48 protein-coding genes and 1 pseudogene (1 of these 49 running past the window's edge) are annotated in these 42,501 nt (G+C 72.4%); 15 read left to right on the top strand and 34 right to left on the bottom strand.

Annotation, left to right across the window (positions count from 1 at the left end; translation table 11 throughout):
* Positions 1–306: C39 family peptidase (locus tag ABZV00_RS19130; protein WP_355607896.1), on the top strand; the 306-nt coding region annotated here is incomplete at its 5' end.
* A gap of 245 nt (positions 307–551) precedes the next feature.
* Here ABZV00_RS19130 and mshC read toward each other — a convergent pair.
* From mshC to ABZV00_RS19110, 4 genes are all read right to left on the bottom strand, one after another.
* Positions 552–1,790 carry a cysteine--1-D-myo-inosityl 2-amino-2-deoxy-alpha-D-glucopyranoside ligase gene (gene mshC / locus ABZV00_RS19125; protein WP_355607893.1) on the bottom strand — a complete coding sequence of 413 codons (1,239 nt, stop codon included), beginning with the start codon at positions 1,788–1,790 and terminating at the stop codon, positions 552–554.
* Positions 1,791–1,856: 66 nt separating this feature from the next.
* Entirely contained in the window at positions 1,857–2,675 is an 819-nt protein-coding gene (locus tag ABZV00_RS19120; RefSeq protein WP_355607891.1) for an SCO1664 family protein, read from the bottom strand.
* A complete protein-coding gene (locus ABZV00_RS19115; protein WP_109819168.1) occupies positions 2,672–3,256 on the bottom strand; it encodes a DUF3090 domain-containing protein in 585 nt (194 codons plus the stop codon). The genes ABZV00_RS19120 and ABZV00_RS19115 overlap by 4 nt, the downstream gene beginning before the upstream one ends.
* A gap of 118 nt (positions 3,257–3,374) precedes the next feature.
* Positions 3,375–4,097 (bottom strand): MSMEG_4193 family putative phosphomutase, encoded by a 723-nt coding sequence (locus ABZV00_RS19110; protein ID WP_355607888.1) that lies wholly within the window; start codon positions 4,095–4,097, stop codon positions 3,375–3,377.
* A gap of 163 nt (positions 4,098–4,260) precedes the next feature.
* Here ABZV00_RS19110 and ABZV00_RS19105 point away from each other — a divergent pair, with 163 nt between their 5' ends.
* Positions 4,261–4,989 carry a YoaK family protein gene (locus ABZV00_RS19105; protein ID WP_355607885.1) on the top strand — a complete coding sequence of 243 codons (729 nt, stop codon included), beginning with the start codon at positions 4,261–4,263 and terminating at the stop codon, positions 4,987–4,989.
* Between the two features lie 38 nt (positions 4,990–5,027).
* Here ABZV00_RS19105 and ABZV00_RS19100 read toward each other — a convergent pair whose 3' ends face one another.
* The 12 genes and pseudogenes from ABZV00_RS19100 to ABZV00_RS19045 all read right to left on the bottom strand — a co-directional run bounded on the left by ABZV00_RS19100 (position 5,028) and on the right by ABZV00_RS19045 (position 16,975).
* Positions 5,028–6,689, bottom strand: a complete 1,662-nt coding sequence (locus ABZV00_RS19100) for an ammonium transporter (protein ID WP_355607882.1) — start codon at positions 6,687–6,689, stop codon at positions 5,028–5,030.
* Between the two features lie 26 nt (positions 6,690–6,715).
* Complete coding sequence (gene yut / locus ABZV00_RS19095; protein WP_355607879.1) at positions 6,716–7,741, bottom strand: urea transporter; 1,026 nt, start codon at positions 7,739–7,741, stop codon at positions 6,716–6,718.
* Positions 7,742–7,760: 19 nt separating this feature from the next.
* The gene (locus ABZV00_RS19090) at positions 7,761–8,678 is read right to left on the bottom strand and encodes an urease accessory protein UreD (RefSeq protein WP_355607876.1); all 918 of its coding nucleotides are present in this window, start codon (positions 8,676–8,678) and stop codon (positions 7,761–7,763) included.
* Positions 8,675–9,304, bottom strand: coding sequence for an urease accessory protein UreG (gene ureG, locus ABZV00_RS19085; RefSeq protein WP_355607874.1), 630 nt, complete (start codon positions 9,302–9,304; stop codon positions 8,675–8,677). Before ureG ends, ABZV00_RS19090 begins: the two co-directional genes overlap by 4 nt.
* Before the next feature lie 66 nt (positions 9,305–9,370).
* Positions 9,371–10,048, bottom strand: coding sequence for an urease accessory protein UreF (locus ABZV00_RS19080; RefSeq protein ID WP_355607871.1), 678 nt, complete (start codon positions 10,046–10,048; stop codon positions 9,371–9,373).
* Between the two features lie 21 nt (positions 10,049–10,069).
* Complete coding sequence (ureE, locus tag ABZV00_RS19075) at positions 10,070–10,633, bottom strand: urease accessory protein UreE (RefSeq protein WP_355607868.1); 564 nt, start codon at positions 10,631–10,633, stop codon at positions 10,070–10,072.
* 60 nt (positions 10,634–10,693) lie between these two features.
* Positions 10,694–12,412, bottom strand: a complete 1,719-nt coding sequence (locus ABZV00_RS19070; RefSeq protein ID WP_355607866.1) for an urease subunit alpha — start codon at positions 12,410–12,412, stop codon at positions 10,694–10,696.
* A 171-nt stretch (positions 12,413–12,583) separates the two neighbouring features.
* Positions 12,584–12,919 (bottom strand): annotated as a pseudogene (locus ABZV00_RS19065) (urease subunit beta); the annotation flags it as partial.
* A gap of 36 nt (positions 12,920–12,955) precedes the next feature.
* Entirely contained in the window at positions 12,956–13,258 is a 303-nt protein-coding gene (locus ABZV00_RS19060) for an urease subunit gamma (protein ID WP_355607863.1), read from the bottom strand.
* 190 nt (positions 13,259–13,448) lie between these two features.
* Positions 13,449–14,894 (bottom strand): sugar porter family MFS transporter, encoded by a 1,446-nt coding sequence (locus ABZV00_RS19055; protein WP_355607861.1) that lies wholly within the window; start codon positions 14,892–14,894, stop codon positions 13,449–13,451.
* 195 nt (positions 14,895–15,089) lie between these two features.
* Complete coding sequence (locus ABZV00_RS19050) at positions 15,090–15,926, bottom strand: undecaprenyl-diphosphate phosphatase (RefSeq protein ID WP_328416961.1); 837 nt, start codon at positions 15,924–15,926, stop codon at positions 15,090–15,092.
* A complete protein-coding gene (locus tag ABZV00_RS19045) occupies positions 15,923–16,975 on the bottom strand; it encodes an LLM class F420-dependent oxidoreductase (RefSeq protein ID WP_089021139.1) in 1,053 nt (350 codons plus the stop codon). The genes ABZV00_RS19050 and ABZV00_RS19045 overlap by 4 nt, the downstream gene beginning before the upstream one ends.
* 187 nt (positions 16,976–17,162) lie before the next feature.
* On the opposite strand from ABZV00_RS19045, the gene ABZV00_RS19040 reads away from it, so the two are divergent.
* Positions 17,163–18,134, top strand: coding sequence for an aldo/keto reductase (locus ABZV00_RS19040; protein WP_328416966.1), 972 nt, complete (start codon positions 17,163–17,165; stop codon positions 18,132–18,134).
* A gap of 13 nt (positions 18,135–18,147) precedes the next feature.
* On the opposite strand, the gene ABZV00_RS19035 is transcribed toward ABZV00_RS19040, so the two are convergent.
* Genes ABZV00_RS19035 through ABZV00_RS19025 form a run of 3 tightly spaced genes read right to left on the bottom strand, consistent with a single transcriptional unit; the run spans position 18,148 to position 20,455 of the window.
* Entirely contained in the window at positions 18,148–19,056 is a 909-nt protein-coding gene (locus tag ABZV00_RS19035; RefSeq protein WP_328416968.1) for a hypothetical protein, read from the bottom strand.
* A 20-nt stretch (positions 19,057–19,076) separates the two neighbouring features.
* A complete protein-coding gene (locus ABZV00_RS19030; RefSeq protein ID WP_355607856.1) occupies positions 19,077–20,126 on the bottom strand; it encodes a hypothetical protein in 1,050 nt (349 codons plus the stop codon).
* Entirely contained in the window at positions 20,123–20,455 is a 333-nt protein-coding gene (locus ABZV00_RS19025) for a hypothetical protein (protein ID WP_328416972.1), read from the bottom strand. The genes ABZV00_RS19030 and ABZV00_RS19025 overlap by 4 nt, the downstream gene beginning before the upstream one ends.
* Before the next feature lie 94 nt (positions 20,456–20,549).
* On the opposite strand from ABZV00_RS19025, the gene ABZV00_RS19020 reads away from it, so the two are divergent.
* From ABZV00_RS19020 to ABZV00_RS19010, 3 genes are all read left to right on the top strand, one after another.
* A complete protein-coding gene (locus ABZV00_RS19020; protein WP_355607852.1) occupies positions 20,550–20,969 on the top strand; it encodes a YbaB/EbfC family nucleoid-associated protein in 420 nt (139 codons plus the stop codon).
* Positions 20,966–21,763 carry an SseB family protein gene (locus tag ABZV00_RS19015; protein WP_355607849.1) on the top strand — a complete coding sequence of 266 codons (798 nt, stop codon included), beginning with the start codon at positions 20,966–20,968 and terminating at the stop codon, positions 21,761–21,763. Before ABZV00_RS19020 ends, ABZV00_RS19015 begins: the two co-directional genes overlap by 4 nt.
* Before the next feature lie 120 nt (positions 21,764–21,883).
* The gene (locus ABZV00_RS19010) at positions 21,884–22,075 is read left to right on the top strand and encodes a DUF5703 family protein (protein ID WP_252414786.1); all 192 of its coding nucleotides are present in this window, start codon (positions 21,884–21,886) and stop codon (positions 22,073–22,075) included.
* Between the two features lie 89 nt (positions 22,076–22,164).
* On the opposite strand, the gene ABZV00_RS19005 is transcribed toward ABZV00_RS19010, so the two are convergent.
* Together ABZV00_RS19005 and ABZV00_RS19000 are read right to left on the bottom strand one after the other, a co-directional pair.
* Complete coding sequence (locus ABZV00_RS19005; protein WP_328426653.1) at positions 22,165–22,827, bottom strand: hypothetical protein; 663 nt, start codon at positions 22,825–22,827, stop codon at positions 22,165–22,167.
* A 58-nt stretch (positions 22,828–22,885) separates the two neighbouring features.
* Complete coding sequence (locus tag ABZV00_RS19000) at positions 22,886–24,208, bottom strand: M20/M25/M40 family metallo-hydrolase (protein ID WP_355607846.1); 1,323 nt, start codon at positions 24,206–24,208, stop codon at positions 22,886–22,888.
* A gap of 174 nt (positions 24,209–24,382) precedes the next feature.
* Between ABZV00_RS19000 and ABZV00_RS18995 the strand changes: the two genes are divergently transcribed.
* The 3 genes from ABZV00_RS18995 (at position 24,383) to ABZV00_RS18985 (ending at position 26,359) form a co-directional block, all read left to right on the top strand.
* On the top strand, positions 24,383–24,985 hold the full coding sequence (locus ABZV00_RS18995; protein ID WP_328416982.1) for a hemerythrin domain-containing protein: 603 nt from the start codon (positions 24,383–24,385) through the stop codon (positions 24,983–24,985).
* 85 nt (positions 24,986–25,070) lie between these two features.
* Positions 25,071–26,042, top strand: coding sequence for a LysR family transcriptional regulator (locus ABZV00_RS18990; RefSeq protein WP_355607842.1), 972 nt, complete (start codon positions 25,071–25,073; stop codon positions 26,040–26,042).
* Positions 26,043–26,113: 71 nt separating this feature from the next.
* A complete protein-coding gene (locus ABZV00_RS18985; RefSeq protein WP_328416986.1) occupies positions 26,114–26,359 on the top strand; it encodes a hypothetical protein in 246 nt (81 codons plus the stop codon).
* Between the two features lie 53 nt (positions 26,360–26,412).
* On the opposite strand, the gene ABZV00_RS18980 is transcribed toward ABZV00_RS18985, so the two are convergent.
* Together ABZV00_RS18980 and ABZV00_RS18975 are read right to left on the bottom strand one after the other, a co-directional pair.
* Positions 26,413–26,763, bottom strand: coding sequence for a DUF3140 domain-containing protein (locus ABZV00_RS18980; RefSeq protein ID WP_328416988.1), 351 nt, complete (start codon positions 26,761–26,763; stop codon positions 26,413–26,415).
* A 208-nt stretch (positions 26,764–26,971) separates the two neighbouring features.
* Complete coding sequence (locus tag ABZV00_RS18975; protein ID WP_355607840.1) at positions 26,972–29,524, bottom strand: ATP-dependent Clp protease ATP-binding subunit; 2,553 nt, start codon at positions 29,522–29,524, stop codon at positions 26,972–26,974.
* Between the two features lie 140 nt (positions 29,525–29,664).
* Between ABZV00_RS18975 and ABZV00_RS18970 the strand changes: the two genes are divergently transcribed.
* The 5 genes from ABZV00_RS18970 to ABZV00_RS18950 all read left to right on the top strand — a co-directional run bounded on the left by ABZV00_RS18970 (position 29,665) and on the right by ABZV00_RS18950 (position 34,835).
* Positions 29,665–30,057, top strand: coding sequence for a hypothetical protein (locus ABZV00_RS18970; protein ID WP_355607837.1), 393 nt, complete (start codon positions 29,665–29,667; stop codon positions 30,055–30,057).
* Between the two features lie 152 nt (positions 30,058–30,209).
* The gene (locus tag ABZV00_RS18965; RefSeq protein ID WP_130400840.1) at positions 30,210–30,470 is read left to right on the top strand and encodes a hypothetical protein; all 261 of its coding nucleotides are present in this window, start codon (positions 30,210–30,212) and stop codon (positions 30,468–30,470) included.
* A 6-nt stretch (positions 30,471–30,476) separates the two neighbouring features.
* Complete coding sequence (locus ABZV00_RS18960) at positions 30,477–31,505, top strand: hypothetical protein (RefSeq protein ID WP_355607834.1); 1,029 nt, start codon at positions 30,477–30,479, stop codon at positions 31,503–31,505.
* Complete coding sequence (locus ABZV00_RS18955; RefSeq protein WP_355607831.1) at positions 31,498–34,173, top strand: FtsK/SpoIIIE domain-containing protein; 2,676 nt, start codon at positions 31,498–31,500, stop codon at positions 34,171–34,173. Before ABZV00_RS18960 ends, ABZV00_RS18955 begins: the two co-directional genes overlap by 8 nt.
* A complete protein-coding gene (locus tag ABZV00_RS18950; RefSeq protein WP_355607828.1) occupies positions 34,170–34,835 on the top strand; it encodes a hypothetical protein in 666 nt (221 codons plus the stop codon). The genes ABZV00_RS18955 and ABZV00_RS18950 overlap by 4 nt, the downstream gene beginning before the upstream one ends.
* Positions 34,836–35,001: 166 nt before the next feature.
* Here the strand turns inward: ABZV00_RS18950 and ABZV00_RS18945 are convergent, their stop codons facing one another.
* Both ABZV00_RS18945 and ABZV00_RS18940 read right to left on the bottom strand, forming a co-directional pair.
* On the bottom strand, positions 35,002–36,276 hold the full coding sequence (locus tag ABZV00_RS18945; protein WP_355607825.1) for a cupin domain-containing protein: 1,275 nt from the start codon (positions 36,274–36,276) through the stop codon (positions 35,002–35,004).
* A gap of 9 nt (positions 36,277–36,285) precedes the next feature.
* A complete protein-coding gene (locus tag ABZV00_RS18940) occupies positions 36,286–36,591 on the bottom strand; it encodes a hypothetical protein (protein WP_355607822.1) in 306 nt (101 codons plus the stop codon).
* 156 nt (positions 36,592–36,747) lie between these two features.
* On the opposite strand from ABZV00_RS18940, the gene ABZV00_RS18935 reads away from it, so the two are divergent.
* On the top strand, positions 36,748–37,536 hold the full coding sequence (locus ABZV00_RS18935; protein WP_355607819.1) for a DUF72 domain-containing protein: 789 nt from the start codon (positions 36,748–36,750) through the stop codon (positions 37,534–37,536).
* Between the two features lie 34 nt (positions 37,537–37,570).
* Here ABZV00_RS18935 and ABZV00_RS18930 read toward each other — a convergent pair whose 3' ends face one another.
* The 9 genes from ABZV00_RS18930 to ABZV00_RS18890 form a co-directional block, all read right to left on the bottom strand.
* On the bottom strand, positions 37,571–37,999 hold the full coding sequence (locus ABZV00_RS18930; protein ID WP_355607816.1) for a DUF2267 domain-containing protein: 429 nt from the start codon (positions 37,997–37,999) through the stop codon (positions 37,571–37,573).
* Positions 37,992–38,177, bottom strand: a complete 186-nt coding sequence (locus ABZV00_RS18925) for a hypothetical protein (RefSeq protein WP_355607814.1) — start codon at positions 38,175–38,177, stop codon at positions 37,992–37,994. Before ABZV00_RS18925 ends, ABZV00_RS18930 begins: the two co-directional genes overlap by 8 nt.
* Positions 38,178–38,299: 122 nt before the next feature.
* Positions 38,300–39,172 (bottom strand): DUF72 domain-containing protein, encoded by an 873-nt coding sequence (locus tag ABZV00_RS18920; protein WP_355607811.1) that lies wholly within the window; start codon positions 39,170–39,172, stop codon positions 38,300–38,302.
* A gap of 48 nt (positions 39,173–39,220) precedes the next feature.
* Positions 39,221–39,619, bottom strand: a complete 399-nt coding sequence (locus ABZV00_RS18915) for a TraR/DksA C4-type zinc finger protein (protein WP_203178243.1) — start codon at positions 39,617–39,619, stop codon at positions 39,221–39,223.
* 164 nt (positions 39,620–39,783) lie between these two features.
* A complete protein-coding gene (locus ABZV00_RS18910) occupies positions 39,784–40,428 on the bottom strand; it encodes a uridine kinase (protein WP_355607808.1) in 645 nt (214 codons plus the stop codon).
* 41 nt (positions 40,429–40,469) lie between these two features.
* Positions 40,470–41,075, bottom strand: a complete 606-nt coding sequence (locus ABZV00_RS18905) for a winged helix-turn-helix domain-containing protein (protein ID WP_355607805.1) — start codon at positions 41,073–41,075, stop codon at positions 40,470–40,472.
* 259 nt (positions 41,076–41,334) lie between these two features.
* Positions 41,335–41,904 (bottom strand): winged helix-turn-helix domain-containing protein, encoded by a 570-nt coding sequence (locus ABZV00_RS18900; protein ID WP_355607802.1) that lies wholly within the window; start codon positions 41,902–41,904, stop codon positions 41,335–41,337.
* 51 nt (positions 41,905–41,955) lie between these two features.
* Positions 41,956–42,444 (bottom strand): rhodanese-like domain-containing protein, encoded by a 489-nt coding sequence (locus tag ABZV00_RS18895; protein WP_355607800.1) that lies wholly within the window; start codon positions 42,442–42,444, stop codon positions 41,956–41,958.
* A 46-nt stretch (positions 42,445–42,490) separates the two neighbouring features.
* Positions 42,491–42,501 carry the end of a cysteine dioxygenase family protein gene (locus ABZV00_RS18890; RefSeq protein ID WP_355607797.1) on the bottom strand. The gene runs 445 nt beyond the window's last position, so 11 of the gene's 456 nt are visible here — the last part of the coding sequence; its start codon lies off the right edge, out of view — the gene reads right to left on this strand; the stop codon is at positions 42,491–42,493.

Below are 42,501 nucleotides of genomic sequence, written 5' to 3'. Positions count from 1 at the left end.
TACCGCAGCGTCGAGATCAGCACCCCCGCCGCTGACAGCAAGCAGACCGACAAGCTGCGCGCCGACGTCGTCAAGACCGTCGATGACGGTCGGGCTGTGGTGGCGAACATCGCCGGCACCAGCGTCGACACCGACGGCGTCAGCCACTCCTTCGAGGGTGGGCACTACATCAGCGTCGTCGGCTACCGCGACAACGGCACCATCGTCAAGATCGCCGACTCCGCCGACCCGAACCAGGCCTCCTACGAGGTCACCGTCGAGCACCTCGCCGACTGGATCGCCACCCGCGGCTACGCCACCAGCTGACCCTGAAGCGAACCAACCAACGAAGGGCCGGACCCCACCAGGGGCCCGGCCCTTCGTCGTTTGCCCGCGCGGACCGGCTGGGTATCCGGCATCGGCTCGACCGCCGCCAACCGACGGGCCCGTCGGCGAAGCCACCAGGAACCGGCGAGCACCGCGAGAACCAGCCCAGCCCAGGAGATGTCCTTGAGCCAGTGCTCGGCCGCCCGGCCCGTCAGATCGGTGGGCGCGCGGGGGCCGGGCAGGTGTTAGAGGCGGATGCCGAGGAGGGCATCCACGGTGTTGGCGAAGAGGGCCGGGGCGTCGGGGTCGTCGGTGGCGCCGGCGAGAGTCGCGTCGGCCCACCGGTCGGCAACCGCCAGGGCGCCGGGTGTGTCGAGGTCGTCGGCGAGCCGCTCGCGTACCCCGGCCAGCAACTCGGCACCGGACGGCCCGGCGGGCGCGGCGGCGGCCCGCCGCCAGCGGCCCAGCCGCTCCTGCGCCGCGCTCAGCAGCTCGTCGGTCCAGGTGCGGTCGCTGCGGTAGTGCCCGGAGATCAGCGCCAGCCGGATCGCCATCGGGTCGAGCTTGTCGGCGCGCAGCCGGGAGACGAAGACCAGGTTGCCCCGGGACTTGGACATCTTCTCGCCGTCCAGGCCGATCATCCCGGCGTGCACGTAGTGCTGGGCGAACGGCGCCTGGCCGGTCAGCCGCTCGGCGTGCGCGGCGGACGCCTCGTGGTGCGGGAACAGCAGGTCGTTGCCGCCGCCCTGCACGTCGATCCGGTCGCCGAGCAGGTTCAGCGCGATCACCGCGCACTCGATGTGCCAGCCCGGGCGGCCCGGGCCCAGCTCCCCGCCCGGCCAGGACGGCTCACCCTCGCGGGCGCCGCGCCACAGCAGCGGGTCCAGCGGGTCGCGCTTGCCGGCGCGGTCCGGGTCCCCACCGCGCTCCGGGAAGATCTCCAGCATCTGCTCGCGGGTCAGGTTGGACTCGTAGCCGAACCGGGGCGTGGAGGAGATGTCGAAGTAGACGTCGCCGGTGCCGTCGTCGAGCCGGTACGCGGCCCCGTCCTTGAGCAGCACCTCGACCTTGTCGGCGATGTCCGGGATCGACTCGACCGCGCCCACGTAGTGCGCTGGCGGGATGATCCGCAGCGCCTCCATGTCCTCCCGGAACAGGGCCGTCTCGCGCATCGCCAGGACCACCCAGTCCTCGCCGTCCCGGGCGGCCCGCTCCAGCAGCGGGTCGTCGATGTCGGTGACGTTCTGCACGTAGCGCACCGGGCGGCCGGCGTCGCGCCACATCCGCTGCACCAGGTCAAAGGTGATCATGGTGGCGGCGTGGCCGAGGTGGGTGGCGTCGTACGGGGTGATGCCGCAGACGTACATGCTTCCCGCGTCGACCGGCTCACTGGGGTGGACACCCTGCCGCGCCGAGTCGTACAACGCCAACGGCTCGCCCCTGCCCGGCAGCCGTGGCACCTCGTGTCCCGCCCAAGACTCCATGACCTCAGCCTAGCCAGCCCTAAGGCGACCCCGTGCCGCCCCACGGGTGATCAAGATGACAGTGGATCACATGGGCGGCCAGGGCACCGCTGGCCAGTCCTCCGGCGGCTGCGGGAAGCGGCCGGTCTGCCGCAGCCCGTCGACGCGGGCGGCCAGCTCGGCGATCTCGCTGATCGTCAGGTGGTCGGCCAGCTCCGCGCCGAGCGCTCCGGCGACCTGCCCGGCGAGCCCGTCGAGCATCTCCACGGCATCCGCCGGCAACTGCTTCCCGGCCCAGCCCCAGAGCACCGTGCGCAGCTTGTCCTCGACGTGGAAGCTCACCCCGTGGTCCACGCCGTAGATCCGGTCGTCGGCGCCGACCAGCACGTGGCCGCCCTTGCGGTCGGCGTTGTTGATCACCGCGTCGAGCACCGCGAGCCGGGCCAGCCGGGGGTCTTCGGCGTGCGCCAGCACGTACGCGGCGCCGTCGTCGTCACGGGCCGCGGCGATCGGGAACCAGCGCGGTGGCAGCTCCTCGGCGGGCACGAACCCGACCAGCGGCTCGGCGTCCGCCGGCTCGTCGATCCAGAGCTGGCAGGAGCCCGGGCCGAACGGGCCGTCCCGCAGCACGGTGGGTGGCACCAGGTCCCAGCCGGTGGCCCGGGACACCAGGTACGCCGAGACCTCCCGGCCCGCGAGGGTGCCGTCCGGGAAGTCCCAGAGTGGGCGCTCGCCACGGACCGGCTTGTAGACGCAGCGGGCGGAGAGCCCGTCCAGCGTCAGGATGCCGCGGAGGGTGGTGTTCGACGCGTCGACCAACCGCCCCTCCAGGTCGAGCGTGCCGTCGCGCAACAGTCGCAGCGCGGCGTCGCCGTCCTGGCGAGGCTGGAGGCCGGACGAGGTCACCGGTGATAACCGTTGTGCCGCGGGCAGAGGTGCCCGGCGGGGTCCAACGGCTGGCCGCAGAGCGGGCACGGGGGCCGGCCCGCGTTCACGACTCGCCGGGCCCGCTCGATGAACTGGCGGGTGGCCTGTGGGGTGAGCCGGACCCGGAGCCGGTCCAGGTCCTCGTCCGGCTCGTCGTCCTCGTCGTCGTCCTCGTCCTCGTCGTCCTCGTCGCCCAGCTCGACTTCGGCTTCCACCTCGCCTGCGGCGATCGCCTCGATCACCACGGTCGCGGTGTCCACGTCGAAGGCCAGCCCGAGGGTCCCGACCCGGAACTCCTCGTCGACCGGAGTGTCCAGTGGCTCGTTGTCGCCCACGACCGGCGCCAGCTCGGGCAGGTCCACCCCGAAGCGCCGTTGCGCCTCGGTGAGTAGCTCCTCCAGCTTCTCGGCGAGCAGGGACACCTGGACCTTCTCCAGCGCGACGCTGACCAGCCGGCCGCCGCCACGGGCCTGCAGGAAGAACGTGCGCTCCCCCGGCGGCCCGACGGTCCCGGCGACGAACCGCTCCGGCGGTTCGAAGGCGTGCACCTGGTGGGTCATACCCACGACCCTATCCGGCCCGCCATGGCATCGCGCACCCCACCGACGCGAATCACCGCGCGGCCCGCCGCGCCCGGCGCACCGGGCCTCGCACCCGGGCGTGGCGGACGCCGGCCGGTCACCGGCCCGCCCCCGCGCCGCCGCCGACCGGCGCGTCGGAGTCGGCCGCGCCGGCCGCCCGCGCCGCCCGGCGGCGCCGCTTGCTCGGCGGCGGCACCAGCCCGGCCAGGTCGCCCCCGGTGTCGTTGAGCCGCACCAGGAACGGCCGCAGCGTGGTGTACCGGATCGCCGTCACCGACGCCGGGTCGGCCACGATCCGCTGAAAAAGATCCAGGTGTACGCCGAGCGCGTCGGCCACGATCGCCTTGATCACGTCGCCGTGGCTGCAGGCCAACCAGATTGCCTCCGGTCCGTGCTCGGCCGTGACCCGGGCGTCCCAGGTCCGCACCGCCGCGACCGCCCGTGCCGCCATCGCCGCCATCGCCTCCCCCTCCGGGAAGACCGCGGCGCTCGGGTGCTGCTGGACGACCGGCCAGAGCGCCTCCTTGGCCAGCTTCTTCAGTGGCTGACCCTCCCAGGCTCCGTAGCCGCACTCGATCAGCCCCTCCTCCACCACCGGGGCCGCCTCGGGCAGCGCCAGCTCCAGGGTCTGCCGGCACCGGATGAGCGGGCTGGTCACCACTGCCGCGAGCGGCACCGGCCGCAGCCGCTCGCCGACCGCGGCCGCCTGGGCCCGGCCCGTCTCGTCCAACTCGACCGGCTGGCGGCCGGCCAGGCCGCCGTCCGCGTTCGCGGTCGTCCGGCCGTGTCGCAGAAGCAGAAGGGTCGCCACGGGGACCACCCTATGACCTGCCCCTACCGGGGGCGCCGCCCTCCGGCGTGCGGCCAGGTCCGCGCCGCCCGGCGCCGTCTCGGCGCGAAAACGGCAGGAGCCGCCAACACGACGGTAAAGTACCTAATGCCTGGCTTGTCCGGGTCCTCGCCTGGAGGGTGTGTGGACTGCGATGGGGGACTCGGCATCCGCGCGGCCCTCGATCACGTCGGACCCGCAGGACGTGTACCGGGAGTTCCGGCACCCGATCCTGGTCCTCGCCGTCACCACCGGCATCGCCGGCTTCGTGGACGCCTTCGCCTTCCTGCGCTACGGCGCATTCGTCGCCAACCAGTCGGGCAACGCCGTCCTCCTGGGCATCGGCCTGGCCGGAAGACACGCCGCCTGGCCCGAGTCCGCGGCCTCACTGATCGCGTTCGCCGCCGGGACGGGCGCGGTCTCACAGGTACGAGCGGCACGGAGCCGGTGGTCGCCGTCCTTCCGAGGGCTCGCCTGCGCCGTGGTCACGATGGCGCTCTGGGCGGCGCTCAACGCCCTGCTCCACCACGGCCGGCAGGGCGGGCTGCCGCGGATCGCGCTGGCCGCCGCCGGCGGCTTCGCCATGGGCGCGCTGGCGACACTGTTCGTCCGCACCGCCGGGATCGCCACCGCCATCACCTACCAGTCGGGCACGGTGGCGAAGATCGGCGAACGCATCGAGCGGTGGCTCGCCGGACCGGGCACCGGCCGGCGGCGGGCCAGACAGGGCACCTTCCTCGGGCTCCTGGCACTGACCTGCTACGCCGCCGGCGGTGGCCTCGGAACGGTGGCGCAGGGACAACCGCTCTGGGTGCCGGCCTGGGGGGCGCTCGCCCTGTCCACCCTGTCGCTCCTGGTCCGCTCCGGGCGGTCCGCGAGGTGATGGAGGCTGGCATCGCCCCCGTACCGACGTGCACCGGCTCAGCGCACGTCCGTCGCGAGTTGGACGTCCTGCACGAAGCACTCCGACCGGTCGGCGCCGTATCGGCCCAGCACGTCCAGCACCGCGGACACCGCCTCGCGCTCCACCACCACCTCGACCCGCGCCCGGCCCACGAGATCCTGGTCCTGCCAGTAGCCCCGGGGCAGCGATCGGGCGGTCGGTTCGGCGGTGGAGACCGTGGCGTCGAAGACCACGATGGAGGTGGCTCCCGCTTCGACCAGGGCATCTCGTAGCTGCCGCGTGGTCGGCAGCAGCGTCGGATCGACCGTCGCGGTGACCAGCCGGGGGTTCTGGATCGGCCGGGCGGGTCGTTCGGCGCCGCGCTCCCGTCCGGGCTGGCGGCGGCGCTGCGGTGCGCCGGTGCCGTTGAGACCTGCCACGCCACCCAGGTGGTACGCGTCGGCGTCCTGCTGGGCATGGTCGAGGTTGTCCTGCACCTCGGCGGGGGCACGGAGCCCGATGACGGCCTGCACGGCGGCGGCGATCGCCCAACTGAGCACGAAGGAGAAGACCACCACGCTGACCACGCCGACGATCTGGTGCCAGAGCAGGGATCCGCCGCCGCCGAAGAAGAGACCGTCCTTGCCGAGCGGGTTGACGCCGCTGTCGCCGAAGAAGCCGACCAGCAGCGAGCCGAGCATGCCGCCGACGAAGTGGACCGCGAGGACGTCCAGCGCGTCGTCGAGCCGGAGCAGGTACTTCAACCGCAGCGCGAAGTGGCAGACGATTCCGGCGATCGCTCCGATGGCGATGGCGGAGATCGCGTTGACGTACCCGGCGGCGGGGGTGACCGTCGCGAGCCCCGCGACGGCACCGGAGACGCCGCCCACCACGGTGCTGTGGCCGTCCTTCACCCGCTCGGCCACCAGCCAGACGAGCATGCCGGCCGCGGCCGCGAGATGGGTGTTGATCACCGCCTGGGCGGCCAGGCCGTTGGCCTGGAGTCCGTCCCCGCCATTGAAACCAAACCAACCGAACCAGAGGATGCCGGCCCCGAGGATGGTCAGCGGGATCGAGTTGGGCGGGGAGGCGGTCCGTGGCCAACCACGGCGGCGCCCGACGACCAGCAACGTGCCCAGCACGGCGGCTCCCGCCGAGGCGTGGACCACCATCCCACCGGCCCAGTCCTGGGTGCCGAACCGGGCCAGCCAGCCGTCGGGGTGCCAGAGCCAGTGCGCGACCGGTGCGTAGACCACGATGGACCAGATCGCCAGGAAGGCGACCCAGCCGGCGAACTTCAACCGGCCGGCCGTGGCCCCGGTGACGAGCGCGGGGGTGATCACCGCGAACATCATCTGGTAGGCGACGAACGCCAGGGTCGGAATGGTCACCTGGCCGGCGACCACGTGCAAATGTGGCGCGGGCGGGACCTTGAGATCGGTCAGGCCGAAGAGTTCGAGGTTACCGAAGAGGCCGGTGCCGGCGTCGTCGCCGAAGGCGATGGTGTAGCCCACCAGCACCCAGGTCAGGCTGACGACCCCCAGCGCGATGATGTTCTGCTGCAGCATCGCGAGCACGTTGCGGGTGCGGACCATTCCGCCGTAGAAGGCAGCCAGGCCGGGGGTCATGAACAACACGAGGCCGGTGCACACCAGCACCCAGGCGGTGTCGCCCGGGTTCACCGCGTCCTGAGCGAGCACGGAGCTCACCTCTCCTCTCGGTACGGTCAGACGGAGCGCTGCACCGTCGAGACGACGGTCTCCTTGGCGCGTTCGTGATTGGGCACCGGCGCGAAGTGCCGCTTGGGCAGCAGCAGCAACCAGGTGGCGATGTTGAACGGCCCGGTCAGCACAGGGATGGCCAGCGGGGTGAGGACGGTCGCCAGGGCCATCTGGACGAAGAGCGTCAACGCGATCCCGAAGAGGGTGTAGACGGTCACCAGCGCGCCGGGGCGGTGCAGCACCGCGCCCACGGCGATCGCCGTCAACACCGCGTTGAAGCCGAACAGGCCCTTGTCCAGCGAGGTCGCGTCGGCGCCGAACCAGAGCGCCAGCAGGGTCGCGCCGACGGCGCCGACCACCGCGAAGAGCGCCGACCAGCGGGAGTTGACCAGCAGCGCGACCAGGATGATCAACCCGCTGACCCAACTGTTGGTCAGATAGACCTGGGACACTCCGCGGAGAAAGGTGGGGACAAGGTCCCAGTCGAAGCGGCCACCGGTCAGCGGCCCCTCACCGGGAAACATCGGCTTCAGGTTGGTCAGCACGGTGAACCGGTCGAACTGGTACGCGGCCAACAGCAGCACCCAGGTGGTCAGCACGAACGGCATCGTGAACGCGGTCAGGCCCCAGGTCTTGAAGATCGCGTTCAGGGCCAGGGTGACCACCGTCGTGGCCGCCGCGCCGAGCACCAGGTAGAGCCACATGAGCGGCCGGTCATCGAGAAATGTCGGGACGGCGATCCCGGTCAGCAGCGGGCTGAAGCCGAACAGCCCCTTCCGCAACGAGGCATTGTCCACCCGGAGGGCGACGGCCGTGGCGGTGCCGACGACGAGACCGAGGACCGCTCCCCCGAAGATCCGTGGTTGCCCGTTCTCGAACGCTCCCCAGGCCACCGCGACGAGGATGAGCAGGCCGGTGAGCGGGTTGTTCTGCAGCACGACCTGTGCGGCGCCCCGCAGGCAGGCGTCGACGAACCCGACCAACGGGTTGCGGTCACCCAGCCTGTCCCAACCCTCGGTCACGCTCGTCACGGCAATCTCCTTCGCTGCGTCATCGCCAGCTGAACGCTGGCGGGAAGGTCCGCCCGGTCACCTCTTCGCGGGCGGCCACGCAGAAGGCGCGTACGGCGGCACGAACCGGCTCCGTCTCCTGCCCCAGGACCTTGAAGATGAGCCCCGCGTCGTTCGGCAGCCGACTGACGGCGCTGGTCAGCGGCGTCTCCTCGTCCCAGACCGGTGTCGAGGTCCGGTCGAAGACGCGGCCGGCCCGCTCGGGGTTGGTGAGCAGCACGACGTTGCCGAAGATATGGAAGCGATCCATGACCCCGACCCGCGCCACCGGGAACTGCCCGGGGGTCACCACGAACTTCTCCACGAACAACTGCCGGCCGTCGGGTCGCTCCGCGCGCAGCGAACAGGAGAAGAGGTCGTAGGCGAAGAGTTCGCCGTCGCGGTAGTACTTCCGGCCGGGCTGCAGGACCTCGCCGTAGAGCATGGTGGCGCTCTCCGGCAGCCGCACCTGGGTGTTGGTGATGAACCGGCTGCCCCGGTACGGGATCACCGGCTCCGGAAGGAACTCGAGGTAGGTGTCCTCGGAGAGGGTGAACCGCTGGATCTGCGAGCCGTAGTTCGCGTCCATTTCCTGGATCTTGGTGGCGGCCTGGGTCACCAGGTGCGCCTGGCTGCCGGGTGCCAGGTCGACGTCCATCCGCAGGCGGTCACCCTGCAGCACGCCGCCGGAGGTGGTGAGGATCATGACGCAGGGCAGCTCCGGCATCTCCTCGTCCCAGTAGAGTGCCCGCTGGACCAGCAGCGGTGACTGCCGGTAGAGATCGTGCAGGATCGTCCGGTCTCCGCGTCGCTCGAATCCGAGGCGCAGCACGCCGACCTTGCCATTGGACGCGGCGGGCAACTGGGCCGGTTGGTCCTGGTACGGCTCCAGTTCCCGCGCACTGTCCAATGTGATCATGCGACCACTTCGGCGTCGAAGAGCGCGTTGCGGCGGATCAGCGAGACGAGCTCATCGATGCCCTCGCCCGTCTTGCAGTTGGTGAACACGACCGGCTTGCCGTTGCGCATCATGTCGGCGTCGCGCGCCATGACGTCGAGATCGGCGTCCACGTAGGGCGCGAGATCGGTCTTGTTGATGACGAGGATGTCGGACTTGGAGATCCCCGGGCCGTTCTTCCGCGGGATCTTGTCGCCGGCCGCGACGTCGATGACGTAGATGAAGTAGTCGACCAGCGCGGGGCTGAACGTGAGGGTGAGGTTGTCCCCGCCGCTCTCGATCAGCACCACGTCGCTGTCCGGGAACCGGGACTCCATGTCCTCCACGGCGGCCAGGTTCATGCTCGGGTCCTCCCGCACGGCCGTGTGCGGGCAGGCCCCGGTCTCCACCCCGAGGATCCGTTCCTCCACCAGGACCCCGGTCAGGGCGCGTCGTACGTGCTTCGCGTCCTCCGTGGTGACGACGTCGTTCGTGATCACCAGTACACGCAGTCCGTTGTCCACGAAACGGGGCACGACAGCCTCGATGATCGCGGTCTTACCGCTGCCCACCGGGCCGCCGACGCCGATACGACTTGCCGACTTCATGATGTGACCTGTCCTTCTGGGAGACGTTTTCAGGTTCAGGAAGATGGGGATCGCGGAAATCGGCTCTCAGCTCATGAACATCCGCACGTGGACGTGCTGGTGCGCGGCGGCCAGGACATCGGTGTGAGGCCCGAAGGTCTGCATATCGTCGAGGTCCGCGGTGCGTACGTCGCGGTAGTCGTCGGTGACCTTCTCGTTGACCGCGAAGAGGATCGACTGCGCGTCGAGGTGGTCGACCCGCATCAACCGGATCGCGGCACTGAGCACCGTCGAGGCCGCGCCGTACTGGTGGGCCGCGAAAGCGTCCTCTTCGGGCACCCCGAGGTCGGCGAAGACCACCCCGAGCGCGACCGGATAGGTGACCGGCGCGCCGGTCGCCGACTCGCTGAGCCGCTTCTTGAGCAGGGTCTCCCCGACGATCCGGGTCGCGGCTTCGGCCAGCTTGCGCCCCATGCGTACGGACATGATCCGCATCTCTTCGTTGATCTTGCGCAGGTGGACGGCTTCGTCCGCGCGCCGGATCCGGTCAAGGTCCCCGTTGGTGGCGGCACGGTGCCCGACGAGCAGGGCGACACCGTCCCCGGTGGCGGCGAGCCGGGTGACCGTCCGGACGTAGTCCTGGAGGGTCGTCCGGTCGTGGACCACGCCGTGTTGGACGGCCATCTCCAGGCCGTTGGAGAAGGAGAAGGCGCCGACTGGGAAGACCGAGTCGCCGAACTGCAACAGCTTCAGGGTTTCGTCCATGGTGCGCACGTCCGGCCCCATTCAGTTGAGGTCGGCGGGGAGATGGGAGTGCGGCGTCGAGTCGGCGCCACCGAACAACCGCCGCGACTCGTGCGGCGCGAGATACGCGATGACCTCGGTGCCGGGGACGAACTCGTGGGTGATCCCGGTGAACGCGTGGGTGCGCATCACCGAGTCCATGACCTTGCGGTCCACGGTCAGCGGGACGTACATCCTGGTGCCCTTGACCACGGCCGGCCAGTGCTGGTTGCCGATGGCGTGACCGAGTTCGACGGCCGAGCGGATGAGCAGCTCGGCCGACTCGCCGCGCAGCTTGTCGAGGTGGACCACCATCACCTCGCCCAACTGCACCCGGGCCACCACCGCCGTGGCGGTCAGGTCGTCCCAGGCGAGGACGTCGCCGTCGCGCAGCCGGACGCCACGTGCCAACGCGACCGACAGCTCCGCCCCGGAACTGGTCATCTTGCGGATGCGGCTCTTCTGGGCGTCCCACTGGTCGAGGACCAGGTCGTCGATGCGCGCTTCCCGGAGGCGGAGCGTCCAGTCCGGCTCGTTCATGTTGCCCAGCACCGTCTCAACGAGCACGGGCCTCTCCTTTCGGTCGGTGTGCCGGGACCAGGCGGGGGCGAGACGGTCCCGACGGTGTCAGCTGAAGAAGTAGAGCTGGCTCAGGGGCAGAGTCCTGGCCGGTGGCACGGTCGCGTGGACGCCGTCCATCTTCACGGCGAAGGTCTCCGGATCGACTTCGAGCTTCGGAGTCCGGTCGTTGCGGACCATGTCGCGCTTGGTGAGGCCCCGGGTCCGGTACACGGGCATGACCTGCCGTTGCAGGCCGAGCTGCTCGGCGACGCCGGACTCGTGCGCGGCCCGGGACACGAAGGTCACGCAGGTCTTGGCGAGCTGGCTGCCGAACGCGGCGAACGACGGCCGGTAGTAGACCGGCTGCGGCGTCGGCAGCGAGGCGTTCGGGTCACCCATGATCGACCAGGCGATCATGCCGCCCTTGAGGACCAGCTTCGGCTTCGTACCGAAGAAGGCCGGCTCCCAGAGCACGAGATCGGCCATCTTGCCCGGCGTGACCGAGCCCAGCACGTGCGAGATCCCCTGAGTGATCGCCGGGTTGATGGTCATCTTGGCCACGTACCGCAGCACCCGGAAGTTGTCGTTGGCGCTGGAGTCCTCGGCGAGCTTGCCGCGGACCGTCTTCATCTGCCCGGCGAGCTGGATGGTCCGCAGCCAGGTCTCGCCCACCCGCCCCATGGCCTGCGAGTCGCTCTGCATCATCGAGATGACGCCCTCGTCGAGCAGGACGTCCTCGGCCGCGATCGTCTCCGTCCGGATCCGGCTCTCCACGAAGGCCACATCCGAGGGGACCTGCGGGTTGAAGTTGTGGCAGACCATGATCATGTCGTACAGCTCGGACTGGCTGTTGATGCCGTAGGGCACCGTCGGCGTGGTCGAGCTCGGCAGCACGTTCATCTGGCTGGCGATCTTGATGACGTCCGGTGCGTGTCCACCACCGGCGCCCTCGGTGTGGAAGGTGTGGATCGTCCGGCCCTCGAACGCGGCGATGCTGTCCTCGAGGTAGCCGCTCTCGTTGAGAGTGTCCGTGTGGATGCTGACCTGCACGTCGAATTCGTCGGCGACGTCCAGGCAGGCCCGGATCACCGCCGGCGGCGCACCCCAGTCCTCATGGATCTTGAAGCTCGGCGCGCCGGCCATGATCTGTTCCACCAGGGGCGCACGGCCGGTGCTGTTGCCCTTCGCCATCAGGCCGATGTTGATCGGAATGGTCTCGAAGGCCCGCATCATCGCGTGGATGTTCCACGGACCGGGGGTGATGGTGACGCCGTTGGTGCTGTCGGTCGGGCCGGTGCCGCCTCCCCACAGGGTGGTCACGCCGTTGCTCAGGGCGGCGTACGCCTGGAACGGAGTCACCAGGTGCACGTGCGTGTCGATGCCCCCGGCGGTCAGGATGAGGTGCTCGCCGGAGATCGCCTCGGTACCCGGACCGGTCACCAGCTCGGGGGTGACCCCGTCCATGATGTTCGGGTTGCCCGCCTTGCCGATGCCAGCGATCTTGCCGTCCTTGACACCGACGTCGGCCTTGATCACGCCGAGAGTCGCGTCGAGGACGGTCACGTTCGTGATGACCAGGTCCAGTCCACCCTGGGCGTTGGTGTACTGGTTGTTGACCCCCATGCCGTCGCGCAGCGTCTTGCCTCCGCCGTACATCACCTCATCGCCAAGGACCCGGAGATCCTTCTCGATCTCGATGTGCAGGTCGGTGTCGCCGAGCCTGATCTGGTCGCCCGTCGTGGGGCCGTACATCCCGGAATACTCTTGCCGCGAAATCTGGCTCATCGAATCATCTCTCCTGCCCGAGGCTGGCAGCCCTGCGGGATAGTGGATCTACTGTTTCTTGCCCTTGGGGTTGTCCTGCTCCGGGCCGAACTTGAAGCCCCGGGTCTTGGCGTTGTGGATCGCCTCGGTCCGGTCCGGCCGGTAGCTGGGAGTCGACTCGCTGCCGGTCCACCCCTGCACCAGGCCGTTGAACCCGTACACGCGCTGCTGGCCGCCGAAGGGAATGAGCTGCACCGTCTTCTTGTCGCCCGGCTCGAAGCGGATGGATGTCGTCGCCGGGATGTTCAGCCGCCTCCCGAAGGCCGCCTCGCGGTCGAAGGCGAGCATCCGGTTGGCCTCGAAGAAGTGGAAGTGTGAACCGATCTGGATCGGCCGGTCACCGGTGTTCTGGACGACGACTTCGGTGACCGGCCGACCCGCGTTCAGCTCCAGCGGCTGGTCGCTCAGCACGTAGCCGCCGATGGGTCGCACGTGCTTCGAGTTGGGTCCGGGATGCTGCTTGGCCATGTCCTGCTCCGCCTTCCTGGAGATCGCGTCCTGCGCCTATCGGATCGGTGAGTGCACCGTGACCAGTCGCGAGCCGTCGGTGAAGACCGCCTCGACCTGGATCATGGGCAGCATGTCCGGCACGCCCGGCATCACGTCGTCGGCGCTGAGCGTGCTGCGGGCCTCGTTCATGACCTCTTCGACGGTCTTGCCGTCCCGGGCACCCTCCAGCGCGGCGGCGCAGATCACCGCGACGGCCTCGGGGTGGTTGAGCTTGACCCCCCTGGCCTTCCGGGCGTTGGCGACGATGGCCATCGAGAGAATCGTCAGCTTGTCGAATTCCTTCGGTGTCAGATGCACTGTCCTGGTCCTTCGCGACTGTCGGTCGGGAGCCGCCAGGCCGCCGAGCGGACTCGCCACAGGGCGAGCGCTGACACTCGACCCAATATGGCCTTCTTTGTCCAAGAGACCCGTTATGGGCGGCTTCGGATCGAACGTACGCTTCAGCCCTGCGCCGCGGGTCAGAAGCCGAGAATCGCGCCCCCGTCGTTCAGCCAGACCGGTCGTCGGCCCGGTGCGGGCGACGACCACGACCGGTCTGCCACATCTGTTGGATCTCTTCGAGGGTCCTGCCCTTCGTCTCCGGCAGGTATCGCCAGATGAACAGGAAGCCGAGCACACAGGTGCCGGCGAAGAGCGCGAACACACCCGACCTCCCCAGGGCATCGAGCATGCTCAGGAAGAACTGCGTGACGAGGTACTCGGTGCCCCAGTGCGTAGCGGAGGCGATCGCCACGCACCGGCCCCGGATGCGACCCGGGAAGATCTCGTTGATGACAGTCCAGGCGGTCGGTCCGATCGACATGGCGTAGAACGCCACGAACATGACCACGCCGACCAGCAGGAAGATGCCCGCGTCGGTGGGATGGTGCCCCGTCGCTCCGGCCGTCTGCGCCGCCGGATCCATCTTCGCGAAGCTGACGCTGACCACCGCGAGCGAGACCGCCATGCCCAGCAGCCCGACCAGCAGCAGCGGCCGACGACCGAGCCGATCCAGGAAGGCGACCGCGACCAGCGTGAAGAGGGAGTCGACGCCGCCGATCGCCCAGGTGGTCGCGGCCAGTTGCGCCTGCGGGGTGTGGAACCCGGCGGCCGAGAAGATCGGGTCCGCGTAGTAGATGATCCCGTTGATCCCGGTCAGTTGTTGGAACAGGGCCAGGCCGACACCGAGCGCCAACGGGCGCCGCCACCGTGTCGAGAGCACCTCCCGCCAGCCCGCCTTGCCGGCCGTGAGGCTCTCCTCGATGGCGTGCAGCCGCTGGGACACCTTCTGCTCCGGGACGGTCGCCTTCAGCGACGCCTCCGCCCGGCGCTTGTCCCCCCGTCCGAAGTACCAGACGGCCGAATCGGGGATCACGGTGGTGACCAGGGCGAGGGCCACCCCCAGCAGCATCGCCGCCCCCAACAGGTAACGCCAGGAGGTGCCCGCCTCGAACAGTTCGTCGGCCAGGTAGCCGATGAAGATGGCGAAGGTGGTGGAGAACTGGTAGACCGCCAGGAGGCTGCCGCGGATCCGTTCCGGCGCGGCCTCCGCCGCGTACATCGGCCCGGCGACCGAGGCCACCCCGATGCCCACCCCGAGGATCAACCGCGCACCGAACATGACCCCGATCACGGGCGCGGACGCCTGCAGGACCGTGCCCACCGCGAACGTGGCGGCGGCGACCCAGAGTGCTCCCCGGCGACCGATCCGGTCCGCGAGGTGACCACCGAGCAGCGCGCCCACCAGCGCCCCGGGGGTCACCCAGCTCGCGGCCACCTCGACGGCGAAGGTGTTCGCGTGGAAGGTCTGGCGGATGTCGCGGAGCGCCCCGCTGATGACGCCCTGGTCGTAGCCGAAGAACGCGCCGGAGAGCACGACGATCGAGACGACCGCGACGAGGTTGCGTCTCGGTGGCCTCCCCCGCCCGCGCGTCCCGCCGGCGCTGGCAGTCACGGTCGCCCCTCTCTGACGCGAGCCACCGGCAGGTCCCATCCGGGAGACAGCCCGATATCGAGAGGATAGGTGCGCTAGATCTGACTTGTGCCAAATGACCGAAACGGCGGGTACGGTCACGGCTGCCGGCCCCGACACGGACCGGCCCCCGTTCCCTCAGCGGGGACGGGGGCCGGAGCCACGACTACTGCTGGATCAGGTGGCGCTGATGGTGCCCGTCATCAGCAACGCGAGCACCAGAGTGCCCAGCGCGACCCGGTACAGCACGAAGACGTACAGGGTGTGGTGGGCGACGTAGCGCAGCAGCCAGGCGATGGCCGCGTAGCCGATGCCGAACGCGATCACCGTCGCCACGATCATCTGAGCGACGGAGGGCGCGGACGTGCCCGGGGCGGACGGCTCGAAGACGTCCCCGAGGCTGAACACGCCGGACATCACCACCGCCGGGATGGCCAGCAGGAACGAGTACCGCGCCGCCGCCTCCCGGGTCAGGTTGAGCAGCAACCCGGCGGTGAGCGTGCCCCCGGAGCGGGACACCCCGGGGATCAGCGCCATGGCCTGGGCGAAGCCCATCACCACGCCGTCCTTGAGCCGGAAGTTCTCCAGGGTGCGGGTCTGCCGTCCCCAGTACTCGGCGAACGCCAGCACGAACGCGAACACGATCAGCGTGGTCGCCACCACCCACAGGTTGCGCCCGGCCGTCTTGATCTGGTCCTTGAACAGGAAGCCGAGAAGCCCGATCGGGATCGAGCCGACGATGACGTACCAGCCCATCCGGTAGTCGAGGCTGGAACGGACCGACTTGTCCCTGATGCCGACCAGCCAGGTCCGGGTGATCCGCCAGATGTCCTTGGCGAAGTAGATCAGCACGGCCGCCTCGGTGCCGAGCTGGGTGACCGCGGTGAACGACGCCCCGGCGTCGCGGTCGAAGAAGATCGCCGAGGTGATCCGCAGATGCCCCGACGAGCTGACCGGAAGGAACTCCGTCAGGCCCTGGACGATGCCCAGGACGATGGCCTCGACCCAGGTCACTCGCCGACTCCCGAGAGGTCGAGCGCCTCGGCGACGGTACGCAGCGTCTGCACGCCGCTGTCCCGGTCGGCCACGAACAGGGTCACCGACAGGGTGGTGACGCCCGCGGCGGCGTACTCCCGCATCCGCTCGGCGATGCGCTCCTTCGGGCCGAGCAGCGAGGTGCGGTCGATGAACTCCATCGGCACCGCCGCGGCCGCGTCGCGCTGCCGCTTGGCCAGGTACAGGTCCTGCACCTCGCGGGCGGCGTCGCCGTAGCCCATCCGGGTGGCGAGCTGGTTGTAGAAGTTCTGCTGCCGGCTGCCCATCCCGCCGACGTACAGCGCGGCGTACCAGCGGACCAGCTCGGCGCAGGACGCCACGTCGTCGCCCACGACCACCGGCACCGAGGGCACCACGTCGAAACCGGCCAGCTCCTTGCCGACCTTGGCCCGCCCGGCGCTGACCGAGGCGAGCTGCTCATCAGCGAACTCGGGCGCGTAGAACACGGCCAGCCAGCCGTCAGCGATCTCGCCGGCCAGCTCCAGGTTCTTCGGGCCGACCGCGGCCAGGTAGATCGGGATGTGCTCGCGGGGCGGGTGGAAGCCCAGCCGAAGGGCCTTGCCGGGGCCGTCCGGCAGCGGCAGTGTGTAGTGCTCGCCGTCGTACGCCACCTCCTTGCGGGCGATGGCCAGCTTGACGATGTCCACGAACTCGCGGGTCCGGGCGAGGGGCTTGGCGAAGCGCACACCGTGCCAGCCCTCGGAGACCTGCGGGCCGGAGACACCCAGGCCGAGCCGGAACCGGCCGCCGGAGAGCGCGTCGATGGTGGCCGCCGTCATCGCGGTGGCCGCCGGCGTACGAGCGGGGATCTGCATCACCGCGGCGCCCACGTCGATCCGTTCGGTCTGGCCGGCCATCCAGGCGAGCATGCTGGGCGAGTCGGAGCCGTAGGCCTCCGCCGCCCACACCACCGAGTAGCCGAGCCGGTCCGCTTCCTGGGCCAGCGCCAGGTGGTCTGCTGGCGTGCTCCACGCCGTCTGGTAGCCGAGGCTGAGCCCGAGTCGCAATGGTCCTCCCCCATTCGTGGCACAGGTCGCACCAGGTTACGCAATGCCGATAACAGACCCGATCACCGGCTCGACACCAATGATCCCTCGTCCGTCGAGGTACCCGCCGAGGGCGGAACCGGCAGAACCGGCAGAGATGACGGGAGCGAGGATATCGGTGGCGGCGGGTTCGAAATAAGGTTCACCCATGCAACAGCGACCGCTCGGCCGAAGCGGGCTGGCGGTTTCCCGGCTCGCGCTCGGCACCATGACCTGGGGCCGGGACACCGACGCCGACGATGCGGCCGCCCAGCTGAAGAGTTACCTGGACGCGGGCGGCAACCTGATCGACACCGCCGACGTGTACGGCGACGGGGACGCCGAGTCGGTGATCGGCTCGCTGCTGGGCACCCTCGTTTCCCGCGATGACCTGCTGATCGCCACGAAGGCCGGGTTGCGCCCGGGCAGTGGCCGGCGCCGCGACGGCTCCCGAGGGCACCTGCTGCGCACCCTGGATGCGTCGCTGCGCCGGCTCGGCACCGACCACGTCGACCTGTTCCAGGTGCACGGGTACGACCCGGACACCCCACTGGAGGAGACCCTGGCGGCGCTGGACCACGCGGTGGCCAGCGGCAAGGTCCGCTACGTCGGCGTGTCGAACTTCTCCGGCTGGCAGACCGCGCGGGCCGCCGCCTGGCAGACCGCCTGGCCGGGCCGGACGCCGGTGGTCGCCGCCCAGGTGGAGTACTCGCTGCTGGAGCGGGGCGTGGAGCGGGAGGTGCTGCCCGCGTGCGACGCGCTCGGCCTCGGCGTGCTGCCCTGGTCGCCGCTGGGTCGGGGGGTGCTCACCGGCAAGTACCGGCACGGGCGTCCGGCCGACTCCCGGGCCGCCTCGCCGCACTTCGAGCGGTTCGTCGCGACGTATCTGGAGCCCCGCTGCTCCAGCATCGTCGAGGCGGTGGCCACCGCGGCCGGCGGGCTGGGCGTGTCGCCGCTGGAGGTGGCGCTGGCCTGGATCCGCGACCGGCCGGGGGTGACCGCGCCGATCCTCGGCGCCCGGACCGTCGGGCAGTTGCTCGGTGCGCTCCAGGTGGAGCGGATCACGCTGCCTGAGGAGATCACCACCGCGCTGGACGACGTCTCGTCGGTGCCGATCGGCTACCCCGAGCGCGACAGCTGACCCACCCGCCGGTTCACGGCGTCGGGCGCTGGCCGGGAAGATCGCGGATCGCGGTCAGGAACCGGGACTGGTCGTCGCGCAGTGCGGGCTGGGCAATCCGGATCCACGAGCCGTCGTCGAAGAAGATGGTGGACGAGAACTGCACCAGCCCGGCCACGCCTCGCTCCGAGTCGACTCGGGCCACCCGGCCGCGCTCCACGCTCCACAGCACCCGTGGCTGGCGCCGGTCGGGCCGGTCGGCGTCGGGGCGGGACCCCATCCGCAGCAGGTGCAGGTGGGTGTCGGTCACCGCCAGCGGTGTGCCCGTGTAGCGCTCCAGGAAGAGCAGCAGGCTGCCGGCGAGGGTGGCGAGGTCACCGCTGAAGACGTACCGGCGCCGGTAGGCGATCTCGGCGAGCTGGTCGGCCAGCGGACGGTACAGGCTCAGCCGGAACAACGCCCGGAACGCCTCCTGCTCCTCGGTCAGCGGAATCGGCTCCCGCTGCACCGGCTGGTGTGGCGGGCCCGGCTCCGGCTCGGCCGCCTCCGGCAGGCCCACCGCGATGGCACCGGCCTTGCCGGGCAGCAGCAGCACGCCCGCCGCCAGCCGGACCGGCGTCAGCACCGCGTCCACCCAGACCACCGGGTTGACGATGTTGAGCAGCCCGAACAGCACCGTGGGGTCGAGCGCCTCGGCCATCTCGCCGGCCACCCGGTCGGTGAGCTGCCGGCCGGCCTTGTGCGTCTCCGGGGTACGAACCGGGGCAAGCCCCACATAGCGGAGCTCCTGCCCCGGCAGCAACGGCGCGACGAGGGCACGCTCGGGCTCGTCGCTGGTGCGGAACTCGTCGCGCAGCTCGCGGGCCTTGTCACGGGCGACCCGCGCACCGCCGAGCACCGCGTCGGTGAACCGACCCAGCCGACCCCGCTGCCCTGACGTCACGCGTTACCTCCTCGATCGGCCTAACGGCCAGCGGGCGGCTGCCCGAAGACATTCTGGTCAATCCAGTCGGCGCCGCCCTGCACCGCCTGGTCGATCTGGTCGCCGACCTGGTCGCTGCCGGGAACGGAGAGGCCGGTGGTGAACGCGACCGACCCCCACGTGACGCCGTGCACGATCGAGTTCGGCACATTCCACGGCAGGTTGGTCGCCCAGTCCCGGGCGATGACCCGGGCGCCGTCGGCGACGCCGTGCGCCCGCAGCGCGCCGGCCCGTTCGAGGGCGCCCATGTCGAACGGCGAGCCGGACTTGCCCAGCTTGTAGGTGCCCTTCGTCGGATCGAGGAACTTGTGGTGCCACTTGTCGGCCTTGCCGGCGGCGTGCCGCTTGTCGGCGTACTTCTGGCCGGTGCGCAGTTTCTTCTGCATGTCGACCAGCTTGTCGAGGTGGGCGCGCAGCTTGCGCAGGTACAGCAGGACCCGCTGGAGCAGGCGGATGACCTTCTGCAGGTGCGCCGCCAGCGGCCGGATGACCTTCAGCATCCGGGTGGCCACGATCAGGCCCCTGGTCACGGCCACGCCCACGCCGGCCGCCCAGGACGCCCCCATGGTCACCGGCGCCATCAGCAACGCCGTCACGAGCGTCACCAGGAGCCAGTTCACGAACTCGACGCAGAGATCGACGAGCACGTCGTGCACGGTCTGCAGGCCGTCGGCGACGCCGCGCAGATACTCGGCGGTCGCGGTGAACTGCTCGGCGACGTCGAGCAGTTGCTGTTCGACCTCGGCCATTCGTTGGCCGTACGCCTCACCGGCGGGCGAGCGCCACCCGGCCTGGGCGGCCTCGCGGGCGCCGCGGTGCCCCTGCGCCAGGTCGCGGACCTGCGCGCCCAGCGCGTCCCACTCGGCGGCCTTCGCGCGCAGGACGGCGGGCTCGCCGTCGACCATGTCGACGATCTGGATGAGCGGCCAGGCGAGGGTCCGGCAGACGCTGTTGACCGCGTCCTGCACCCCGGAGAGTGCGCTGTCCAGGCCGTTCCACAGCTGGACGGCGCTGCCGGCCGGCCCGCTCATCCGGGCATCCCCGCCTGGATGGCCTTGAACCCGGAGTCGAGGTCCTGCTCGGTACGCTCGTACGCCTCGGCCGTGTCGGCCAGCGCGCTGGCGACCCGGCCGAACGCGGCCTGCGCGGCGGCGAACAGCTCCAGGCCGCCGCCGACCTGCTCGGCGTACTGGGCGCGGAGCATGTCACTGGCGAACGGCAGATGGCCGAAGGCGCCCGACGGCACGTCGCCGGCCGAGGCGAGCTGACCCTCCAGTGCGGCGAGCGAGCTGGTGACCTGCTTGGCGGCTGTCTCCAGTCGACGGACCGCCTGCACGTCGACATCGATGTCCGGCGGCATGCCGTTCCTCCCCCATGTGTCGAGCGCACCGACGATACGATTCCCCGGCCACCGGGCACCACCCGGGTGCACCGTCCACGGGGGAGGGACCTCAATGGCTGACCCGATGTCCGCGTTCGACGCGCTCGCCGGGCGGATCGCCGACGTCGAACGCCGGTTCGCGGGGCTCCGCGACGACCTGGCCGACCTGTCCGGCACCGCGACCGACGAGAGCGGGCTGGTCTCGGCGACCGTCGACGCCACCGGTGCGCTGACCGGCCTCACCGTCGCGCCCGCCGCCCTGCGCGCCGGCACCGAGGGGTTGGCGGAGCTGGTGCTCGACGCGTACCGGCAGGCCCGCACGGCGGCCACCGAGAACGTCGAGGAGCACACCGAGGGGTTGGACGTCGCGCTCGGCGCGGGCGTGACCGATCTGTTCGGCAAGCCCGGCGACTTCTCGGCGCTGGGCCGTCTGGAGGAGGCCGTCAGCCGGCTGGGGCGGCTGGACGACCGCCTGCCGGGCTCACCGGCGTGACCTCGCCTACCTGGCCGGAGATCGTCGCGCGGCTGCGGGACACGGTCGCCCGCTGCGGCCGCGACACCGACCTGGAGCTCTCCGCCGGTTCGCGGAGGATCAGGCTGCTGGTGCGCCGCGACGTCGTGCGGGTGGTCTGCCCGGGCTACGACGAGGCACGCCTGGCCGCGCTCGGCTGGCACCGCCCGACCGGCGACGGGGACTGGTGGTACGAGGGGCCGCGCGCCGCGGAGCACCTGGAGCCGCTCAGCGTGTTCGTGGCCCGGACCGCCGCCGAGGTGCTGACCGACAGGCCGGGAGCGCTCTCCTGCCGGCCCGTGCGACCGGCCACCGGCCCCACACCGGCGGCGCGGTCGGCCCCGCCGGCCACCCACCCGCCGGCACCCGCCCCGCCGGCCACCGCCCCGGCACCCGTCGAGGCGGAGCCCGCGGTGGTGGCGCTGCTCGCAGCGGCCGCCGACCGGCGCGACCTTTCCGGATACCTCGGAGTGCTGGCCGGCGCCACGGTGTGCGTCCCGCTGGCCGGGGAACCGGCGGCGGACGCCGACTTCCCGTGGACGGTGGTCGGCGACGCGACCGGGGCGGCGCTGCTGCCGGTCTTCACCTCCCCCCGGGCCCTCGCCGCGTTCGCCGGGGACGGCGTGTCGTTCGTCGCACTGCCCTGCGCCGAGCTGCTCGAGGATTGGCCGGACCCGTCGTGGGGGCTGGCGGTCGACCCGGGCAGGGCCCGGACGGTCGCCCTGGCCGCGCCGGCGCTGGCGGCCCTGCTCACGGCGAACGCCCCGCCCGGCTAGCGCCCGGCGCAGCGAGGAACACGCGGCGGCACCCAGGGTGGCACGAACCACCCACGGCAGCGGCGTCGGTCACCCCGCAGGGGGTGGCGAAGGGCCGCTGGGCTGGGCAGCATGGATGGCATGGACTACGAATACGCGCCGCTGCGGTTGCCGCCGAACGTCGACCGGTTGACCGCCGCGGCGCAGCTGGCGATCCAGGCGGAGTTCTCCGGATGGGAGTTGGCCCGGGTGCGGTTGTTCCGCGACGGCACCCGGCAGGTGGTGCTACGCCGGCGGCGGGTCAACCACCCGCAGCCGGGTCTGTCGTACTGAGGCCCGCCGAGCCGAGCCGGTGAACGGCCGGCCGACGGCACGTGCCCCGGGCCCGATCAGCGCTCGATCGGGCCCGGGGGTGCTCGTCGCTAGTGCTGGTGCCCGGCGTGGTCGTGGTCGTCGTCGAGCTCCAGGAACGGGTGCTCGTCGAGCCTGCCGACCAACCGGTCGTCGGCCGCCGGCTGGAACGGACCGGCCGGGTCGTCGTCGTCGAACGACTCCAGGTCGACCGGGGTGCCCACCTCGCTGACCATGACCACTCCGTCGAGCGGCTCCAGCTCGGGGACGTCCAGCGCGCCGAGCGAGCCGTCACCGCTCTGCAGCAGCTCCAGCACCGCCTCGCCGACCCCCTCCACCGGCGCCGGCTCGTCGTCCTCGGGGGTGCCCTCGCGGCGAGCCACCTCGGCCACCCGCAGCAGCGCGGACACGCTCGGCACCCGGTAGTCGCGGCGCTGGCGTACCGAGATCACCCGGGGGTGCGGATCGCTGGCCTCGGCACCTTCGACACCTCCGAAGCGCTCGTCGGCCTCGTCCGGGTCGATCGAGTCGACATCCCACGGCGTCACCTCGCCGAAGGCGTCGAGCAGCCGCTCGTCGTAGGCGTAGGACGCATTGTTCAACGCCACGTACGCCTGCCAGACGTCGTCGTCGTCGACGCGGCCCTGCGCGGCACGTACGGCGGCCAGGTGGTGGCGGGCCGCTTCGATCACCCGCTCGAGAGCGGCGTCCAGCTCACCGTGCTGGTCGGTCATGTGGGGCAGTCCCTTCACGATGGGGAGGTTGCGCGTCGGCTGCAGCTGCCGGACGCGGCTAGCAGGTGCGGAGGAACTGGTCGAGCACCCGCACGCCGAACTGTAGTCCGTCCACCGGAACCCGCTCGTCGATGCCGTGGAACAACGCGGAGAAGTTCAAATCGGCGGGCAGTCGCAGCGGGGCGAACCCGAAGCAGCGGATGCCGAGCTGGGAGAACGCCTTGGCGTCGGTGCCACCGGAGAGCATGTACGGCACCGGCCGCGCTCCCGGGTCCTCGGCCCGCAGCGCCGCCGACATGGCCTCGACCAGGTCGCCGTCGAAGGTCGTCTCCAGCGCCGGCTGCCGCTGGACGTACTCGATGGCGATGTCCGGGCCGACCAGCTCGCGCAGCTGCCGCTCCAGCAGCTCCGACTGGCCGGGCAGGCTGCGGCAGTCGATGGTGGCGGTGGCCCGGCCTGGAATGACGTTGTCCTTGTAGCCGGCGTTCAAGCGGGTCGGGTTGGCCGTGTTGCGGATGGTCGCGCCGATGATGTTGGCGATCGGGCCGAGCTTGGCGATCGCCGCCTCCGGGTCCTCCGGGTCCAGCTCGACGCCGAGCACGTCGGAGACCTCCTCCAGGAAGGCCCGTACGGTGTCGGTGACCACCACCGGGAAGCGGTGCCGGCCGATCCGGGCCACGGCCTCGGCCAGGGCGGTGACGGCGTTGTCGTCGTGCATCATCGAGCCGTGCCCGGGGCGGCCCTTGGCGTGCAGCCGCAGCCAGTCGATGCCCTTCTCGGCGGTCTCGATGAGGTAGAGCCGCTGGCTTTCGTCGACCGAGTAGGAGAAGCCGCCGACCTCGCCGATCGCCTCGGTGCAGCCGTCGAAGAGGCCACGGTGGTAATCCACCAGGAAGCGTGCGCCGTAGTCGCTGCCCGCCTCCTCGTCGGCCGTGTACGCCAGCACGATGTCGCGCGTGGGCCGGACGCCGGTGCGCTGCCAGTGCCGCACCACCGCGAGCACCATCGCGTCGAAGTCCTTCATGTCGATCGCGCCCCGGCCCCACAGGTAGCCGTCGCGCAGCTCGCCGGAGAACGGGTGCACCGACCACTCGTCGGCGTCGGCGGGCACCACGTCCAGGTGCCCGTGCACCAGCAGCGCTCCCCGGCTCGGGTCGGTGCCGGGGATGCGGGCCACCACGTTCGCCCGGCCCGGAGCGGACTCGTGCAGCACGGACTCCACGCCAACCTCGGCGAGCTTCTCCGCCACGTACTCGGCCGCGCGGCGCTCGCCGACGCTGGTGTCGTTGTCCCCGGTGTTGGTGGTGTCGATGCGCAGCAGGTCGCGGCAGAGGTCCACGACCTCGGCGGTGGGGTCCGGTCGGGGGGAGTCGCTCGTCATCGCCTCTTCATACCAGCCCCACCGGGTCGGCGGGCCGGCGCACCGGCGCGGCGGACCCGGGCATCCAGACCGGCGGATGCGGGTGACGGTTTCGCGGGTCGCGGGATCGGGTACCGCCGCCGACGACCGCACGTTGCCTGCCGGAGCTTCCGCCCGCCAGTCGAGGAGGGCACCATGTCCGCCGTTCCCCTGCCGCCACTGCCGCCCACGCCCGAGGAGGGCTACCGGCCCGGTGGGCGCAGCATCGCCGACATCGTGGACCGGGAGCACCAGCAACTGCTGGCGCTGCTGGCCCAGTTGAACGGCCCCGACGCCACGCCGCAGGAGGGGCTGCCCGTGCTCACCGCCGCGCTGTCGCGGCACCTCTCCGCCGAGGAGCAGTACCTGCTGCCGGCGGTGCGGTCCGCGCTGCCCGACGTAGCCGAGCGGGTGGACGCCGAGATCAACGCCGACGCCGCGCTGTTGGCCACCCTCAAGGGGTTGACCGACGAGACGCTGACCGAGGTCGCCGCGCGGGTCCGCCGGCACGTCGAGGGCGTGGGCGGTCTCGTCGCCGAGCTGCGCGCGGTGGCCACCGAGGAGGAGCTGATCCGGCTGGGCAACCGGCTGGAGATCGCCGAGGAGGCGGCGCCGACCCGGCCCCACCCGGGCACCCCGGCCACCCCGCCGTGGAACCGGATCGTCGAGCCGGCGGTCGGGGTGGTGGACAAAGTCCTCGACGCGGTGACCCGGCGACCGACGTACCTGGCGGACCTGCCGGAGCCACCTCGCGACTGAGGCGCGGCGACACCAGCCATATATTCAATCTCACCGATCCGCCCGGACCCTTCCGCCGGCTGCGGCGTGGTCCTACCGTCACCGTATGAACCTGGAGCTGCGACACCTGCGGGTGGTCTGCGCGATCGCGGAGACGGGGAGCGTGACCAAGGCGGCGTCGGCGCTCGGCCTGGCCCAGCCGGCGCTCACCGCCCAGCTCCAGCGAATCGAGCGGACACTGGGCGGGCCACTGTTCGACCGGGACCGGCGCGGTGCCCGGCCCACCGCGCTCGGTGAGCTGGTGCTGGCCCGCGCCCGGGTGCTGCTGCCGGCGATGAAGGGCCTGCAGGACGAGGCGGCCCGACTGGCTGGTGCCGGCGAGGCGCCCCGCTGGTACCGGTTCGGCGGGGTGAACAGCCCGATCCTGGGGCGGTTGGTGCACCGACTGGCCGCCGAGCAGCCACCCGCGCAGATCACCACGTACGCCTCCTGGTCGGTGGACGAGTTGGCGCAGCTGGTGGCCGGCGGCCGGCTGGACTTCGCGCTCACCGGGGTGTGCGGCGACGCCGTCCCGTCGGCCGAATCCGGGCTGAGCTGGCGGGAGGTGGCCGTCGACCCAGTGCTGGTGCTGCTGCCGGAGACCCACCCGCTCGCGGAGCGCGACGAGGTGCGCCTGGTGGACCTGCGCCACGAGCAGTGGGTGGCCGCGCCGGGCGACGGCTGTTTCGGCGACTGCTTCGCCGCCGCCTGCGCCCGTGCCGGCTTCACCCCCCGCAAGCTGTACGAGACCGACGTGCGCGGCTGCGTCGACCTGGTGGACGCCGGCGAGGCGGTGGCGCTCTGCCAGGCGACGTTCCGCCCGGTGGCGGGGCTGGTCACCCGCCGGCTGGCCGGGATACCGCTGCGCTGGCGGCTGCTGCTGGGCTGGCACCCGGACTCCCCCGCCGCCCAGGGCGCCGAGCTGGTGCTGGAGACGGCCAAGGCGGCGTACACCGACTCGCTGGCCCCGCATCCCGGATACCTGGCCTGGCAGCTGCGCAATCCCGGGTTCGGCGTCCGGCAGCCCAGCGGGGTGTGACCCGGGTGGGCAGGCGGTAATGGGCCGGCCGGTGGCGGTGCGAACCGCCGTTGGCCGGGTATCTGGCGGATATGACCGACCTCTACCCGCCAGCCGACGACCGGGAGCTGCTCCGCCAGGCGGCCGCCGCGCACACCGCCGCCACCCGCGAGGTGGAGGCGTTCCTGCGCCGGCTGCCGGAGGTGCCCGACCCGGCCGACGTCACCGAGTACGCCAACCTGCTCAGCCGGGAGGACCGGACCCGCGGCGAGCGGGACGCGGCCGCCGACGCGGCCGGGCTGACCATCAGCAGCATGGAGCCCGACCAAGGCCAATAGCGTGACGCGACGGTGCCGTCCCTGCGTGGGGACGGCACCGTCGGCGTGGCCGGTCAGCGTTCGACGAGGGGGTCGTGGCCCAGGTCGAGCAGGGAGTGCCGCCAGTCGTCGTCGGCGTTGCCGCGCGGTGGCTTCGCGTCCATCAGGCCGCGGATCCGGTCGATCGCCTCCCGCATCACCTCGATGTCCTCCGGTGTGAGGTCGACCTTGCGCTTGTTCAGCACCTTGAGGATCTCCCGACCCGGCTGTGGCAGGTCGAGGTCCGGGTTCGACCCGAACGACTCCTCGCCGGAACCCCGGGTCAGCAGCCAGGTGCGCAGCTGCTCCGACGGAACGTTGACCTCGGCGTGGAAGTCCTCCCAGAGCACTTCCACCTCGGGGTCGAGCCGAGCCTCGCGTACCATCAGGTCTCCTCTCCGGGCGGCGGCCCGGACGTCTCCGGGTCGTCCTGGTCGGTCTTCGGGTGCAGGCCCTCGGCCGGCACCCGCGTCCTTCTGGGGTTCGCGGTGGGCGGCGCCAGGATCGGGTCGGGATGGTCCTCCTCGTCCCGGGGTTCCGCGGACTCCGCGGGCTCGCGCGGTTTTTCGGGTTCCGGTCGCCGCGCCGCCCCGCTCATCGCGGGTGCGAGGTCGTGGCGGCGGTGTACCCCCGCTCGCCCGCGGTCACGTCGAAGGTGAGCTGGCCGTCGCGAGCGTCCACGATGACCTTCTGCCCGGGTGAGATCGCCGACTCCAGCAGCATCCGCGAAAGGTGGTTGTCCACCTCCCGCTGGATCACCCGGCGCAGCGGGCGGGCACCGAACTCCGGCTGGTAGCCGTGCTCGGCGAGCCAGTCGATGCCGGCGGCGGAGAACTCCACCTGGATGTCCTGGGCGTGCAGCCGGCGGCGGGTCTCCTCCAGCAGCAGTCCGGTGATCTGGCGTAGCTGCTCGGCCTCCAGCCGGCGGAAGATGATGACCTCGTCGATGCGGTTGAGGAACTCCGGCCGGAAGTTCTCCTGCAGGCGGCGCATCAGCCGCTCGCGCAGTTCGTCGCTCTCCTGCTCGCTGCCCGGCGCGCCAGTGCCGAACCCGACGCTGCGCTGGCTGCCCGTGATCAGCTCGGAGCCGAGGTTGCTCGTCATGATCAGTACGGTGTTCTTGAAGTTCACCGTGCGGCCCTGACTGTCGGTCAGCCGCCCGTCGTCGAGCACCTGGAGCAGGATGTTGAACACGTCGGGGTGGGCCTTCTCGATCTCGTCGAGCAGCACCACCGCGTACGGGCGGCGGCGCACCGCCTCGGTGAGCTGGCCGGCCTCCTCGTAGCCGACGTACCCGGGCGGGGCGCCGACCAGCCGGCTGACCGTGTGCCGCTCCTGGAACTCGCTCATGTCCACCCGGACCATCCGGTCCGCCTCGCCGAACAACGCCTCGGCCAGGGCGCGGCCCAGCTCGGTCTTGCCCACACCGGTCGGGCCGAGGAACAGGAAGCTGCCCATCGGCCGCTCCGGGTCGGCCAGGCCGGCACGGGAGCGGCGGACGGCCTCGGCGACCGCGGTGACCGCGTCGTCCTGGCCGATCACCTTCTTGTGCAGGTGCCCCTCCAGGCGGAGCAGCCGGTCCCGTTCCTCCTCGGTGAGCTGGCTGACCGGGATGCCGGTGGCCCGGGAGACCACCTCCGCGATCTCCTGCGGACCCACCTCGGGCACCTGGGAGGTGCCGCCGTCGTCGCCGTTCGCGCGGCGTACCTGCTCCTCCAGCTCGGCGATCCGGTCGCGCAACGTCGAGGCCCGCTCGTACTGCTCGTCGGAGACGGCCTGTTCCTTGTCCCGGCGTACCTCGTCGAGTTGCTGCTCCAGCTCCCGCACGTCGGAGGCGGGGGTGCGGGTGCGCAGCCGGACCCGGGCGCCGGCCTGGTCGATGAGGTCGATGGCCTTGTCCGGCAGGAACCGGTCGGTGACGTACCGGTCGGAGAGCTCGGCGGCGGCGACCAGCGCCTCGTCGCTGAACCGCACCTGATGGTGCGCCTCGTACCGGTCGCGCAGCCCGCGCAGGATGGCGATCGTGTCGTCGACGCTCGGCTCGGGCACCAGCACCGGCTGGAAGCGCCGGGCCAGCGCGGCGTCCTTCTCGATGCTCTTGCGGTACTCGTCCAGCGTGGTCGCGCCGATCACCCGCAGCTCACCGCGGGCCAGCGCCGGTTTGAGCATGTTGGACGCGTCCATCCCGCCCTCGCTGCCGGCGCCACCGGCCCCGACCAGGGTGTGGATCTCGTCCATGAAGATGATCAGCTCGTCCCGGTGCGCCCGGATCTCGTCGATCACCTTCTTCAGGCGCTCCTCGAAGTCGCCCCGGTAGCGGGTCCCGGCGACCAGGCCGGCCAGGTCGAGTTGGACCACCCGTTTGCCGAGCAGGGTCTGCGGCACGTCCCCGTCGCAGATCCGCTCGGCCAGGCCCTCCACGATGGCGGTCTTGCCCACGCCGGCCTCACCGATCAGCACCGGATTGTTCTTGGTCCGCCGGGAGAGGATCTCCACGGCCTGCTCGATCTCGTCGGCACGCCCGATCACCGGGTCGATCTGGTCGGCGCGGGCCAGGTCGGTGAGGTCCTGCCCGTACTGGTCCAGGGTGGGGGTGCCGCGGTCGGGCTTCGGCCCGGCCATCGGCCCGCGCTCGGCGTTGGCGGCCTGCAACGACTCGGGCTGGATCCGGCCGGCGGCCAGCATCCGCCCGGCCGGCGACTCCGGGTTGAGCGGCAGCGCCATCAGGATGTGCTCGGGACCGATGTAGTTGGCGCCCATCGCCCGGGACAGCTGGTGGGCGTCCAGCAGCGCCCGCTTGGCCGCCGGGGTCAACGACAGGTTGGGCGGCACCTCTCCGCGCGGCGCGCCGTCGCCCCGCCCGCCGAGCGCGTTGAGCAGGGTGTCCGGGTCGGCGCCGGCCCGGCGAACGAGGTCGCGCAGGGGTTCGCGTTGCAACGCCGCCCAGAGCAGATGGTCGGTGTCCAGGTCGCTGCTCTGCCGTTGCGCGGCCCGCCGGGCCGCGTCGGCGAGCATCTCCCGGGCGTCGGCCGTCATCAGCCGGGTGATGTCGACCCGGTGCGCAGGTCGGCGTCCTCCCTCACCCCGCCCGAAATACCGGGCAAGGAATTCATCCCACGGGTCGGAGCCGAAGTCACCGGGTCCCATTGTGTCTCCTCCGCAGTCGGGCGCGGCACGGTCGCCAGGGGCTACCCGGCGCTCGCCCTGACAAACGCCGCACGTGGGGGCGCACCGACGTTGTGGAGTGGCGGCGGGACTGCGCCGGCCGGTAGTGGGAGGCTGGCGGCATGGATGAAACCCCGTTGCTGATCGTGGACGGCGCCAACGTCGTGGGCTCCCGCCCGAACGGGTGGTGGCGGGACCGGGCCGGGGCCGCCGCCCGGCTGCGCGACTCGCTGGCGCCGGTGGCCAGCACCGGGCTGCCGGCCCGGTTGGCCGCGCCGATCGAGGTGGTGCTGGTCCTTGAGGGGGCCGCGCGGGACGTGCCGGGCACCGACGGCGTCCGGGTGGTCTCCGCCGCCGGGTCGGGGGACGACAGCGTGGTCGAGCTGGTGGAGGCCGCCCCTCAGCGCCGCCGGCTGGTGGTCACCGCCGACCGGGAGCTGCGCGACCGGGTCACCGCCCTGGGCGCCGAGGTGTACGGCCCACGGTGGCTACGCGACGCACCCGCCACGAGTTGACAAACTCTCGTACTGGGACTCCCACAGAACGGACTCCCGGCGCTTCCAGGTGACAACCGGACAGCCGGGCAGGAACACCGACAGGGCGGATGTTCTCCCGCAGACGCCGATAGGCTCTAATGGAGACCTCCCCGCCCCCAGGAGGTTCCGCCGTGGCGAGCGTCGCCGAGCTGAAGGCTGCCATCGATGTCGCCCTCCAACAGATCGGGGACGGGCAGACAGCCGTGCAGGCAGCCGGCGAAAAGCTGTCCGAGGCGCAGCAGACCCTGGCCGGCGCGCTGGAGGGCAGCGGGCACGAGACGGTGGAGGCGGCCCAGGCGTCGCTGACCCAGGCCAGCCAGGAGCTGGAGGAGTGTCTCGCCGCGACACTGGTCGCGGTGGAGCAGGCGCAGCTCTACGTCGCCACCCTGTAGGCCGCCGTGTCCATCATCGAGGACGTCGGTGGGCAGGTCCGGGCCGCCAGTGAGGAGTTTCCGGTGGGCCTGCTCGGGCAGGCGCTGGAGAAGTTCGGCCTGGCCGCCGAGCGGCTGCGCTGGGTACGGCAGGAGTCGGCCAACCCGATGGGGGTGCCGGAGCTGTCCGCCGCCACCGAGCACGCCGAAAGCGCCGGTTACGCGCTGCGGGTGGCGCAGGAGCAGCTGTCGGCGTACCTGACCGCGATCGGGCTGGGCGCGGACGGTGCGCCGGCGCCCCGCCCGCAGCCGCGCGAGCCCCGGCACGACCCGCCGCCGGCGGGCGGCCCGACCACTGTGGCTCCGGAGCCCGCCGAGCAGGTCCGGCTGCGCCGCTGGTGGTCGGTGCGGGTGACGGAGCTGACCGGAGGGCGTGACAGCGGCACCGACGAGCCCGACGAACGGCTGGACGACTCCCAGGAGCTGCTGCGCCGGGTCGTGCGCGGGGTACGCGCCGGCGACCGGGACCGGCTGCGCACCGAACTGCGTCGCGCCCCGGCCGACGTGGGGCTGGGGATGGCGGCACTGACGCCGCCGCTGCTGCGCGAGCTGGCCGGTGAGCTGCTGGGGCACCCGCCGCGCGCCACCGACCTCGGCCGGCTGCGCGGGGAGCTGGACGGGCGGGTCCGCGACCTGCTGCCCGGGCTGCCGCCGCCGGTGCTGGAGACGCTGCTGACCCGGGTGTGCCGGATGCCGCCGCCGCGCGACTCCGGCCAGCCGGCGCATGCCGCGGACTCGGCGGTGACCGCCGGCGTGGCGACCGGGCTGCTGCTCGCCCGGCTGGGCCGCGACCTGCCCACCACCAGCCCGCAGCCCACCGCCGACCCGCAGCCGGCCACCGTCGGGCAGTCCGGTGGCGCGGAGCAGCGCCCCGGCGGGGCGGTACGGCAGCCCGGCGGTGTCGGCCGGCAGCGCTCCGGTGCGCTGCCGCCACGCGCCGGCAGCCCGTGGCGGGACGCGCCGGCACCGCAGCGCCGCCGGGGCTCCGATGGCTGACCGGCGCGGCCAACTGGCCGCCCGGGTCCGGGACTCTCTCGCCGAGGCTCTGGGCGCCACCCGTACCCGGCTGTCCGCGGCGCAGGCCGAGCTGACCGCCGGGCGGGAGCGGCTGGTCCGGGTCCGTCGGGCGGCTGCCGCCGTACCGGAGCGGGTGGGCGGCCAACGGGACCGTCGGCTGGCCGAGATCGACGCCCGGCACTCCACCCGGATCGCCGAACTGGCCCGCCAGGCCGCCGACGCCGCCCGCCGGGAGGCACCCGGCTGCGCCGGCGCCGACTGGCCGGGGTGGACGCCGACGCCGACCAGACGCGCCGAGCCGCCTGGAGCGCTGCGGATCGGCACGGTCCGGATCGACGACGTCGACCCGGTGCCCGCGCTGGTGCCGCTGCTCGACGCCGGGCACGTGCACCTCTCCGGGGACGACCGCACCGGTTGCGACGCGGTGGTCTCCGCGTTGCTGCTGCGGGCCGTCGGCCGCGCCGACCCGGGCGCGGTCCGGCTGATCGGGTACGACCCGGAGCACCTCGGCGGCGGCCTGGCCGGGTTCGCCCCGCTGGGCACCGCCGGGTTGCTGACCTTCGTCGGCCCGGGCGGGCTCGGCCCGCTGCTGGACGACCTGGTCGAGCAGATCCGCCGCATCAACGAGACCGTGCTGGCCGGCGAGCACGGTTCGCTGCGGGAGCTGGCCGCGGCGACCGGCCGCCGACCCGAGCCGTGGCGGGTGGCCGTGCTGCTCGGCGGCGACGAGCTGAACCGGCACGAGCGTGGGCAACTGGAGCGGGTGGTGCGGGCCGGCGCGGCCTGCGGGGTGCACCTGGTGGTACGGGGCGTGCCGCTGCCGGAGGATCCGACGGTGACCCGGGTGGTGGCCGAGGTGTCCGGCGCGTGGGTCGGCGGTCCGTCCGGCCTGCCGGTCCGGCTGGACCCGCCACCGCCGGCGACGCTGGTCACTGAGACCTGCCGGGAGACCGCCGCCCGGGTGAACGCCGGCCCGCCGCCGACGCCGTTCGCCGACCTGCTGCCGCCACCGGAGCTGATGTGGCGGGAGGACTCCTCCGGCGGGCTGTCCGCCCCGATCGGCGAGGGGCCACAGGGCCGGCCGGTGCGGCTGACGCTGGGCGACTACCCGCCGCACGCGCTGATCGGTGGGCCGTCCGGCACCGGCAAGACCAACCTGATCTTCGCCTGGATCGGCGCGCTGGCAGCCCGCTACTCCCCCGCCGAGCTGGAGTTCTACCTGCTGGACTTCAAGGAGGGCGTGTCCTTCGCCCGGTTCGCGCAGGGCCGACGCGACCCGAGCTGGCTGCCGCACATGCGGCTGGTCGGGATCAACGTCAACACCGACCGGGAGTTCGGGCTGGCCCTGCTGCGCTTCCTCGCCGAGGAGCTGCGCCGGCGGGCCGACGCGGCCAAGAAGCACGAGGTGACCAAGCTGGCCGAGCTACGCGCGGTCGACCCGACCGGCCACTGGCCACGGATCGTCGCGGTGGTCGACGAGTTCCAGATGCTGCTGGCCGGCCGGGACGTGGTCGCCCGGGAGGCGGCCGACCTGCTGGAGGACCTGGCCCGGCGGGGCCGGTCGCAGGGCATCCACCTAGTGCTGGCCTCGCAGGACGTGCGGGGCATCGAGGCGCTGTGGGGTCGCCCGGCGCTGGTCGCCCAGTTCACCCTGCGGATCGCACTGCCCAAGGCGTTGCGGATCCTCGCCGAGCGCAACGACGCGGCGCAGTCGCTGCCCCGCTGGCACGCGGTGGTCAACGCCGAGTCGGGCATGGTGGAGGGCAACGAGATCGCCCGGATCCCGTCGGCCAGCGACTGGGAGACGTGGAGCGGTTTGCAGAACCGCCTGTGGCGGATGCGTCCCCCGGACGCGGCGCCGGCCCGGCTCTTCGACGGCGACGCGATCCCCCGGCTGGTGGAGGCCCCGGACTTCCGGGCGCTCACCGCGCCGCCGGACGGGACCGCCCCGCGCAGCCCGGTGGCCCTGCTCGGCGAGATCATCGACGTGCAGGCCCGCTCGGCGGTGCTCCGGCTGCCACGCGCTCCCGGGCGCAACCTCGCGGTGCTGGGCACCCGGGTGGACGAGGCGTGCGCGGTGCTGGACGCGGCCGCTCGATCGCTGGCCCGCCAGCACCCGTCGGGGACGGCCCGGTTCTCCATCGCCTGCCTGGACTCCGACGCCGACCCGATGGCCCGAGCGCTCTACGACGACCTGGCCGACGACGCCGCCTGGTACGACGAGGAAACCGTCGGCGAGCTGATGGCCGAGACAGCCGACGGGCTGACCGGCCCGAGCAGCCCGCACTACCTGCTGCTGTTCGCGGTCGACGCGGCGGCCGGCGCGCTGGCCGCACGGTCGGGCCAGCGGACCGGCCTGGAGCAGCTGCGCCGGATCCTGCACGACGGCCCGGAACGGCGGACCCACGTGCTGGCCTGGTGGCGGGGGGTGGCCCGGATGCGCGCCGACCTGGGCGGGCCGGCCGCCCGCACCGACCAGATCGGCGCCTGGGTGGCGCTGGACGCGCACGGCGGCGAGCTGGGCGCATCGCTCTACCCGGGCACCGGCGGCCCGGACTGGTATCCCCGCCCGTGGCGAGGGCTCTTCTTCGACCGGGCGGTGCACCGCACCGGACAGGTGGTCATCCCCTATGGACCGTCCCGATGAACCAACCGGTGGCCAGTGAGACGTACGCGGCGCAGCTGCGGCGGCTGGCGGAGCTGACCGCCCGGGTGCGCGAGCAGCGCGCTGAGGCGCACACCTGGTACGACCGGCAGTGTGCGGCCGCCGACCGGGCCGTCGCCGACGCCGTTGAACAGGTCCAGCGGGCCGAGGAGGAGTTGGTCGCCGCCCGGGAGGAGCAGGAACGGGTGGACGCCGAGGTGGCGCACCTGTGGCAGCAGCTACGCGAGCGGCTCGGCGCCGGCGCCCGCCGCCTCGGCGGCCCGCCCGCCCCGGCCAACGGCGGGGCCGCCAACCCGGCGCTGCTGCTCAGCCGAGCCCGTGACCTGCTGGACCGGGCCGGGCAACCGGGCGAGCTGCCGGGTTCGGTGAACCCGCTGCTGGCGCTCTGCGGGGTGGCCGGCGCCGTGCTGGCGTACGCGCTGGGTGCCGGCGCCCGAGCGCTCGGCGTCGGGTACGGCGGCGATCTGGCGGTCGGGATGCCGGTGCTGGCGCTGGTGGTGACCCTGATCGGGCCGCTGGTCGGCGTGGTGCCGGCCCGGGTGCTGGCCGACCGCCGGCACGCGGTGCTCGGGCCCCGGCCGATCACCGTGGTGCTCGGCGCTGGCCTGCTCACCACCGCGCTGCTGCTGATCCTCGGCCGCTGATCCGACGGCGCGCTGACCACCGAGGCCGCATCGGTCCACAAAGGGCTGTCGATTAACCGACCGCCGGCGACGCAAATCGGTGCCGGAACTCCGATACGGTACGCGAAATGGTCAGCTAACACGCTCAAGATCGAGCTGGTCGGGGCCAGGACCGGCCAGGCGTTGATCAGGCCGGGACCAGGACGGCCTCGCGCAGCAGCCGACGGGCCAGGGTGACCCGGTCGGCGTCGTCGGGCAGCCCGGGCAGGTCGCCGACACGGGTGGTCACGCCGGTGAGCAGCGCGCGGGCCGCCGGCTCGCAGTCGGCGGGCAGGGTGATGGTGCGGTCGAACAGCCGCAGTGCCACCGTGTCGGGCCCGTGTGGCACGAGCTGCCAGCGCAGGCCCGGGCGCAGCGTGAGCCGGGAGTCGGCGTCCAGTGCGGCCAACGCGCCGGCCTGGGCGAGCGGTCGGATCGGCGCCGGTCGGGCGGCCGGCCAGGAACGCTGGCGTAGCCGCGCCGCGACGGCGACCGGATCGGCGCGCAGCAGCCAGTCCCGCAGCGCCTCCACGGTCTCGGTCAGCTCCGGCTCGATGGCGTCGGGGTCGGCGACGTCGGTGCCGAACGGCAGGCTGGCCCGCAGTCGCTGGTCCTCTGCGGCCAGCGCGAGCAGCTCCTCGACCAGGGCGTAGCGGGTCAGTGCCCGGATGCCCACGGTCAGGTGCAGCGAGCTGGCGTCCTGTGCCTGCGCGCTGTGCAGCCAGCCGCGCGGCAGATAGAGGGCGTCGCCGGGGGCGAGCACCACGTCGAGCGCGGCGGGACCCTGCGCGGTGGCGCCGACCTCGTCGGCGCGTCCGCCCCAGGGCTGCTTCTCCAGTGGGTCGGGCAACACCGGCGGGTGGATCCGCCAGTGCTTGCGGCCGTCGACCTGGAGCACGAAGACGTCGTGGGTGTCGTAGTGGGTGGCGAAGCCCTGACTGCCCGCCGGGGTGAGGTAGGCGTTGATCTGCAGCGGTTGGCTCAGCGCGAGGCCCAGGTCGCGGGCGAAGTCGACCAGCGGCGGCCAGATCCGGTGCAGGCCCTGCAGCACCAGGGTGGCGCCGCTGGCGTACTGCTCCAGGACCCGCTCGTCGAGCACCTGGTCGCCGATCTCGGCGCCGGCGCCGCCGCCGCCGGTCCAGCGCGCCGCCGGAACCAACTGCCCGTCCTTGGCGACGCGGAGGAACGGGGTACGCAGACCGCGCCGGCTGAGCAGCTCATCGGCGTCGGCGGGGCTGAACAGGTCGGTGAAGCCGGCCGGGTCGGGCAGCTCGGCGGCGCGGGACAGCAGCGGCGTGTGGCCCCAGTGCGCGGCGGCGAACTTGGCTGGTTCGACCGAGACGCAGCGGGCCAGCGCCGCGGCGGCGGTCACGGACGGAACCGCCGGGCGGTGGTGGCCGCCCGGCGGGTCGAGGTGCGTCACGACGGCGCCTTATCGGGCGCTGCCGTCAGCGCCACCGTCCTGCTGGCCAGGGGTCGCACCGCCGTCGGCGGGACCTTCGGCGCTACCGTCCGCGCCACCGTCGTGCTGACCAGGGGTCGCACCGCCGTCGGCGGGACCCTCGGCGCTACCGTCCGCGCCACCGTCGTGCTGACCAGGGGTCGCACCGCCGTCGGCAGGACCCTCCGCGCTACCGTCCGCGCCACCGTCGTGCTGACCAGGCGTCGCACCGCCGTCTGCCGGGCCCTCCAGACCGCCGCCGCCCGTGGTCTGCATGTCGTCATCGTTGAGTGCCATTGGTACTCCCTCGGATGTGCCGCCCCGCCGTACGCCGGGGTCCGTCGTGCAGCGGGTGGTACCCCACTCGCGATCTTCTCTAACCCCACCGTAGACGTCGAACCGGGGCGACACGGGCGGTTCGCCGGCGGCGGGTGTCGGTGCCAGGATGGAGGGGTGATCCTGGTGGGCACGTCCGGCTGGCAGTACCGGGACTGGCGGGGCCACTTCTATCCGGAGCGGCTTCCGCAGCGACTCTGGCTGGAGCACTTCGCGACCGGGTTCGCCACCGTCGAGGTCAACAACGCCTTCTACCGGTTGCCCGAGCGGGACACCTTCGCCGCCTGGCGGGCTCGGACGCCGGCGGATTTCTGCGTGGCGGTGAAGATGAGCCGCTACCTGACCCACATCAAGCGGCTGCGTGACCCGGCCGAGCCGGTGGCCCGGTTCCTGGGCCGGGCCACCGCGCTCGGTGACCGGCTCGGCCCGGTGCTGCTGCAACTGCCACCGAACCTGCGGGCGGACGTCGACGCGCTCGACGCGACGTTACGGCTGTTCCCGGCCGAGGTGCGAGTGGCGGTCGAGCCACGGCACGCGTCCTGGTGGACCGACGCCACCCGGGCGGTGCTGGAACGCCGGCGGGCGGCGCTGGTCTGGGCGGACCGGCTGGGTCGCCCGGTCGCCCCGCTCTGGCGCACCACCGACTTCGGCTACCTGCGGCTGCACGAGGGGCGGGCTCGGCCCTGGCCCCGGTACGGCCGCACCGCGCTCGGCTCCTGGGTACGCCGGCTGGCCGATGTCTTCGACGCGGACGAGCCGGCGTACGTCTACTTCAACAACGACCCGGGCGGCGCCGCCATCGTGGATGCCGTCGCCTTCGCCGCGCTGGCCCGTCGGGCCGGCCACCCGGTGTCCCGGGTGCCGTCCGCGGCGCCGCGACCCGGCGGCGACCCGACCGACGGCTGAGCCCGCCCGACGGCTGTCGGGCGGGCTCACGGCGTCAGGGCATCATCCTGGCCAGGTCCTTGGGCATGGTGTCCTTCACGTCCTGCCACTCGCCCTGGGTGACGTGCCGGCGCAGCGTGTCCAACACCACCTGCGTCACCCGCTCCGGGCCGCCCTCCACGTCGTACGGGAAGCCCTGGCGGACCTCGTAGAGGAAGTCGTCCCGGTTGAGCTTGATCGGAACGTCCGAGGGGTTCCAGCCGTCGAAGTAGATCCCCCGGACCAGCACCGGCAACTGCTGGGCGAACTCCACGCTCTCGTTGACCGGCAACCGGTCACGCAGCAGGTGCAGCACCGTGCGCAACGCCGCGTACGACTGGTTGCGTTGGTCCTTCGGCCAGCCGTAGGCGTTCTCGATGTCCTTGAGAATCAGGTTGGTCTTGTCCAGCGAGGAGTCGAATGCCGAGATCATCTGGTCAGCCATCGGTCGACCCCCGTTCCGCGGTGTCCCACCGTCGGTCGTCGTTGCGACGCGGTGGCCCCACCGGCCCTCGTCGGGCCCGCACCGGGCTGCCCTGCGGCGCGCGCCGGGCGTTGTCGGCCGTACCGACCACGTGCAGGACGGCACCACGCCGTCTATCCGCCACCAGTCGAACCGTCATCCCCGTCACCTCCGTGTCGTCTCCGGCGCCGGCCGCGCCTTCACGACCGCACGCACCTGCCACCCTGCCCCTCGGGTGGGTGACCCGGCCCCACCCGGAACGGGTGAGCCGGGCGACGCGGGTCAATCGGCGTCGAGCAGCCCGGTCAGGGTCTTGGCGTTGGTCTGGGCGTAGTCGCGGTAGCAGTTGTTCATGAGCACGTGGGTCTGCCCGGCCTCGTCGGCCAGCTCGCGCAGCTTCGGCGCCCAGTCGGCCAACTCCCGCTTGGAGTAGTGGTAGCCGAACTTCTCGTGGATGTCCTTACTGGTCCACTTGTCGCTGTGGCCGTGGAAGCGCACCACCGCGAGGTCCGCGGTGGCGGCCAGCACCGGGGGCAGCGACGAGCGGTGGCCCTGCGGCATGTCCACGCAGACGTACGGGAGCCGGTGTTGCCGCAGGAAGGCCAGTGTCTCGTCGGCGTTGGCGCCGTCGAACCAGGAGGCGTGCCGGAACTCATAGGCCGGTCGCAGCGGCGCGCAGCGCTTCGCCACCTCCAGCAGGTACTGCTTGTTGTCCCGCTTGATGGTGAACCAGGGCGGGAACTGGAACAGCAGGGCACCCAGCTTGCCCGCCTCGACCAGCGGGTCCAGCGCGGACAGGAAGCGCGTCCACACCTCCTCGTACGCCTGCGCGGGCAGGTCGTCGGGGTAGACGTTCTTCTTGTCGGTCTCCGGCCGCAGGTCCTTGTAGAGCGCGCTGACCCGGGTGGGATGCCCGGTGAGCAGGCTGAACGCCTTGATGTTGAAGGTGAAGCCGGCCGGGGTGCGCTCGGCCCAGAGCCGCGCGGTCGCCTCGGCGGGCGGCGCGTAGTAGGTGGCGTCCACTTCGACCAGCGGAAACTGCCGGGCGTAGTAGACCAGCCGCTTCTCCGGGTTGTCGGCGGTCTGCGGATACCACCCCGAGTCCAGCAGTGTGCGGTCGGTCCAGGACGCGGTGCCCACGAGAATGTCACCCACGGGTGGAGTCCATCGCGTCGTGGACCGACCGGCAACCGCTGGCGTGGCTCAGGCTGCCCGCCGCTCGCGGGTCTGCTTGCAGGTCACGCAGGTGGTGGCGGACGGGAAGATCTCCAGCCGCTCCACCGGAATCGCCGCCGAGCAGCCTTCGCACCAGCCGTAGGTGCCTTCCGCGAGCCGGCCGAGGGCGTGCTCGTACTGGGCGCGGCGATCGAGGATGGTGCGCAGCAGGGACTGCGCGGTGTCCCGCTCGGCGGTCTTGGTGCCGCTGTCGGCCTGGTCGTCGCCCGCGGTGTCGCCGACCTCCACCAGCCGCAGCACCTGGCTCTGCAGGACGGCCTGCTCGTATTCCGCGGTCAGTTCGTCGTAGCGCGCCTGGAGGGAGAGTCGGATCTGGTCGATCTCCGTCTGGGAACGGCCCGTACCGACCGTGTCGTGGACGAGCATCGCTGCCTGCCTTTCCTGGGCCTGGGGCTCAAGGTGAACCGGGATGCCGGCGGCGTCTGGCCCCGGTCACGGTCGTATCCGGTGCACGGGCGGTCACCCGTGCTCTGTGAGCCGGGCGAGTACCCGCCCGGGCAGGCGGTGAAACCGGCGATTTCCGGCCACTGTCAGCCGTCGGCGCCGGGCTCCACGAGCGCGGGGCGGCGGGGGTCGTCGGCCCGGACCACCACGTCGGCGAAGCTGGCCGGGACGACCTCCTCGGCGTACCGGTCGAAGGCCGGCAGGGTCCAGTCCTGGGCCGGTTCGGTACGTCGGCGCAGCGCCGCTCCGGACAGCGCCAGGTGGACGGTGACGTCGAAGGGCAGGCCGCCACCGAGCAGCAGCGCGCCACTGACCAGGACGACGCCGCCGGGTGGCAGGTCGACGTAGCGGGCGCGGCTGGCCCGGTCGGCGGTGGCGTCCCAGAGGGAGGGGAGCAGCCGGCCGGTGCCGCCGGGGCCGGCCGGGTCGAGCACCTCCCGGCGCAGCCCGGCCTCGTCCACCCAGCCCTCGTAGTAGGCGTCCGGGTTCGACCGGCCGAACTCGAAGCGCAGCGACGCGGGCCGGAGGAAGTCGGCTGCACGTACGTGCAGCACCGGGTGGCTCCGGGCGCGCAACGGATCGACCAGTGCGGCGGCCAGCTCGTCCGGGCCGGCTGCCGGGGCACCGTCCACCGCCACCCGTAGCCGCGCGGGCCCGGCGGTGGCGGCGTCGGCCAACCGGCCGGTCAGCTCGGTGACGAGCAGGTCGGGCGAGATGGGTCGGATGCGCACCGGACCATCCTGCCCCGCGCCGGGCGCGGCGGTGGCGCCGGTCAGCCGGTGCGGTCGATGGTGACCCGGGCGTCGTCGGCCAGGCGGTAGCCCACGCCGTAGACGGTGGTGACCAGGGGGACGTCCACGCCGACCTTGCCGCGCAGCCGGCGCACGTGCACGTCGACGGTACGGACGCCGGCGTGCTCGTAGCCCCAGACGGCGTTGAGCAGTTGCAGTCGGGTGAACACCCGGCGGGGGTGGGCGACCAGGTGCAGCAGCAGGTCGAACTCCAGCCGGGTCAGCGGCAGCGGCTCCTCGTCGCGCAGCACCGACCGGGACGAGGCGAGGATGTGCAGGGCGGGGATGGTCGGGGTGAGCGGCCGGGCCGGCGACCGGTTGGCCGGCACCACGTCGGCGCGCCGTTCGGCCGGAACGGAGCTGATGATCACGCCCTCGCCCCGCTCCAGGAGCTCACGGGCCGCCTCGAGCAGGCGGCGGGCCGGCGGGGTCAGCGACTCCTCACAGGCGAGCGGGATGGACAGCGTCACGGTGAGCACGGGCGCGGCGGTGTTCGCCGGGCGGCGTTGGCCGCCGGGGGGTCGACCGGGCACCGCGGGTTGGGACGTATGCCATCCGGCGCGCGACGAGGCGGGGCTGACCGACATGGTCCTCCTTGGCTGGGTCCGGGTATCTCCCCACGGCCCGGGACGCCGCTTCATCGATGCTTCCCGGCACCCGGGCGAGGGTCAAGAGGCGGCTGCGTTGCATGAATGTGACAATTGACGAACACATCGGAGCCGAGTGCTCGCTCTGCGTACGAAGCCAGATGATTACAGCAGAGCCGCCGAGATGACCCGATACGGGGGTCCCCGCCCGGTTCATCGTGGCTGGTCCGGTCACCTTCGGGCCGCCCCCGGCCGGTGCTCAGCGGCTGCGGTCCACGTTGATCCGCGCCTCGTCGGCCAACCGGTAACCCACCCCGTAGACGGTGGTGACGACCGGCGTGTCGGCCAGCTTGGCGCGCAGCCGACGGACGTGCACGTCCACGGTCCGGGCCACCGCGTGCTCGTAACCCCACACGTTGGACAGCAACTGGAGGCGGGTGAAGACCCGGCGGGGCCGCTCGGCCAGGAACAGCAGCAGCTCGTACTCGATGCGGGTCAGCGGGATGACCCGGTCGCCCCGGCGGACGATCCGCGAGCCGGCCAGGATGCGGACCTGGTCCGTGTCGTCGACGGCGGACGGCTCGTCGCCGGACGCCCCGGCGGTGGGGCTCGGGACCGGTCGCGGCGCCGGCGGGACGTCGTCGACGGTGCGCAGCCGACCCTCCCCCGACTCGGCCAGCTCGCCGAGCAGCTGCACCAGCCGGGCCAGCCGCGGGCTCAGCGGCCCCGGGGCGAGGTCGAGGGTGATGGTCAGGGTCGGGCCGGTGCGCTGGCGGGCGGGGCGAGCCGCCGGGCGGTGCGGGCGCGTGGGGATGGCGACGACGGACATGGTGCCTCCTGAGATGGCGGTACGCCCGCCACGCGCGGTGCGGCGTGGCGGTCAGCGGCGCGCCGGGCCGGCGGTGACCGGGGACGCGAGGGGGGACGCGCGGTGCAGCGCGGTCGGGCCGAGGGCCGGCAGGCCGGCGATCCGCCAGGCGGCGAAGCCACCGACCACGTCGGTTGCCCGGTGCAGGCCGATGTCCTGCAACGCGGCCGCGGCCAGCGACGAGGTGTAGCCCTCCTGGCAGAGGATCACCACCGGCACGTCGTAGTCGACCGCCTGCGGGAGCCGGGCCGGGCAGCGCGGGTCGAAGCGCCACTCCAACACGTTGCGCTCGATCGCGAGCGAGCCTGGCACGACGCCGTGCGCGGCCCGCTGGGCCGCCGGTCGGATGTCGACCAGCAGCGCCCCGCGCCGGTACGCGAGATGTGCGCGCTCCGGGTCCAGCCGGTCGAGCCGGGCGCGCGCGGCGGCCAGGATCTCGTCGATGCCCCGGGAGCCCGGGGGCGGCACGGGGGCCGGACAGCGCGAGGCGGTTACCTGCATTCTCGGTTCCTTCCGATGATCGGGGTGGATCGTGGCTGCCCGCCGCTCACCAGGAGC

The sequence above is a fragment of the Micromonospora sp. NPDC005173 genome (assembly GCF_040608515.1).
In the GTDB taxonomy this organism is placed as follows: domain Bacteria; phylum Actinomycetota; class Actinomycetes; order Mycobacteriales; family Micromonosporaceae; genus Micromonospora.
This window is presented reverse-complemented; position numbering and strand designations above follow the sequence as displayed.

What these genes read in the sequence shown, in the direction of transcription:
- mshC (WP_355607893.1), bottom strand. Translation starts at nt 1,790, where the DNA reads ATGGAGTCTTGGGCGGGACACGAGGTGCCACGGCTGCCGGGCAGGGGC.
- ABZV00_RS19115 (WP_109819168.1), bottom strand. Translation starts at nt 3,256, where the DNA reads ATGACCCACCAGGTGCACGCCTTCGAACCGCCGGAGCGGTTCGTCGCC.
- ABZV00_RS19105 (WP_355607885.1), top strand. Translation starts at nt 4,261, where the DNA reads ATGGGGGACTCGGCATCCGCGCGGCCCTCGATCACGTCGGACCCGCAG.
- ABZV00_RS19090 (WP_355607876.1), bottom strand. Translation starts at nt 8,678, where the DNA reads ATGATCACATTGGACAGTGCGCGGGAACTGGAGCCGTACCAGGACCAA.
- ureG (WP_355607874.1), bottom strand. Translation starts at nt 9,304, where the DNA reads ATGAAGTCGGCAAGTCGTATCGGCGTCGGCGGCCCGGTGGGCAGCGGT.
- ABZV00_RS19080 (WP_355607871.1), bottom strand. Translation starts at nt 10,048, where the DNA reads ATGGACGAAACCCTGAAGCTGTTGCAGTTCGGCGACTCGGTCTTCCCA.
- ABZV00_RS19070 (WP_355607866.1), bottom strand. Translation starts at nt 12,412, where the DNA reads ATGAGCCAGATTTCGCGGCAAGAGTATTCCGGGATGTACGGCCCCACG.
- ABZV00_RS19040 (WP_328416966.1), top strand. Translation starts at nt 17,163, where the DNA reads ATGCAACAGCGACCGCTCGGCCGAAGCGGGCTGGCGGTTTCCCGGCTC.
- ABZV00_RS19030 (WP_355607856.1), bottom strand. Translation starts at nt 20,126, where the DNA reads ATGAGCGGGCCGGCCGGCAGCGCCGTCCAGCTGTGGAACGGCCTGGAC.
- ABZV00_RS19025 (WP_328416972.1), bottom strand. Translation starts at nt 20,455, where the DNA reads ATGCCGCCGGACATCGATGTCGACGTGCAGGCGGTCCGTCGACTGGAG.
- ABZV00_RS19020 (WP_355607852.1), top strand. Translation starts at nt 20,550, where the DNA reads ATGGCTGACCCGATGTCCGCGTTCGACGCGCTCGCCGGGCGGATCGCC.
- ABZV00_RS19010 (WP_252414786.1), top strand. Translation starts at nt 21,884, where the DNA reads ATGGACTACGAATACGCGCCGCTGCGGTTGCCGCCGAACGTCGACCGG.
- ABZV00_RS19005 (WP_328426653.1), bottom strand. Translation starts at nt 22,827, where the DNA reads ATGACCGACCAGCACGGTGAGCTGGACGCCGCTCTCGAGCGGGTGATC.
- ABZV00_RS19000 (WP_355607846.1), bottom strand. Translation starts at nt 24,208, where the DNA reads ATGACGAGCGACTCCCCCCGACCGGACCCCACCGCCGAGGTCGTGGAC.
- ABZV00_RS18995 (WP_328416982.1), top strand. Translation starts at nt 24,383, where the DNA reads ATGTCCGCCGTTCCCCTGCCGCCACTGCCGCCCACGCCCGAGGAGGGC.
- ABZV00_RS18990 (WP_355607842.1), top strand. Translation starts at nt 25,071, where the DNA reads ATGAACCTGGAGCTGCGACACCTGCGGGTGGTCTGCGCGATCGCGGAG.
- ABZV00_RS18985 (WP_328416986.1), top strand. Translation starts at nt 26,114, where the DNA reads ATGACCGACCTCTACCCGCCAGCCGACGACCGGGAGCTGCTCCGCCAG.
- ABZV00_RS18980 (WP_328416988.1), bottom strand. Translation starts at nt 26,763, where the DNA reads ATGGTACGCGAGGCTCGGCTCGACCCCGAGGTGGAAGTGCTCTGGGAG.
- ABZV00_RS18975 (WP_355607840.1), bottom strand. Translation starts at nt 29,524, where the DNA reads ATGGGACCCGGTGACTTCGGCTCCGACCCGTGGGATGAATTCCTTGCC.
- ABZV00_RS18970 (WP_355607837.1), top strand. Translation starts at nt 29,665, where the DNA reads ATGGATGAAACCCCGTTGCTGATCGTGGACGGCGCCAACGTCGTGGGC.
- ABZV00_RS18955 (WP_355607831.1), top strand. Translation starts at nt 31,498, where the DNA reads ATGGCTGACCGGCGCGGCCAACTGGCCGCCCGGGTCCGGGACTCTCTC.
- ABZV00_RS18950 (WP_355607828.1), top strand. Translation starts at nt 34,170, where the DNA reads ATGAACCAACCGGTGGCCAGTGAGACGTACGCGGCGCAGCTGCGGCGG.
- ABZV00_RS18940 (WP_355607822.1), bottom strand. Translation starts at nt 36,591, where the DNA reads ATGGCACTCAACGATGACGACATGCAGACCACGGGCGGCGGCGGTCTG.
- ABZV00_RS18930 (WP_355607816.1), bottom strand. Translation starts at nt 37,999, where the DNA reads ATGGCTGACCAGATGATCTCGGCATTCGACTCCTCGCTGGACAAGACC.
- ABZV00_RS18925 (WP_355607814.1), bottom strand. Translation starts at nt 38,177, where the DNA reads ATGACGGTTCGACTGGTGGCGGATAGACGGCGTGGTGCCGTCCTGCAC.
- ABZV00_RS18915 (WP_203178243.1), bottom strand. Translation starts at nt 39,619, where the DNA reads ATGCTCGTCCACGACACGGTCGGTACGGGCCGTTCCCAGACGGAGATC.
- ABZV00_RS18905 (WP_355607805.1), bottom strand. Translation starts at nt 41,075, where the DNA reads ATGTCGGTCAGCCCCGCCTCGTCGCGCGCCGGATGGCATACGTCCCAA.
- ABZV00_RS18900 (WP_355607802.1), bottom strand. Translation starts at nt 41,904, where the DNA reads ATGTCCGTCGTCGCCATCCCCACGCGCCCGCACCGCCCGGCGGCTCGC.
- ABZV00_RS18895 (WP_355607800.1), bottom strand. Translation starts at nt 42,444, where the DNA reads ATGCAGGTAACCGCCTCGCGCTGTCCGGCCCCCGTGCCGCCCCCGGGC.